Below are 57,671 nucleotides of genomic sequence, written 5' to 3'. Positions count from 1 at the left end.
TTGCAATCGCATAAGGAATGATGGGTTCTGTAAGCGTTGACCGGGTAAAAGCAAGCGGTACGGATGTATTGCCCGACTGATCCACCGCTTCAACCTTAAAGCTGTACGCCGTGCTAGGGCTAAGCCCAACGGCTGTATACGTTGCATCGGTAACATTGGATAACAGGGTGTTATCCCGGTATACGCGATAGGAGGCGATACCTTGATTATCGCTGGCGGCCGGCCATGAAAGTTGAATGAACTCTGTACCTATATTGACAGCCTTCAGAGAACTTCCATCCGGCCAGGAAGGTTTCTCAAGGTCACTTGAAGGTTCAACCGCTTCTTGAACAACAAGCTGTGGACGGGGGTTGCTGTTGCCATTAGCTTCTTTCGAATAGACATTGAGGGAAATTCCAGTGCTTGCCGTATCACCAAGCAGAAAAGCGATATTACCGCCCGATGCGGACAATCTGTCTCTGACAAACTCGGACACATCGATGCTGTAAACCTGTGGAGCTCCTGATTTGTCTGCCGTTACGGTAAATTTCCCACTTAACGAAGCAATGGTCAGATCCGTGACAGGCGCATTGCTCCAAGTCAGCTCCGATTCAGTCCAATTTGTATCCTTTAGGCCGAATAACGAAAGTTCGAGGTCCGCATTGGATGAACCCTTTTTGGCAGCAACATTAAAAATATACCTGTTTGCAGGATTGCTATATGAAGAGACATCAAATTTAAAATACACATATTTCTTGTTCTCGGCGCCAGAAGAAATACTGAACAATCCATTGCTGCTGCCCGTCGCGCTATTGAAGTTTACAGTGGGCTTGCTGCTGTCGATGACTGCATCGTCGCTCGGTGTCAGACTGGCTAGATCGCGGTATACAACCTCATCATCAGATGTTGTTGCCGTTCGATTCTTTACATATTGATCCATAAAAGCCCAAGCCTCGGCGCTTGCTTGCTCAGCCGCTTCGCCTATAAAACCGTGACCTTGTTTCGGTACAATTTTGACATCGACCACTTTCACGCCTGCATCCTTCAATTGATTGGAGAACGTAATGCTGTCCGTGTATGGGATCGTTGCATCCACATCCCCATGGCGGATGAAAAAAGGCGGATCGTCCGGTGACGCATAAGTGCCAGGCATGGCCAACCTTGCCTGGTCTGGCACAGAGAACGCGTCGTTCCCACCTAAAAGCGCTTTCACGGATTTATAGCTATTAGCGAAGTTTGTTGTAAAATCCGCTGGACCGTACAGATCGACAACGGCTTGCACTTGATCAGAATATTGCTGCCAACCCCCATTCCCCTCCAAATCCGGAACGTTTACGGTATGTCCAGTATCCAATGTGATTGTCTCGCCTGACTTGATGTCCCCAGTCGTACCGAGCAGTGAGGCCAGATGCCCCCCTGACGACGAACCCCATACACCGATCCGACTCGGGTCCAAATGGTATTCTGCCGAATGCGCGCGCAAGTAACGGAGAGCAAGCTTCACATCCTGAATTTGCGCCGGGAATGGCGCTTCCGGGGTTAGGCGGTAATCCAGCGATACTCCGATATATCCTCGCTTGGTTACATAGTTGCAGATACTGGCAAGGGCTTGCTTCCGGTCCCCATGGTTCCAACCTCCGCCATGAATGTATACCATCACTGGCATCGGTGCATGAGGCGGGATCTTAGGTACGGCAATCGAAGTATAAATCGGCCGCGTTCCAGCGTTCCCAATCAGCACATCTTCATACAGCTTAACGCCTTCAGGAACCACAAACGGCTTAGGTTCAACCGGTGTAGGGATTGGCACCGGTGTCTCTGCGGGTGGTATTCCAGGAATCGCTTGAGCTTTGAGGGCGACACTATCGATGTACATATTCGCGCTCATCAATTCCCCCACACGGACCCGGATCTTGACGTTCGGGTTGTTGTCAGCTCCGCTGCCCAAGTTTTGGACTTTGAGTTGGTTCGGCTCACTGTTCTTTTGTTCCAGCGTCCCTGGGGGCAGCTTAAATTCCTCCAACGTTGTCCAATTTATCCCTCCGTCACCTGACCATTCTACGATGACGCTTCCTCCGATGTAGGAGGATGCCCGTGTATAATAACTCAATTGAAGATTGCGGTACCCCGTCGAATTCACTGGCAGCGCCAATGCATCCTTGCCATCGATTTTCACCAGATTCGGTACGGACGGGGCCGTGGACGAAACCGAAGTTTTCGCCATGCTGTTTCCTTCACCTTCCTGCAGCCAAGGCCCCGGAATGGTAACGCCACCGGTCGATCCAAAATTGTCAGGGTCATCGAAGTTTTCCTCGTAGAGCGTAACATAGTCATCGTTTATTCCGTCTGCATAAACTTTGGTAAGCGCTTGCATTTCCAAAGGCGAATATAACAAAGCCAACGCCAACAGTACTCTAATGCCCACTCGAAAAGCTTTCCTATATAGTCCGTTTCTCAAATGAATTCCTCCCTGACATGGTATAGGTAATCACAAGCATTATGGAGTTCAAACCTCTTTTGAGATGCAGCTTATTAATGTCGGGACAAAATTACACCGTCGTTATTGTTATAACGTTCTGTTGCTTCCTTGACGACGTCACTTCCCCCTTTCTGCAGCCATTCCTCCACCACCTTCGGATAGTCTGAGATCGGCTTTTTGCCGTATACCATATTGATCACATGCGTCAATATAACAGGCGGCAATTTATCTCCACCTGGAGTGATGTCCGGGTTTTTCTGATAGCCTTTTACTTGCGGTTCAAATTGAATCCCGTCGCGTCCCTCATTCGCAAGTACTGTGTCGTAGAGCTTCATCAAATCTTTTCCTTCGGGTGTGAGACTAAGCGCGCCTTTATTGTAGGTAGTATCCTGTACGAACCACAGCAGGATTTGACGGAACGTTTCCTCATCAGCTTCATCGGCTGTTTTCGGTCTGTTATAGTTAATATTTCCGTTCTCTACAGTGTAGTTTTCCCCTTCAATTCCGAAGGTAAAAAACTTTTCCGCTTCGTCACTAACCATCCAGTTGAAAAACTTGATGATCCCGGCAGGATCTTTCGCATCCTTGTTAATTAAATACGCTCGCGGCACCGTACCGACAAGACGAAGTCCCCCCTTACCGTCAGGTCCTGTGGGCGAGGCGATCAGCTTCATTTTACCAGTAGGCACCTGTTCTCTTAGCTGCTGATCCCATTGGATCAACAGGTTGGCATTCATGTTCCAGATACCCGCCTTGCCTGCAAGAATATCGTTCTTGAATTTCGTGGGATTAATTGTGACGAACTCTTTGTTTATCAGTCCTTCGTCGAACATTGTCTTGTACGTTTGGATCGTCTTTTGCATATTTTCGATATTCATAAATTTCGGGACAATTTGATCCCCTTGTTTCATAAAGAAATTGGCAAAGGTATCGTAAGATCCGAAGAACATATCCGAATATACAAAGTCCTCCCGGCCCATATAAGGATTCTCCACACCCATCTTCTTAAAAGCACGCATGACATTCAGGAAGTCATCGACTGTTTTAGGCTCTGGCAGCCCTGTTTGTTCCAAAAGATCCGCACGAATCCAAGTTGCCCGGCGTGACGGATTGGACAGCCATTCCGGAATCGCGTAGATATTACCTTTCGCATCGGTCTCCTTGTCCCATGCCTCCTTCGGAACTTTCTTGAGAAGATCTTGCCCATACTGCTCAAGCAATTCATTAAGTGGCATGAATACTCCAGCCTCCACGGAACCTGCCAACTGAGGGTTCGTCAGCCCAGAGCTTGCTTGCACGACATCCGGAATGTCGTTGATCGCGAACATTTGGATCATTTGGGAATCAAAATTTTTCTGCTGCATCAAACGGATGTTAAGATCTGTATTTGTAAGTTCCTCCAGCTTTTTGACCCATTTGTCATCATTGATATTCGGATGATTGTCTGCATACGAAATGTTTCCGCTCCGGAACTATATGGAGATAGCAGTGGTTTTTTCTGGACTCTCCCCCGCTTGCTCTTCTCCCCCCTTATTAGAAGAGGAACATCCATTCATAGAGGCGGCTAATAATGAAACTCCCACCATGGTAAGCATCCAACGCTTCATTTCCATCAACTCCCTATTACAAAATTTGGGACACGGCACTAGAATGACTAGAAGTTCGGAGGGGCTCGATCATGGGCCGCAACAGTTTTGCTAAATGCTCGCTCATTAGCGTGTGTCCATAATCGGAAGGATGAATCAGATCGGAGGTCAGCGAGGTAAGATCGCGCATGACTGATGCGCCATCCAGCAGATGTAGTTGTGGATGTTTATTGCTCTCACAGTAACGAAGCAGCACTTCGTTAAAAATCCCCTCTTGGACATGAAGAAGATGGCCTGCATCAAGAAAATACGTTGCACGATTCGGATAAATCGTAGTAACAAACACAGGTTTGTCAGGATGATTTTCGATAACCCGGTCCAGCATGTAAGACACTCTACGCTTGAATTCCTCGGGAGACACTACAGCACGCATATTGACACCAAGTTCCAGAAACAGAAAATCCCAATCCTCACGTTCAGCCAGATGATCGGCAACTACGTCCTCGCAATAACAAGATCCGCTAAGCGCAAGATTTAGCACATCCACACCAAGTCTGCGCGCTGTCTGCTGTAAGTAACCATTGAAATGATGCGTGGATCCCGCGCTCTGGCTGATGGAAGATCCATAGGCGAGCATCGTAAGCTTCGGTACCTCATCCGGTCTAGGCGCACGTACTTCACAACCAAAAGCATCCACATCGTAGTAAACAGCTCCGAAACGATCAAAATGCAAACGCCATACGTTAGAGGAAAATCCAGACTGATTCAGCCGCTTACTTGATACCTCTGTAAAACGTTCCGGCTCCTCCAAGTGCAGAGTGGTTACCGTACCCGCCTGCAGAAAATGCTGAGAATGAAAAAAATCCCCTCTGCATACCACAACGCGGCCGTTATTATCATTCGATCCGACAGTGACCCTAACATGCTTGGATTCGGTGACAAACCGCAATTCACAGCCGTTCGATTGTATAGCTTTGGTTCTTCCTTTCTCTGACAAGCCATTGCGCACATGCTGCGGAAAACGCTGGAGATGCAATCCAGATTGATAGGGTTTATGAACCAGCTCCGAAACATTGTGAAAATAAACGCCTTCCTTTTCCATCTTTGCAGCTACACCACCTTAATAAAATCGAGTTCGCGTTAACTCATATCTGACTTCTATTGCATCATATAATAACAACAAAAGCATAGTCAACAAGTTTTTATGTTTATTATGAGTCATATATGAGTCAACTCTTGTGCAACAAACAAATACTTCAACATAACAAAAAGCACAGATTCAGAATTGAACCTGTGCCGGGATTTTCACATAAACTTTCAGTCCTCAAGAGTGCTGAGTCTCCTGATTTACCGCATTCAATATTTCCTCAAGCCTGCGGCATAACTCGTCGTTGTCCAGTAGACCTGAAACAAACATCATGATATCACGTTGAATCTCTTTCAACTGGAGGTTGCTCAAACCCAGCTCTGTAACCAGACGATAGGTAGGGAAGATCTCACGATAAAGCTGAAAACGGGCCGGACGATAACCCACTTCCTCACCTTCCCAATCCATCACCAAACGGTTGGCTGCAATATTCAGCGTCTTGCGCCTAATGATCAGTTGTGCCTCATGTGAGGTGAGAAAATCAACGAGCAGCATGGATGCATCCTTATTCTGTGATTTGCTGTTAACCGCCAGTCCATTTATAATCAGCAGCGTATCAGCATTTTGCAGCCGCGGCAATGGAGCAATATCGAATGCCAAATCGGATTGACGCAATTGATTCAAGAAGTAATAGGTCGTCATAATCATGGACACTTTGCCTTGCAAGAACAAGGCTTCCGCATCCGCATCGCTCTCGGACAATACGGCTGGAAATACATCCTTCATGCCTATCAGCTTACGAATGGTTCCTAAACTGTCGAGTAGCTTTGAGCCACTGAACCGGAATTTGCCTTCGTCATCCTGTTCTGCCGCAAACGTCGTACCGCTCTGAAGCAGGAACAACGGCCACCGGTTACGAGAAGGCAAATAAAAATAAAAACCATACCAGTCATGACCTTCAGCTACCTTTCGACCATTAGCGAACAAATCGTCCCAGGTCCAGCTACTGTCTGGTGGTGATACGCCGGCTTCCTTAAAGTGCTGTTTATTATAACAAAGCACGACTGGAGAATAAATGAAGGGGCGAACGCGATTACGGTCACCATACCTGAACGGGTCGGAAAGAAAACGATACGTGTCCGGCTGTTCCTCCATCGGCTCCAGCAGCTCCGTACAGCCTTGCTCCAAAAAATCCTGATAATTGTTATTATTCATCAGTACGACATCCATGATTTCCGACTGCAAATATTCCTTCAAAGATGTCGAGTAGTTTCCTGAAGACAACTCGAGCGGCTGAACGTCGATATGCGGATAGCGTTTGCCGAACTCATTCAGTAGCTCTTGCATCTCTACAAGCTTGGGGATGGTGTTCACATATCCGAACTTGATCGTCGTTCTGCCTTCCTCTACGGGGGGAATTACCCGATTGCCAACACGCGGAATTTTCTCAATTAAGCCTTCATCCACCAGCACCTTGAGCCCGTTGCGCACAGAAGCGTTACTAAGTCCGAAGCGCACCTCTAAGTCGCTTTCTGAAGGAAGATAACTGCCGATCGCTATACTTCCCGAATGAATTTCATGTCGCAAGGTTTGAATCATTTCCTCTAGCCTAATCCTGAAAAATTTTCTGCTATTCCTTTTCTGCATTGGGTTTCCTCGCCATCTTCCGATTAATCGAGCCCATAGGGACAAGTTTATATAGTATTCATCATACTGAAATCCTTTGGGAACGACAAGTATCGGAGTCTGGCCCCATATAGCGTATGTTCTGCACCCACGGTGTCATACAGAGCGGTCAATACACCGTAATCCTCTTAATACCCCATATAACTCTCCAAACCGGCTGGATCTATAATGAGCATTTGCTTGTTTCCGATTAGCTCAATAAGACCTGAATCTTCAAACCTTGAGAATTTTCTGCTAATAGTTTCGCGGGTGACCCCAACATAACTGGCCAGCTCTTCACGAGACAACGGAAGGTCAATATGAATATGAGTGCCACGCTGCTTACCATATTTGTCGCTGAGTTCCATGATCATATAAGCAATTCGTATTTCGGGATCTTTGGTCGCCAGGCTTTGCGCCAGATTTTCCGTATGGGCTAGTCTTTTGGTCACACTCTTCAGTAGTCTGAGCGAAATATCCGGATTATCCCTCATCAGCTGCTCCATATCCGTTCGGGTCAGCATGCAAATGTTAGTGTCTTTCAGAGCATAAGCACTGAAGTTACTCAGCTCATCGCTGTTAAAAATGCTCAGTTCCCCGAAAAAGTCTCCATTCGTCAAGATGTGCAAAATTTGTTCCTTGCCCTCAGGAGTTGTTTTGGATAATTTAACATGCCCTCGCTGAATAATGTACAGCGTATCTGACGGCGCCCCTTCCAGAATTAAAGGTTGACCTTTAGTAAACTTACGATGCTTGATCATAGCGCTGATCCGGGAGAGATCGTCATCGCTTAACGCAGCAAAAATAGGCACCTTGCGGGTACAAGGTTCAGCAGCGTATTGGCAAGAATACTCCTTCATAACTGTCCCCCCTGTTGTTCATTTTTTTGTACAACTCCTACTTTCCTTTAGGATACAGAAGTTTTTTTATCTTCAACCGGCGCAAAATGACTGGTATCTTCACCGCATACCGGACAGAGCCAATCTTCAGGCAAGTCTTCAAATGCAGTGCCTGCAACAACATCCTCATCGGGATCGCCTAATGCCGGATCATAGATATAACCACAGGGTAGACAAATGTATTTTTTCATCTTTATCATCTCCTAAAAAGTTAATAGTTTAGTTCAACCTGGTTTGTACTGCAGCCATAATCTCCTCGATGCTACTCCCGTTAACATCGATCCCCTCAAGGGAGATGCCATACTCTACAGCAGTTTTATACCCCAGAGAAGCAGCTGCACCTTGCCAGGATATCGCACCGATCATTGTGTTATCTTTCACATAGATACGCGTATACGCCCCATTGTCATCTCCGCTTACCGCCGTATCGCAACACTGTTCATCCACGTTGCCTATCGAAAATAAAGAGATACCAAAGGCGGTAAACAAGGTAACCGGAACAGCTCTACGATACGCCGTCAGATTGGCGACCATATTACTGCCGGCAATCCTGCCCTGCTCAATCGCTCCGCCCCACAGTCCTTCCACATGCCCGTTAATTTCAGCCACATCTCCGGCTGCATACACATGCGGATCATTTGTTTGCATTTGTTCATTTACGATAATGCCCTGCCGGACTTGAATATTCGAGCCACTTACCAGTTTCGTATTCGGTACAATACCAATAGAGTAGACTACATGGTCACAGGAAAAATGAGATTGGTCGTGCAGCGTAATTCCGGTAACATACTCAGTTCCTGTTATAGACGCTACATCAGCTCGAAGAATAACCTTCACACCTGCTTGTTCAAGGTTCTCTTTAAGAAGCTGTGAGGATTTCTCATCAAGCTGTCTGCCCATCAACCGGTGAAAAGCTTCGATCACCGTTACCTGATATCCAGCTTCATGCAGCGCCCAAGCGGTTTCGATTCCCTGCACTCCCCCACCGATTACGGCTACATGGCTGCCATCCTGCAGGTTTTCTTTCAATCTGTCCGCGTCGTTCATATCCCGGAGGGTATGAACATTGTTCAGGGCGAAGCCCTCAAGGGAGAGTGCACGATTCTTCGCTCCCATACACAATAAAAGCTTATGATAAGAAACACTCTGCCCATCTTCTGTCACAACTATTTGCCGGTCCGGGTGGACAGAACGGATTCGGGTCGAGGTTTTTACGGAGATACGGTTATCGCGGTACCATTTTTCCTTTTTAATCAGCACCTTCTCACTGTGCAGGTCGGTAAACAGCCCTTTGGTCAGCTTAATCCGGTTATAGGGCAGTAGACTTTCCTCCCCGAGGATCGAAATTTCCGATTCTGCGTCTTGATCACGGATGGCTTTGGCGGCATGGACGGCGGCTACTCCTCCGCCAACAATAACGTAATGTTTTGTCATCCTATGTTCCTCCTCCCTAAAATGAACTCAGCAGCAAATCCGAAACAAATTCAGCCGCATTTTTAATTTTTTGAACTTTCTCAGGCTCTTTCGGGGAAAATCTGATTCGTACAGGGAACTCTACATGTGTCATCCCCGTGGTTTTAATAACCTCAGATGTGCTTTGCACCGTCATGTTTGTTCCATTCAGATAATCCTGAATGACTTCAATGGCTTCACCACTCCAGCCGTAGGAGCCAAAGGCTGCAGCAAGTTTACCTTCCAGATTCATATTGTGCAATTCTTTCAGAATGTTCTCCAGGTTCCCAATCATGTCCGCGTATTTAGTGGAGCTGCCAATAAAGACCGCGTCCGCTGACGTTATGCTGTTCAGAATATCAGTGGCACTACTTTTATCTGCATCCCAGACCTCTGTCTCTATATTATTTTCCTGCAAGCAATCCTGTATGATTTTGGCCATCTTCTTGGTACTGTTTTTGATGGTGGTATATACGATGGTTGCCTTTTTTCCTTGCGTTGTTTCACGGCTCAATGTGGCGTACATCCCGATATATTTACGTATGTCCTTCCGGATCACAAATCCATGGGAAGGAGCGATCATCCGGATCTCAAGATCCTTAACAGCCTCTAACAGGGTTCTTACATATCTTCTGTGAGGATGAATAATTGCTGCGTAATAGCCCTCGAAATCTTCCGTAATATCAAACCCGGCTTCATCGCTGAATAGATTCTCCACCGCAACATGCGTGCTGAAAATATCACAAGGAAATAAGATTTGATCTTCGATACAATAGGTGATCATCGTTTCTGCGGTATGGAGATACGGTGTTTCTTTAAACAGCAGCGTTTTCCCGCCAATATCCAGCTTATCTCCGTCTTTAACCACCAGGAAGTTCCGGCTATGAAGCTTGTACATTTCCTGCAATTCGGGAACAGCAATCTCGGTGCATACGATCGTGGCATTTGCAGCCTTGGCAGCGAGAGCGGCCAGTCCACCAGAGTGATCAGGCTCTGTATGATTAATTACAATGTAATGAATATCTAGAAGATCAATCATTTCACCCAGGCACTCGGCATATTCACGTCCGAATTCCATATCTACGGTATCAATGACAGTTGGCTTACCTGTTTTTAATAAATAAGAATTATAGGTAGTTCCTTTTGCCAGAATCAGGCGGTGAAATGGAACCTGGCGGTTATCGATTTTGCCTATCCAGTAAGTATCCTCGGCGATTTTTTTGAATTGTGTACTCATTTCTATAACCTCCAATGTTTGATTGATAATGTTTATCAACAACCTTATTTTATTATGGTTGCCAAACAAAAAAGAGGATTTGAATCAAATTATAAAAGTTTGAAAAAAAATGAATACCTTAAATTTAGACGATCTAAATAAAGTGATTATGCGTTGAGTCACATTTTAAATAAAAAGCCATACAAATGTTTGCACTTCGCCTTAAAGAAAGAATAACCCCTAACAACTTTATGCCATATCCTAATGAAAATAATAAAAAGGTGGATATCCATGACTGAAATACAAATAGCTGCTGTGGGAGATCTAATGGTCAAACGTTATATTATTTCGGATGCTAAACAGCCTGACGGAACCTATTCGTTCAGCCCCCTGTTTGCAAAAGTAGCTCCTTATCTAAAACAGGCTGATTTGACAATTGGCAATCTCGAAACTACCTTTGCTGGAAGTGGCCCCGAATGCCGGAAAAGCCCACGTTCAGGCGGTCCGATATTCAAATGTCCAGACGAACTGGCCCCTGCACTTAAGCAAGCCGGATTCGACGTATTAGTAACGGCCAACAATCATTGCATGGATTATGGTGCCCCGGGTCTGGTTCGGACGTTACGAGTTCTAGACCGTAATGGAATCGACCACACGGGAACAGCTAAATCATTAGAAGAATCCAAGAGAACTCTTATTAAAAACGTCAAAGGAATTACGATCGGCATCCTCTCCTACACAGCAGGAACCAACCGAATTCCTGTACCAGTGAGTAAGCCATGGCTGGTTAACCGGATATCTACGCCCAAAATCATTCGGGAGATTCGAGATTTAAAAAAGAAAGTCGATCTAGTCTTGCTTTATCTGCATTTCGGAAGCGAATACCGTTACACTCCAAACAAGAGGCAAAAAGAGCTGGTCAATCTCTTCTTTAAAAATGGCGCCGACATCATACTGGGGTCTCACCCACATGTTCTACAACCGTTAGCGCTTCGTGGAAAAAAACAATTCGTTATTTACTCATTGGGGAATTTTGTTTCGACTAAACTAATGAATATTCCTTATACACAAAGCGGTATCATTCTTACGCTTAAAATAAAGAAGGATGAAAAAGGACACACGAGTATAACTAACGTAGGTTACATTCCGACTTGTGTAGATCGAAGAATAAAAAGCGGCAGGAAAATTACAGAGATCATCCCCATCCGCGACGCATTAAAGAGAAGCGACACCGACATAAAAACAGAACGGCGAAATCTCATGAATCGAATGTTGAAACATACGACAACAATCTTAAAGAGGGAATAGAGTCGTTACAGAAAAATAACGTTCCGCGGAATTACCGCGGAACGTTATAGATATAGCGCTCAAAACTGTGTTTGGGTTTAGCGTAAACGATCAGGCATCATTAATTTAAGGAATTCTAGAATACCATTCTCTACTACGAGTTCTTCTCTATCTTGATCAGCAAGTACTCTTCTGATGATATCTTCTTTACCCTCCAGCACTTTACTTGTCCAATGAGGATCAATGATAAGAGAACGTCCTACTGCTACTAATTCAGCATTTGTCAACGTGTCCTCTGCGTCCTGTTTGGTACGGATATCTCCGACCCCAATTAAAGGTACACGGCCATTGATTTTCTCATGTACATATTGCAGGATTGATTTTTCTTTAAAATCTTCTGATGCAGATACTTTCTTAAAATCCCCTAATGAAATATGCAGATAATCTAGCTTTTTATCAGCTAATTTATCAATAAGATAAAAGGTATCGGTGATTTTAATTCCAGGCTCTTCATATTCTTCTGGAGAAAAACGATAGCCGACAATAAAATCCTTAACCTTTGAATTGTCAACGACAGCAATAACTGCATCCACTAATTGGTTAATGAAATTAAATCTTTTCTCTAAGCTTCCGCCCCATTGATCATCACGACGGTTGGAGTGTGGAGAGAAGAACTGTTGGACTAAATATGTGTTTGCTCCATGAATTTCTACCCCGTCAAATCCAGCTTGAATAGCACGTTGAGTCGCTTTTTTAAAATCCTCAATTACACCGAAAATTTCATCTTCTGTTAATGCTCTTGGAATTTCTGCATTCGGACGTTCGGCAGCAATGGCGCTGGAGGAAACTGGTTGTACGCCACGTAGTATTTTTGAATCTGTCATTCTTCCTGCATGGAATAGTTGTAAAATAGCTTTTGTTCCATTTCGTTTAATAGTAGATGCTAATCGGCTAAGGCTAGGAATAAATTGATCGGAGGAAACACTAAGTTCACCTTCCCATCCTTTTCCACCCTCTTGTACATTTGCTGCCGCAGTGATGACCGCACCTACTTCGCCCGTTCTTAGTGAATAGTATTTCAATTCATCTTGTGTTACTACACCGTCATAAAAGCTCATTCGCGTGGTCATTGGAGCCATAACCACTCGGTTTTTTAATGTCAGTCCTCTGCGAAAAGTTAATGTTGTGTCTAGTGCTATCATCTTTTTCCCAACTTTCATTAAATTATATTTAAACAAAATATTATATACATGCGCATACATATAAATTACAGCAATGATTTATTCTTGTCAACTAATAAACAACTACTGTTGAATACAGCAAAAAGCACTGTTCAGCGGAACAGCGCTTTTTGCTCGATATGAATCGTCCTTATTATTCTAGTTCGGCCGGTTTTACAATGGCTGTACCTTTATTATTCTTGGAGTATTTAGCTTCAATTTTCGTGGTGTATGTATCTTTTGCTCCATCACTTACCAGCACATAACTCAGATCGACTGTCAGCTTTTCCGTTTGCCAGGTCTTAGTATTGACGAATAATTTCCACGTTACGCTTTTGGGTTGAACTGTCTCACCATCCCAGAGGTTCTCCTGGTCATAGAGTTTGATTATCCCCTTAGCTGCTGTCGGATCGGTTACCGTGAATTGTAAGACCGTTTGTGCGCCAGCCGTGCTGACTTTCATGGATTTTTTATAACTTTTGACCGAATCAAGCATGGAAACAGGATCGTATTGGCCTTTAGAGTAAAAGGCATCCCATTCCGTTTTCTCCAGTCCAAGCCAATACTGTGCATCAGGATCGATCGGCTCCCCGTCATCGTCGTAACCTTCATCTTCAGATTCATCGATCAGTTCACTTCCGTCTACAAGATAGTAAAACTCCTTGTCATTGGCATATAGACTGTACGATGTTTCTAAAAGACTACTAGCGACAGTGCCTGCTGCGGCAAAATTCGGCAGACGGTTGATATCCAGCTTCAGAGTGTTGGTGTTGCTGATACGCACCCCGCCGCTTTGAATATCCTGTTTTTTGGTCACATCCAGATGGAAATTCTTTATTGCTTTGGAGGCTGCCGTTACTTTGCTGATCATCTGATCCGCGGTTACTACTGTTGAGGTAGCTGCAGACACTACTCCTGGATTAGACATCCATCCGATCGTTCCGGACAGCAATAAAGCACCTACTGCCAAACTAGTACCTATTGTTTTGAAAAAACTGTTCATGTACTTCCCCTTTCGGCCCCTTGCGATAATGTAACGCCGTATAGGTCGAAATAATAAAAGAGCTCAAAATAGACTACATATTCTTAGAGCTATCCTTTATGCTTCATAAGACATCCCTATGGCGGCCTGGCGATCATTTCCTTCTGTCGAAAGGCTTTAGACCCATGGCTTTGTGTCATCATCTTTCGATGATTTTACCTTTAACGCGGACATTCAATTAGTTTTAATAGATTAGGGACGCATGTCCCACCGCTAATTTTATCATGGTTATAATTACCTGTAAACGACTTATCTTCCATTCGAATTCGCTATGATACTCAGAAGAAATACTACAATCAAAATGAAAAATGAACGATTACATACGCTTATAAGTCTTATTAATGAGAACAGCAGAGACAGGGGGTGCAGCAAAATGAGTGACCGGGAAATTTTCGAGCTCTATAAAGAACAAGTATATTATTTTTGTTACTACTTAATGAAAAATCAGGCAGATGCGGAGGATATTTCCCAAGAGGTATTTGTAAAAGTTATCTTAGCGGATAAGTCGAAGGTAAGAAACTTGAAAGCTTGGATTTTACGAATTGCTTCGAATGAGTGCAGCAGTGTGATCAAAAGGCGTAAGACGGGGTGGATGAAAGAAGTACGTAATTATTTACTATCCAGGTCTGAGGAATCAAACCCTGTAGAAAAACGTTTGGATCGACAGGAAACTAAAAAAGAATTACAAGGGTTATACAGTCAGCTTCCTGACAAAATCAGAATGGTAGTAGTCCTTCGTTTTATAAACGAATTGACTGTACCCGAGATTTCTAAAGTTATGAGCATACCCGAAGGAACTGTAAAATCCAGACTGAACAAGGGACTTAAAATACTAAATAGAATGGGTGGAACCCAACTAAAGGAGCTGAATAGTAATGAGTCTCTATATTGAAAAAGATAAACATATTCCCCGACCGGATTATGATTTGATGTGGACTGCCATAGAACAAGAAGCTTATACACGTCAAAGAAATCTGCATGCCTCCCAGAATACTCCTAGGTCTAATAAAAAGCTTATTCCTATCAGTATTGTCTTCTCTTGCCTCTTACTTGTAACCATTCCTGTATTCGCTAGTATGACGATTAATTGGGATAAAATTGGTGGTCGAAGTGTGAGCAATGCATTAAATAACGGCATCGGTCAACAGTATAATCTTCAAACTTCCATTTCAGGAGTAACAATGAATTTGAACGGTGTTGTAACTGATGGAGAAAAAATGAAAATGCTGTTATCACTTGATACTAAATCTGATCTATCCAAATATACTGGATTTGCTACAGAGGAAAACATCATGACTAGTGAATCCGGTGCCAAGGCAAAGGTATACGGTTATTTAGAATACGATCCTGAAAGCCAGAAACTCATTGGAGTATATGAGACACCTGATACATTAAAGGATGATAAAAAGGACTACAGGTTTGAAGCACGGAATCTCATTTTTTACAGTGATCGGAATATTCCCTTACAATCTAATCATCAAGCAGGGGATACTATCAATACTGGAGTTAAGCAATATCCAAGCATTCAAATCGAATCCGTTCGACATGTTTCCAATCAAACCATTATCCGTTACAAAGTCGCTGCATCACCATCTGACTTAGGACGGGGTAACCCACATTTGGTAGTTAGTACTGGTGGTCAAGAGAATGAAGCAATTCCAACCATCATGCCTAACGAAGGATCGGATTTATTTATTGAACAGGTCTTTAATATAACTGAATCAGATTGGAAGGAAGCTAGTCTTCATTTTAGTTACATTGAAGAAGCGAAACGATTTTCAGGTACGTGGAAGTTCGATTTTAACGCAGATGGAAAAAAAGCAAGTGAGGCGATTTACACTAAGAAACTGTATAACAGTCCTGAATTTCAAGAAAAGACCGGTATGACCTTAGATCAGCTAGTGGTTACCCCTTTGGATATCCAAATTCTAATAGATGAAAATGATTCGCTTAAAAAAGGAATTGTCCACTATAATACCGCTCAGTTGGTTATAGGTGATCAAACAATCACTGGGGGTTGGAATTTGAAGGGAGATCATTCCGAAAGCTACCAGCATTTATTTCAATTCGAATCTCCGGAATGGTATAACGACTGGTCCGATGTTCCAATGAAACTTATATTAAAGGATGCTGTCATTGAGAAACGTGATACTACTAAGAATTGGATCACTATAAACAAACCTAAAGAAGAAAAGCAGTTCACTTCACTTGATGTCGATGGGTTAAAAATTGAATTCACTTACTATACTGAGGGGGGAAATTTGATTGTGGAATCAACATCCAAATCTTCTGGCTTCAAAAGCGTTAACCAAACTACGTTACGGATTAATGGCAAAGAAGTTGTGCCTGAAATTACACCTAAGGGCATGATATCTACAGGAACTAATATTGATAGCTACAAAGATATCCCTTTCGACGAAAAAATCGAACTGAACCCTGGTATCTATAAATATAGCGATCCTAGCCGGAACGAGGAAATTAAACTTTAATACAGGAAGTTAATCTAGGGGCGGATTATTTTTAATAGAATCAATTCTGTTTATGTATCTCTTTTATTTCCTTCACAACAAAAAAAGCATAGAACGGACTCAAGTCCGCTTTATGCTTTCCATTATTAAGATAAACAATATTTAACCAGCGCATCTCGCACACCATGCTCGTTGTTAGACCCCGTTACAGCATTCGCTGCCGCTTTGACCTCAACCGGAGAATTATCCATCGCAACGCCCATACCCGCGTATGTAAGCATAGAAATATCATTAAAATAATTACCGATCGAAAGAACTTCCTCTTGCGGAATTCCCAGCTTCACAGCCAGATTCTTTAAGGCGTTGCCCTTGGAGGCTTCCGGATGCATCAAATCAACGAAAAATTCACCACTGCGCAAAATATTGTACTCATGGGTCCAAGTACGCCATTCACGTTCAGCTTCGTCAAGGATTTCTGGTTGTGTAAATACAGTAAACTTAACAACCGGTTCACGGAAATCTTCCCATGCTGGCAGTGTAGCCGGCACGATACGGAAGTGTTCATACATATAATTGGCTTCTTTGGTCAGGTTTTCTACATTATCTACATACATATCAAAAGCCGTATTCACATCATAATGAATATCATGCTTTCTACAATAATCAATATAAGGGTCAAGACCACGAGCATCCATACCGTATTGATGCAGCACTTCCCGATCTTTCACACGAACCGTTGCAGCTCCGTTATGACCCAGCACATAACCAGACAACCCCATTTCCTCCATAAAAGGAATCGAGTTCTGCGGACTGCGGCCGGTACATAACACGATTTGCCCGCCAAGACGCGTAACCTCAGCAATGGCTTCTTTATTCTCAGTGCTCAAGTGGTGATCATCATTCAACAGTGTACCATCCACATCTAGTGCAATCAGTTTGTATCTCATACTCCCACCATCCTTGTCTTTCTTTTTCTATATATATTGAACCTGGCTATTTGAGTTAAGTTTCAGTCGCAACTGCGGTGAATATTTGGGCTTCCAGCCGCTGTTGTTTCCAGATTTCTTGATTTATACCGTTTAATAGTGGTTGAAATCCGGAAACAAAGGCGGTCGCTATCGCTCTTACAGTTCCAAATTTCCCCTCCGTCACTCCATTCCCTTATCCCAAGTTTCCAAATTCAATTTATATACCATTTTTTCTATATATTATTGTTCTGGTGCTTCTGTACTTAAGAGTGCCAGTTCCTCTAGCGTAAGTTCCCGGCTAGCTCCCAGTGGCAGACTTTCGTCCAGCCTCAATTCTCCCATAGATACTCGTTTCAGAAAAGTGACTTTTTTGCCGACAGCTTGGAACATTCGCTTCACCTGGTGAAACTTTCCTTCTGTGATGATCAGCGAAATATGTGAGATTACTTTACTGCCACGTTCTCTTCCCAATATAGTTAGCTGTGCAGGTAAAGTAACATATCCATCTTCCAGCTCGACACCTGCCGCAAAAGCCGCTACATCGTCTGCATCTACGTCTCCCTCAACTGTAGCTTCATAAGTCTTAGGGACATGCTTGCGTGGCGATAGTAGTTCGTGGGCAAGCTGTCCATCATTGGTGAGCAGAAGCAGCCCTACTGTGTCCTTATCTAACCTTCCTACAGGAAAAGGTTCAAACTGTACATATTCCTGCTTTAAAAGATCCAGAACAGTCCGATCCCGCTTGTCCTCTGTTGCCGACAGAACTCCCGGTGGCTTATTCATCATAAGATAAATAAATTCACGATAGGTAACAAGCTCGCCGCCAACCACAATTTCATCGTGATAAGGGTCTACATGAAATCCACTATCCTTGACGACTGCACCATTCACGGTAATTAAACCTTGCTTGGCTTGTTTACGAATATCGCTGCGTGATCCTACCCCCATATGGGACAATACTTTATCTAAACGCTGCTTTTTTGCAGTTTTCCCTGATAGGCTCATTCTTACATCCACCTCCAGCCTGCGGGATATTCATTCTTGAGCACACCGTCCTGCCACTTCCCCCAGCCTGCACTATAACCATCTATGCAGACCAGTACGTATCCTTTTTGGGTAGTTCCTATTTTAATAGAGAGACGTTCTTGACTAATCAACAATGTCTCTCCTTTAAGATAGGAAATAGCTTCATTACTCGTACTGGAAAGTGAGACACTTCGGCAGCTCTCTTCAGGGTGTAACGCGGTAGCCATTGGATGTCCTGGGATAAATCTGCCGTTACGGACATGTCCTACATACCATCCTGGACGAATCGCCTTTAATCCATTTAATCTTTCCTTAGGTAGTGGGGAGATGTACAGATGATCACCGAAGAAAATCGGATACCCTTTTGGCTCCCAGCCAAGCTGATCTTTTATAAAATCTCCATATGCAGCCAATGCTTGCTCTTCTCCTGAACCTTGACGGCCACGTTCAGCGCCAGCAGCAGATTTATTAGAGAACTTACCTTCTTTCCCTCGTCTGGCTTCTGGTTTGTTTGAGGATTTAACATGAGCAGTGCCTTTTTTATTCGTATTCCGTGTAACTGCGCTCAACTTAACTTCGGCTTGATCACGTTCCTCCGCAGATACCTTTGGCCCTACATGCTGCAGCACAGCCATGAAATGTCCTTCACCTTTTACTTTATGCGGCCATAGTCTTGCCGTCCCTGATAATTCTCCAAAACCTGGAGCAAACGAGCCAGTGCCTCCAACTGTAATCACCGAAAACTGTGGATGTTCAGAAATAAACTCCGCTATAATTTCCTCATTTTCTTCTGTAGCAAATGTACAGGTGGAATAGACAAGTGTACCTCCCGGTGCCAACGCTGTTGCAGCAGAACGTAAAATATCCCGCTGCATGGCAGCATATTTGGCAGGTGTACCTGAATCCCACTGCTTCACCATGTCTTCGTCTTTACGGAACATCCCTTCACCTGAGCATGGAGCATCAATCAAGATTTTGTCAAAATAAAGCGGGAATGCCGCTGCAATATGATCTGGACTTTCGTTTAATACGATACCGTTGCGCACCCCATACAGCTCTAGATTTTTGGCTAAGGCTTTCGTGCGTTCTGGATGAAGATCATTGGTAACCAACAAGCCTTCTCCTGAGAGCTTGGCAGAAATCTGTGTGGATTTGCCCCCAGGTGCAGCGCATAAATCAAGGACACGATCTCCTGGCTGTACATCAAGCAGTTCCACAGGTGCCATAGCGCTTGGCTCTTGAATGTAATACAATCCTGCGTGATAATGTGGATGTTTACCTGGTCTGGCCCCATCCTCTGTATAGAATCCGGTTGGACACCACGGAATGGGTTCCAGCTCTAAAGTGGAAAGAGCTTTCAATTTCTCCACTGAAATTTTCAATGTATTAACACGAACGCCTCCGTTAGGGGTCTCCTTGTACGAATCCGCAAATTGATTATAATCCGTTCCCAGCAAGTCCATCATACGCTCGCTGAAAGAACTGGGCAGTTGTGCCGCCATGATGCCGTCCTCCTGATAGTACTGCTAAAATTTAGGTGTTTAAAGATTCAAGGAACACCCTTACGGGTGTCCCTTTGGCAATACTCATTTATAGAGGTTCATTATTTACGATGAGAAGAGGTCGGTCTTTGAGGACCTCGTCGTTGAGGATTATTCGGTGTGATCGCCATAGCCGCAGAGTTCACTTCGTCCGCCAGACCTTGATCAATGATTTCTATAGTCAGATCATAATAAGAAAATGGCTGCTGCTCACACGACTCCAAGCGGCGAACATAATCCTTCACTTCCACCACTAGCTTAGCCAAATTAATGCCAAGTGTCACTGCTGAATATTCTTCCAGCTTGGCAGCAGCCCCACTTAGCATAATCGTTGCACCACGCATATTATTATTGCGGCAATGGTACAACCCAACAGCTACTTGGAGAAGTGCTTTGTACAATGGGTCGCGTTGCTTGGCAAGCCATAGCTCTTCGAGCACCTCGTGACATTCGAAATAATCCCGGTCACGATTAAAGTACACTAGATAAGCCAAGTACAACGGATCATAAGCCATCCGGCAAACTATCCTTTTTAGCTGCGGAGAGAAGTCCCCGTACATGATTCAGAAGCTCCTTCATCGCTTCCATGTCCTGAGCCTGCCATATTTCGTTAAATCGAGCCTGAGTATCTATAGCCTCATTCACCAAATGATAGAAATACAATTGATGAATAGATTTGAGAATTTGAGTCGTCATATTCGAGTTTTCCTCGAAGGTCTTTTGTGCTTCCAGGATTTCATCACGAATACTGGACATTTCGCTGTCCAAGATGGAGGCTGCTTCAGCTGCAGTTTTCAAGCGCACTCGCATTTCATCCGGCAAGCTTTCCCGATATTTATAATTCAGAGAGTGCTCTATGGTTGCCCAGAAATTCATAGCTAGTGTACGAATCTGGATCTCTGCGAGCACTATTTTTTGTCCCAGAGCTGTCTGCACAGGATATTTAATAATCATATGAAAGCTGCGATAGCCGCTCTCTTTATAATTGGTGATGTAATCCTTCTCATACAGGACTTCAAGATCCTTACGAGCCCGGATATATTCAGCCACTCTGCGGATATCCTCCACGAACTGGCACATAATCCGGATCCCGGCTATATCTTCAATGCCCGTCTCCAGATCTTCCATCTTCACATTCAGGCGCTTAGCCTTCTCCAAAATGCTTGACAGCCGCTTTACACGACCAGTTACGAATTCAATCGGCGTGTATTCCTCTCTTTTCTTCAACTCCGAACGCATTGTTTTGAATTTAACTTTCAATTCTTCCACAGTCTGTTCATATGGAAGCAAAAAAGTTCCCCAGTCCCTGCCGTCCATCGCCTTCGTCCTCCTGTCCTTTCGACTCCTTCAATCAGTGATGATCAGCACCCACTGCTTCAGAGATATGACTGAATCCGTCCCGCCGTAAGAGCTGCCGTAATCCGGCATGCAGCCTGCGGTTAACCTCCGGTCCTTCGTAGATAAGTGCTGTATAAATTTCGACCAGACTTGCGCCTGCTCTTATCTTGTCATACGCATCCTGACTGGTGAATATGCCCCCTGAACCTATGATCGGCATCTTCCCTTCAGTCTGGCGATAAATCCTACGGATGATTTCCGTTGACCGGTCACGAAGCGGCTTACCGCTTAATCCACCTGTCTCATTAGCCTTTTCATGACTAAGTCCATCCCGGTTCAATGTAGTATTCGTAGCAATAATACCATCCATACCAGCTTCTGTCAGTGATTGAACCATATACTCCAATTCAGAATCACTGACATCTGGAGCAATCTTAACCAACAAGCTCTTATTCATGCCTGTGGCTTTACGCTGAATCTCCATTTCTTCCTTTACTTGTGCTAGCAGGAACGCTAATTCGCTGCCATGCTGGAGACTGCGCAGCCCCGGCGTATTTGGTGAGCTGATATTGACCACAAAAAAATCACCGTACGGATAAAGCGTACGGATACACTGACGATAATCTTCATGAGCCGCTTCATTACTAGTTATTTTATTCCGTCCAATATTTACTGCTATTGGAACTCTGCGATTTTTTAATTTTTTTAGACGCTCTGCCATAGCGTCAGCCCCTTCGTTATTGAAGCCCATACGATTGATCAGAGCTTCATCAGAGGGAAGACGGAACAAACGCGGGCTATCATTTCCCGGTTGACCCTTAGGGGTAACCGTCCCCACTTCCATAAATCCGAATCCGATCGAAGAGAATCCAGAAACAGCCTCAGCATTCTTATCCAAGCCTGCTGCCAGTCCAACTGGAGTCGGAAAATGTATGCCAAACAGATCAACTGCTAAATCTGCCGTTTCAGGAACGCCATACATTAAACGCAATGCCGCGCTTCCCCCTGGAACTGACGATGATTTGTCCAATCCACCTATGACGAGATGGTGAGCCTTCTCAGGGTCCAGCTTAAAGAAAATTGGTTTACCAAAATTACGATACAACACCGTTCTCGCTCCTTAAGGGGTACTTCACTAATCCACGTGTCTACCCGATTCTGTAGGTTTCTTCTTAATTTTAGCCTTTTCTTGAACAAAAGAAAAGCATTTTACCCTGTAAGTGTGCAGAGAGCTTAACCCAAAGTATAGTAATTTTCTTGTAAACGCATTACAATATAGGGGTAATCAGCGATTAAGAGAGAAAGAAGGTATGCTGGATGTCAACTAAACGTAAACCACCAACTTTGCAGCAAAAGAAAGAAGAAGTTAATCGTAAAGCGCTAATGTGGATCGGCGTAAGTTTAACTTTACTAATTCTTCTCATCATCGTTCTGTTTATAGTTGCCGGGAACTAATTCAGCCAGTGATATACTTTGTGGGGGTTGGTCTGATCATACGGAGCAGCAGGGTTGAAGCGTTTCGCCGGCAGCAGCTGCTTTTCAGGCAGAACCCCTTTACTGATCACCACTTTTGTTCCTTTTGGAATCATAGCGAATAGTTCTTCCACATCTTCTCGACTCATCCGAATACAGCCAAGGGATTCATCCTTGCCGACACTTTCTGGCTCATTGGTGCCATGAATAGCGTAATTACTATCTGAAAGTTGTAGTCCGCGGCTTCCGAACTCCCCATTATCATGACCGTTTGGATTGACCACTTTATCTGTAATGATGAAGTTGCCTTCTGGAGTCTTGTCTCCCCCAAGACCTACCTCATAATTCCGCAGAATAACAGAGCCGCTGACTACTGCCAAGCGGTGTTTTTGTTTATCCACAATCACTCTAAGCGGCTGGTCAAAAAAGGGAACACCCTTTCCATTACTTCCACTCTCGCTTAACGCCGTCGGTATGCCCATTCCCGCCTCAACAATTGAGCTTGGAGGCTCCTCCGCAACTTCTGGTATCCCAAGTGCCTTAGCAGTCGCTACTTCCTTTAGAGAATTGAAATCACGCTTCATGACTGGTGTCGTCCCGCCAATCCAATTCTCCGGAAAAGGTCTAGTCAATTCCGCCAAGGAAACCGGAAGCTTGCCTTTATGATTCTGATAAGCCCTCATTGCACTCCATAATGTAGCTAGCTCCTCTTGATCACCCTGCCACTCAGCTGCATCCTCCGCAACTTCCCCTTGCTCTGGCGGTTCGCATGCACATGCCGCTGAATCATAGGATTGGTATACCAACCGTCCATTCCCATTCTTCTGCAGTGTGGAATTAAGCGGAAGCTTCTCTTTCCACAGCAGCCACTTCCCTTCCCGCTCCATGCCCAAAATAGCAGCTTGAAACGGTTCCTCGCGCATTAGCATAGTTGCCATCAGCTTCCCTGACGAAGCCGAAGCTCCACTCTCTTGCGCTGTATACATCATTTTTCGTGCCTCTAGAACGGGTTCCTTCTCAATATCTTTTTGATCAAGCGGATCTTTAACTTCAGAAGTAACCGTGTCTTGGACCGTATCCTGATCTCCCGCAATATCTAGACCCGGAGCTACAGCCGATGGCACCATAACCAGTAATAGAAGCATCAGCCCAAGCATAATGTAGCGGAATCTTTGCTGCCTTCGGTCCCGCTGGCGGCTTGCCTGAAGCAGCCCTTCCTCATATTCCCGCAGCGTTTCCGCAGGCACCTTACTATGCTCGAAAGCTTCATATACTTCTCCAGCCTGATTGAAGCAATAGTTAGCTTTCCCCTGTTGACCGTTCTTATAGTATTCCTTACCCAGCAAGTACCATGCCATCTTATTGTCTGGATGCATCTGTACATATGCTTTGAGGTGCTGAGAATTTTTCATCGGAACCTCCGAAATTTTATAATTCCTTCCTACATTAATATCGGTCAGACATCGCAAAAAAGACATCCCTAGCTGAACAAAAGTTCGCAGGAGATGTCTTTATGTTGTGCTGGAAGTTACAAAACCCCGGTTAATTAGCCCTCTTTGTTAAAAGGCTCATCCGCAATTTTAATAGAATCGGTTGGGCATCCATCACAAGAATCCTGGAGATCATCAAACAAATCATCCGGAATCGCTGTGATGCCGTGGTTTCCGTCATTTTCATAAATAACTTCTGCCAAACCTTCATCATCGTAATCAAAAATATCAGGAGCCGTTGCGCCACATGCACCGCAAGCGATACAAGTGTCTTTTTCGACCCAAGTGTACTTAGCCATTTTATCTCTGCCTCCCGTTGAGCAATACAGCGCTGTTGTACCAGCGTCTTATTTTTCTCATATTAATATAAAAAGAATACAATTTCAATCGATTTTCAATACGTTTGCATTTCTGACGCATTCTACGACACCTATTTTGACATGTCATAGAATGTTCTTGTCACTCTTTATCAGACTCGACAGATAGAAGATTATCCTTTTGCAGTGAAGTGCCCCGTTCTTTATGATTGCGGAGCCTTGCAGAGTGAGAATCGCTTAACATCCCGGCAGTTAACACTGCATTTTCACCGAATTTATTACGCAGCATATCCATAGTCTTGTTAAGAGACTCTTTCTTAGGCTGACGTTCGTAATCGAACAAATCAAGCTGAATGGCGGAATCCTCTTTAGCAATCAAGCCCTGCAGGGTCACACCCAGCAACCGCACAGGCTTCTCCCCATTCCAATGACGAACATATAGATCGCAGACGGACTTGTAGATATCCTCCCCACTCTCCGAAGGAGCCTCTAGCTGACGCGAGCGGGTTATAGTCTTCATATCGGGCGTCCGAATGGTCAGCTGTACCCCTGAGGCAACAAGACCTTGCTTACGCAATCGCCGAGCTACCTGATCACTTAAATTCAGCAAAATCGGTCGTACCTCAGCAAGACCTACGACATCCCGCGGCAATGTTGTGGTGTGCCCAATCGACTTACTCTGCTCCCGCTCAGGGTTAACGATCCCATGATCAATACCGTTGCCGGCACGCTTTAGCCATGAGCCCATAACTCCGAAATTCTCAACCAGCATATTTTCATCAGCCGCTGCTAATTGACCAATACTGTAAATGCCCAGTTTGCGGAGCTTTTCTGCTGTTTTTCCACCAATGCCGAACATTTCATTACAGGGCTTGTCCCATAAAATCTTAGGCACATCCCGCAGCCGCAGCACCGAAATGCCGTTTGGCTTTTTTAAATCGGAAGCCATCTTCGCAAGCAGCTTATTGGGAGCGATCCCCACTGAGCATGGCAAGCCCAATTCTTCCATTATACGGCGCTGAATCGTCTCCGCTATTTCCATGGGTGTACCGAATTGTCTGGAGCCAGTTATATCAAGGTAACATTCATCGATGGACACTGCTTCCAGTAACGGAGTATAGCTATATGCAATCTGCATAAAAGCATTAGAATATTTGCGGTATAAATGGAAGTCCGGTTTAATAACGATAAGCGATGGACAAATACGAAGCGCCTTCTGAACTTGCATTCCCGTCGAAATCCCCATTCTGCGGGCGACGTAGGAACAAGTCACTATGATCCCTTTCCGCAATTCAACACTACCCGCAACCGCAGTAGCTTTGCCTCTATATTGGTCAGGGTCCTCTGCCTCATGCACAGAGCAGTAAAAAGCATTCATATCGACATGCAGGATAACCCTGCCGCTCGTTGGATAATACTGATCAACATTCTGCACAATATCTACCTTCTTATCCTCAGGTTTTCTATTGTCCAATTTAGAATAACTCTCCGCTGCGGTTAGGTCAACTTAAGAGGCTGTAAAGTTCTTTGTTACATTCCCGCGTAAAAATGCTATAATATATAAATTCATTTCCCTATAAGGAGGACTCTCATGTCTAAGTCCATCTCCATCTTCGATACTACATTACGCGACGGCACCCAAGGTGAAGGCATCAGTCTGTCGGCTGACGACAAGCTGAAGATTGCCAAGAAACTCGATGATCTGGGTGTGCACTATATTGAAGGTGGCATCCCGGGAAGCAACAATAAAGACATTGAATTTTTCAAAAGAGTCAAGGAGCTTCATCTGAACGCCAAAATTACAGCGTTCGGCAGCACTCGGCGTAAGAATTCCTTGGCCGAAAACGATGACAATTTAAAACGTATGATTGACGCAGGGGTTCCTGCTGCTACACTCGTCGGAAAATCTTGGGATTTCCATGTACACACTGCATTACAGACTACGCTTGAGGAGAACCTCGCCATGATCGGCGACTCCATATCCTACTTGAAACGCCAAGGCCTTGAAGTGATTTTTGATGCCGAGCATTTCTTCGACGGATACAAGAATAATCCTGAATATGCAGCAGCTGTTCTGTCCAAAGCCCGGGAAGCCGGAGCAGATTGGCTTGTAATGTGCGATACCAACGGTGGAACCTTACCTAATGAAATTCATGAGATTGTTACCGCTCTAAATCAACAATTACCCGGAGCCAATCTCGGAATTCACACTCATAATGACTGTGAGCTGGCGGTTGCCAATGCACTTAGCGCCATCGGAGCTGGAGCACGGCAAGTACAAGGTACCATTAATGGTTACGGTGAACGGTGTGGCAACGCCAACCTATGTTCTATTATTCCTACACTACAGATCAAAATGGGTTATCACTGTATTCCAGGCGATTCATTATCACAGCTTACCAACACTGCCCGCTATATTAGTGAAGTGGCCAATGTTAATCTGCCGGTAAATCAGCCTTACGTCGGAAATGCAGCTTTCGCCCACAAAGGTGGAATCCATGTCTCCGCCATCATGCGTGATTCACGGACCTATGAGCATATCGCTCCTGAGCTTGTCGGGAACAAGCAGCGTGTGCTGGTCTCCGAACTGGCTGGACAGAGCAATGTACTCTCCAAAGCGCAGGATATGGGTTTAAATCTGGATCCAAGCAGCGAGCAGGCTCGCCGGGTGATCGAGAAGATTAAAACGATGGAACATCAAGGTTATCAATTTGAAGGTGCCGATGCCTCACTGGAGCTACTCCTTCGGGAAGCTACCGGCGAGATGAATGAAACCTTTACCTTTGAATCCTTCAAGATGTTAGTTGAGAAAACCGCAGAACATCCAGTAGTATCTGAAGCGTTCGTTAAACTGAAAGTTGGCAGTGAGAATCTTTATACTGCTGCTGAAGGTAACGGTCCAGTCAACGCACTCGATAACGCGCTTCGTAAAGCATTACAGACCTATTTCCCACAATTAAAGGAAATGCATCTATCCGACTATAAAGTCCGTGTAATAGATGAACAGGATCAGACTGCAGCGAAGGTAAGGGTATTGATTGAATCCAAGAACTTCACAGACACCTGGAGTACGGTTGGTGTCTCCAGTAACGTAATTGAAGCCAGCTGGGAGGCACTTGTTGACAGTATGCGCTACGCGCTTCTCAATGAGCTCTCATTGGAGAATGAGAAGACAACCAGCAATGAACCTAGAGGCCTGGTCAATCATTAATTGATCACTTATAGACTTTTGTAAGACAAAAAAAGAAGCTTCCCAATAGTAGCGAATTCTACTTATAGGGCAGCTTCTTTTTTATTAAATAGGCTAAATAACGGACTATTACTTTAGCCCATAGACTATGGGTGGTGGGCAGTGTGCAGTGGGCGTTGAGGGATGTACGGGATGCATGGGGTGCGAGTTCGGGTGCGGGATGTGGGGGATGCGAGTGCGGGTTCGTGGCGAGGTAGAGTAATTGGGGAAAAACTCCCTGAAAATAGCCGATATTTGCTATAAATAAACAGAAACAGGGAATTCCTCCCTAAAAATTAGGGTAATTTCATTATTTTTTACCAAAACAGCTAAATTAGAGGGATATTTCCCCTAATTATTCGTTGAATGACCCGAGATCTCAAATTTATGGGGAGAAATTCCCTAATTGTTCTAACGCGGCTTCCTTCGGGGTTCCAGCCATTTCTGCTCCACGGTATAGTGAAATTAATGCTTGTGGTCCACTAAAGCAAATCGCGTATGACCAAAAACGCAGATCAGCGATCCTCCAATAAGAAGAATCGCTGATCTTTAGACTTTTGCTGTTTGGAGAAAAAAGCAGATCTGTCTCTTATATGGACAGCCCGCTTCATGATTCGGTAAGCTTGATTATTTTCTTTTCCAACTCTTCAGGGCTAAGAATACCTAAAATAATCTCGGAGATCACTCCATTCTTATCAATGAGCACATTGGTGGGAAAAACAGCTCCATTATATTTGCTGTACACCTCATCTTTTACATCAAACATAACCGGAAACACAAGACCGTATTTCTTGATAAAACGTTCAGCATTGGGTTTATAATCCTGACTGCTCACATTAATACCGTAAATATCTAGAACATCCTTATACTTAGTGGCCATGGTATTAAGTTCAGGAGCTTCCTGCTGGCAGGGATCACACCATGAAGCCCAGAAATTAAGGATTACCGCTTTATCTCTGGGGCCATCAACAACATAGGTAGTCCCATCTGTTCCCTGAAGTGAAAACGAAGGTGCACGCAGTCCAGCCTTAGGTCCACTCTTCATCGGCAGCTCATTTTGCTGCGCAAGCACAGCTTCTGCTTTTGGCTCACGATTATGCCACACCGCAAACACAGCAACACATACAACTATGAGCAACACTGTTATATTTAATTTGTTACTTGCTTTCATAGTCATCTGTTCCTTTACAATTGGAATAGTTTTCTACTATTGTACCCTCATTAGGTTAAATTTCAAACCATTCATATTTTACACAATAATATATACTTTTATAATAAAAAAGAGGGTTTCGTCTGCGACGAAACCCTAAAGAAGAGAGAGGGGTGAACAAATGGCAGCATTCCAGGGAAATGTCCAGCCAATAAGACTGAAATATTCCGTACAGCAAGCACTGGGGAAGCACCTGCTGTCCTGTTATCCGCATGAAGCATGCGGAGTCCTGCTGGGTGCTGCCGCAGCGGGTGGCATGCTCATTGATACTTACGTACCCTTGCGCAACGTAGCGCCAGACCCGCTGCACACCTTCACTCCCCACCCCGAAGAGTGGATTAATGTTCTTTACAACGAACCGACAATCATCGGTCTATTTCATTCCCACCCACATTCAGCACCTATCCCTTCAGTTGCCGATTATAAAGGATTAACAGCACTAGGACCTGAGTTTGCCCTCTATCTTATAGGTTCTCCCAACACCAAAGACAGCGGCAATCCAATTCTGAACGGATTTTATATTGAGCGTTTGCCTGATGACCACGGTAATTTGTCCCGCGGTTTATCCCAAGCCCCGCTTCACGTTCTACTTAAATAAGCATAGAGATCTCCCAAGGTATCCACTTGGCCGCGCTCCGAAATTTCCCGAAGGTAGATCACCCACAGCTGCGCTGTCATCTTTGCGTCTTCCAAGGCATGATGACGGCTATGAATCGGAATTTCGTGCACATATAGCAGCTCATCCAGCGAATAATTACTTCGTTGTGGCTCAAGCCAACGCGCTAACATCATCGTGTCCAGCACACGGTGTGTAAGCTGAACTTTAGAGGTTTTCCATAAAGCAGCATTAAGAAAAGCCTTATCATGTGAGCTTGCATGTGCCACCAGCACATTCTGACCTACAAAGGACATAAAATTATGAAGACCATCCATTAAGGAGGGAGCGGATTGTGTCATTTCTTCCGTAATCCCAGTCAGCCTTGTAATATCCTCCGGAATAGCCGTCTGACAGTTCACCAGTGTATAAAAGCATTCTTCTTCTTTAATCTGCTCTCCAACAACCTTGACGGCTCCAAAAGACATAATCTCATCCCCATGCTGATGGGAAAAGCCTGTCGTCTCTAAATCAAAGATCACTGTCTCTAGTTCAGACAATGGGGTATGCAGGACCTCAGGACGCCGCTTCTCTCGCATCAAAGATCGAATAAAGGCCATTTGCTGCGCAGTCTGTTGCGCAGTTTCCCCACCTCTCATCGAAGCGATAGCCGAGGGCATTCCACCTTGTCTTAGATTACTCCAGAATCCTCCGCTTTTGTTCGGCTCCCTCATGACCGCCACCTTTCCGCTGAGCGGAGCTGACGCTGCAGCGCCCGGTGAAGGCGTCTGACAAGCAGCAGGCTTTCACGCAGCTCAGACAGCAGCTGCTTATTCTTCAATTCACTCTCAGCTACATAATCACTGCTGATTAACAATCCATCCTGAACACTATATGGCGTGTTCACTCGCAACCGCATTGCTAATAAGAAAGCTCTGCGAATATCCTCTAAATGTTGATATTTCCCAAGCCTATCAAGCGCTTCAATCCGCTCTAATGTCGAGCCAGCTCTAATGCCATGTAGTAAGGACAACCGTCTAACAATGTTCACTAACGGAATATAGACCCCATACTTAACATCAAATCCGCCTGCATAATCACCAAACCGCTCTGTTAACACCTGTCCCAGTAAATTCAAAGTCGCTTTATGGCGTACTGTATTGCGAAGAACAGCATTAGACAGCTGCTCATTGTCCGGAAAGCCTTCATAGAAAGCTTCTTGCCACTTCGCTGATAACTCCACGCTTCCTGCCACATGACGCATATCAGAAGAGATAATAAGATACCGGATCGGCTCCCATTCCAACTGATTTCTCCAGCTATCAAGCTGCTCTATCCATTCAGATAATGTCTTACGCCACATAACTTGGGAGCACATCACCTTCCCCGCACATTTCTCATACCCTACTTCTTCAAGCATATCGGATAACAAAGTTCCGAAAAATTCGAAATAGCGATTTTTTTCCCCATCAGGCTCTCCTTCGACTATCAGGCCATTATCCTGATCGCTCCAAAGCGTTGCCTCCTGCCTCCCACTGCTGCCAAACACAATAAAGGAATAGGCACAGGGAGGCGGGCCATAGCCCGCCTCTTTCAACTGCGCCTCACATATGAGTACTGCGGTTTGGGCAATAAGATCATGCATAGTATTCACACGGAACATCCATTCCTCTATAGGAATAACATTCAACTGTTCGAGAAGTACTTTTTGACAGGCAACACGCCTCTCCCTAAGCTCCTCTGACGAACCGGCCAATACGATGGTCCTAAAGCTTTCTTCATTATACTCATCTGTTAACTCCATCGATGCCACACGGTCCGCCTCCCTGTCCGAGGTGAAATATTATTGTTTAAGGGTTTTGGATTCCGAATCTGCGATCAATTTCATTTGTTCAGGGTATCCGTAAGTACCATGCTCACTGATATCCAGACCCATCAATTCTTCTTCTTCTGTAACACGAAGTCCGATAGTTACCTTCATTACATATAAGATGATGAAAGAAAGAACGGCTACGAAAACAAATGTTCCAACCACACCCAGCACTTGAACCCCTAGTTGATGGAAACCGCCACCGTAGAACAACCCAGCTTCACCTACCAAGCCGCCTTTAGTAATAAGCTCAGGTACAGCGAACAGACCCGTTGAAACTGCACCCCACATCCCCGCAATACCATGCACCGAGAAAGCATAGATTGGATCATCAAGCCCTGCACGTTCCAGCCATTGGGAAGTCATGAATGTAAAAGCACCGGCTACAAAACCAATAATGATTGCTGCCCATGGATCAACGAAAGCACACGCTCCTGTGATTGCAACCAATGCAGCCAGAACACCATTCAGCATTGCTGGAATATCAGACTTACCAAAGTACAACCAAGAAGCAATCAATGCCGCCAAACCACCTGCTGCTGCTGCGATGTTCGTTGTTAGGGCTACGTGACCGAAGAAACCGCCCATTGGGGACAAAGCACTACCTGGATTGAATCCGAACCAACCAAACCAGAGGATAATAACACCGAGTACAGTAAATACTTGGTTATGACCTGGAATAATCACTGGTTTTCCTTCTTTATTAAACTTACCAAGCCGAGGCTTAAGCAATATGGTTGCTACCACTGCTGCCGTTGCACCTGTAAGATGGACAACTGTGGAACCTGCATAATCTTGCATTCCCAGCTCAGCCAACCAGCCACCGCCCCATACCCAGTGAGCTACAACTGGATAAATTACGACGGAGAACAAAATTCCGAAAATGATATACACACTTAGCTTCGCACGTTCTGCCATACCACCAGATACGATAGCCAAGGAAACTGCTGCAAAGGCCATTTGGAATAAGAATTTAACATTTAAAGTAACATCAGAAAATGCAAGTGATTCAAAAGAAGCTGCGGTTGAATCTCCTCCGTACAAGAAGCCTGTAGTACCGAAGAAGCCATTGCCGTTACCGAAACCAAGTCCAAAGCCGATAGCCCAGAAGCAAAGACTTGCGATAGCCAGGGTGAGTACTGTCTTACCTGCTACGTGCCCTGCATTCTTCATCCGAACCGAACCCGCTTCGAGCATTGCAAACCCTGCTTGCATAAAGAATACTAAAATGAATGCCAGGAAGGTAAACGCTGTGTCCAATCCGACTTGTAAGTCAACGTTCGTCGGACCGTCCGCTGCAAAAGCACTTACCGGATAAATCATCAGTGTAATCATGGCCAGTAACATCATCAACCATTTCTTTTTCATTTTTACCCCACTCCCCAATGTTATATTTTCTAACAAAGCGTGAAACTCTTAATGTCATTATAATCAGAAGTCAGGTAAATTGACAAGACTATTTTGGGAATGTTTTTATTTTATTTTATTTGAGCACACGAAATTTTCACAGTACTAATGGACTAGAGGTCCTAAAGGCCTGATTCTAGCTGCATTTTCATTAAAATAACTACGTGTACAATCTCATTTATATTACCTATATATTACCTAATTATTGAACGCATCTTTTACCAAAATCACAAAATACATAACATTTAATGTTATGTATTGGGGTAACTTATAGTTTTCATCCCCAATCATTCTTCAAATTTGATATCCCTTTGAGTTTGAGTGTATTGTATAGAAACTACAGATCACCGTTCATGAATTAACCCTTCTTTGCTGCATATACTTTATGAAAGTATGACGTTTGACTGTATGGTTTCCAGTTTGTTATCATTACAGATAGCATAAGAAACCATCAATTTAGAAGATGACCGCCACTTATCGGCAGTCGTATTCAATTAGTGAGGCGAGATTAAATGGGGATATGATTTTGTATCGAATTGGAGAATTAGCTAAGGCTGCTCACATTAGTGAACGAACTATTGATTATTACACGAAACTGGGATTAATCTCCCCGGAATCTAGAAGCACCAAAAATTATCGGCTATACAGCCATGAAACCTTGGCTGCTTTAGAACGTATTACTCAATTAAAGCATGACAAGTATTCATTGGAAGAAATCAAATCTATGCTAGGCAAATGGAATGAGGCAACACCAGAAACCGACGTCTCTGATAAATTAGTCGAGTTAGAGCAGCAAATGCAGCGGCTAGAACGGGAAGTAAAAGCCCTTGAACCTCTTATAAGTGGTTTGAAGCCAGGACAGGCCAGTCGCGTACTTTCAAATCTGCTCCCTCAGGGATTAGCCTGCATGGAAGCGATCCGGCTATTGCTTACGCAAGGACCGCCAATGTAAATACCATATTTACAATACAGTGGAGGAATGCACCTATGTTTATGTACCTGTTAGTAATTATTGCCTTTCTTTTCTCATTGTGGGCACAGTTTAGAGTTAAAGGAACCTTCAGCAAATGGTCGAAGGTAGCTAATTCGAACGGCCTGACTGGATATGAAGCAGCTAGACGTATGCTCGACGCCAATGGCTTACACGATGTTCCGATTGAACCTGTAAGAGGCACACTTTCAGACCATTATGACCCCATCCACAGGGTTGTACGCTTATCAGAGCCTGTGTATTATGAAAGCTCCATCTCTGCAATCTCTGTCGCTTGTCACGAAGTAGGCCACGCGATTCAGCATAAAGTAAGTTACCCTATGTTGACACTTCGTCACCGGATGTTCCCGGTAGTTAATTTCGCATCAGGTGTCGCGCCTTTCATGCTGATGGCAGGTTTCATCTTCGGTTACTTTAATCTTATAGGCTTGGGTATCATTTTCTTCTCAGCTGCTGTTGCATTCCAGCTCGTAACCCTGCCTGTAGAATTCAACGCCAGTAACCGGGCTCGTCAGGTCATGGTAGAACAAGGTTTCATCCGTAACGAAGAAGAACGCGGAGTAGCAAAGGTTCTCAACGCCGCTGCATTAACTTATGTTGCCGCTGCTCTAGTATCCTTGCTTGAACTGCTTCGCTTAATCACCGTCTTTTTAGGCAACCGCGACTAATATCGCATACCTCTAAACAACAAAAACCCCGGAAGGCTAAGAGCCGACCGGGGTATTATTTTGTCTAGCTTTAAAGTAGGAGATTAAAAAAGTCCGAAAGGAACGTGCCACCAGCGGCAATTTACTATCTGTACGGTAGATCAAGCCAACCGTTCTCGTCACCGCAGGCTCCACAACCCTCACCTGAGCTGGTTGAAGAGGATTCGTCTGATAGAACGCCATCTCCGGAAGCAGGCTTACACCCATCCCTGCGGCCACCAAACCACGAATGGTATCGGTCTCTCCGCCTTCAAATGCAATCTGCGGTTGAAATCCCGCCTGCAAGCAAGCTTGCCAAACGATAGGTCTTAACGAATAGCCTTGGCTGAATAGAACAAACTTCTCTTTTTGCAGCTGTTCCAACCGGATCTCAGACTCTCCTGCCAACCTGTGATTCTGCGGAAGAATCGCAAACAACTCTTCAGTCATTACAATATCCCCCGAGACATGCTCATCATTCTCCGGAAAAGGCGAAATGAAAGTTAAATCCACTTCTCCAGACAATACGTCTTTTATCAAAGAAGGGTAAGATCCTTGTTTAAAACGAAATTTGACATGAGGATAATATTTACGAAAATCTGCAACGATAGTCGGGATGAGATGTGTGCCAAGACTATGCGGGAATCCGATCCGAATCTCTCCACGCTCAGGATCCAGAAATTCATGCACCTCATTTACCGAATGCTCCAACTCTTTAAGGATACTCTCAACCTTCTTGCAAAAGAGCTGTCCAACAGGCGTAAGCTGCAGATTGCGCCCTTTTTGCATGAATAGATCAACCCCAAGCTCTTGCTCCAGCTGATGAATCTGACGGCTTACCGCAGACTGCGCTACATGAAGCTCTTCTGCCGCTCTTGTTACGTGTTCTTTTTGAGCTACCTTTAAAAAATATTGCAGCTGTCTTAGCTCCACTCCATCATCGCCCCTGTCTTAGGCTTTTTTTGAATATACGAATAATTAGCCCATATACGAAAAAGCCAGAAACCAAACCTCCGAGATGCGCAACCCAATTCACATTCGGTGTAGCAAACGACATAATGATCCCGATTATTAACAATCCATATAAAGTTTTACGCGAGCCCTCATCCATCATGGCCCGTTGAATAACTGCAATGTATAAAAATGCACCATAAATGGCGTAGATTGCTCCAGAAGCACCAACCGAGACCGTACCAAACTCTACTACTGAGCGAGCACTAATCGCAATTGTAAGCACATTTGCCAGAAATCCGCCCACCAGATAGAGCAGCGCATAACGCCACCAGCCCAGCAATCGCTCCAGAGGCGGTGCAAACACCAGGAGAGCGAAGCAATTAAAGAACAGATGGGAAAACCCATTATGTAAAAAAATAGCGGCCAGATAGCGCCACAGTTCCTCTTTGTACGGACTCACATCAACTATAGCACCAAAATCAACAAGCGTTTGAATATTTGTTGATCCTCCGTTAACTGCCATCAGGATAAACATGATCACATTGGCCAATATGAGCAGACAGGTTACCGGATAATACCGGACATAACTTTTCCAATTTTCGTACCGAATAAATATCATAACACCCATCCCTTTACATATATATCTTGTCCGGTTGGACATCTTCCTGCTATTAAGATTATAATTTATTGTGGCAGTAAGAATCCAATATTATAATTCGAGGAGGAAAACAAGGATATGACGCAAGAAAAAACAGGCGTAGCTACTTTTAAAGGCAACCCCATCACTCTCGTAGGACCTAAGCTAACAACTGGTGATCCTGCACCCGATTTTGTTCTGAGCAAAAATCTCCTGGAAGACGTGTCTCTAAGTGATTATGCCGGTAAAATCAAGCTGATCAGTGTTGTCCCTTCTCTTGATACCGGGGTATGTGACGCACAGACCCGCCGGTTCAACAGTGAAGCCGCAGAGCTTGGTGACGATGTGGTAATTCTCACTGTAAGCACGGACCTGCCGTTTGCCCAAGCTCGCTGGTGCGGTGCTGCCGGCATCGATCGAGTTATTACTCTATCCGATCACAAAGCAACCTCATTCGGACAAGCCTATGGTGTGCTGATTAAAGAATTCCGCTTAGATATGCGCTCCATTTTTGTTCTGGATAAGAACGACAAGATCGTATATGTTGAATATTTGAGTGAAATGACCGAGCACCCTAACTATGAAGATGCTATTGCTGCTGTGAAGAAGCTGCTCTAATTCTCCAATCAGTAGCGGTTATTACAACAATACTTAATAATCTCTGTTAAAAAAGCGGCAGAAGGTCCATCCTTCTCCCGCTTTTTTTGTAATAGAAAGATTTATCGATAACACACTGAGCAGCTCACCGTTTACGTAAACGCATTCATACTATCCCTAAGCAAGAAGGGTTTGACGGGCCTCTAAAAATCAGTCTGCTTTGTATTTTCCTAATTTTTTGTCCAAAGATGCATACAAGCGTTGAATCACACGGTAATTCGCCCCGAGATCACCAAGTGAACCTCTAGATGCAGAATACATATCTACACCACAACGAACAGGCGTCGTATTAAGCACCGATACCGTAATGTCCAGCGTACGGCCAAATGCCGTTCTCTTCTCAAGAGTAATCTCACCTACAGACTCCACTTCGTGAAGCACCTTAAATCCAGGAACTTTCTTTAAAGTCGATGAAACTTCTTCCCATGCTTTGTCTTTAGTTAGATTGTAATAACGCGTTTTTAATGTCGGATCTTTGGCGCGGTCGCTTGTTCCATCATGACTGCGGAATAAGCCAACCAAGGTTCTTTTTAACGACAAAATTCTTCCCCCTCTACAAATCCCAAGTTCATTATTCTAAGTGTAACACTCTTGTCTCAGGAACAAAAGGGTATAACTCACTTTCCCTTTATTCCAGACATACAAAAAAGCGCCCGCTCCCATTATTCACGGGAAACAGGGCGCCTTGGCTTAAACAAGAGAAAACCCGCTTATGCCGTCCGGCTACAGTGTCTTCTGAACCTGCTAGAGCAGGTGGGTGATCGCAGAAAACGTTTTTGAATTCCCCAAGTCATATAGACAGGGCGGTTCAGCTGCGCTTCGTGTAGATCTCCCAAGACATTATCATTGGTTCAAAACAACGAGTAACCGTAACGTACATCGCAGGATTTGTTATTATTATATTGCGTTTTAACGAAAAAGTAAACCTGTATGCGCTTTATTTTTACACAGGAATTAATTACCTGGAAATATCCAACGCTAATCCAGTTTTTTGTTAAATGCGTTTGGTGTCCTTTTCATCAATTTCATCCTCGTAGTCATCATCATCGTCGTCATCGTCGTCATATTCATTCCGATTGTTCAATGCTGCTGCTTCTGCTTCTTCCTGCTCTTTCAGCTTCTTCTTTTCTACTTGCAGCTGTAGCTTATTATAAGTAGCGTAGAAGTTAAAGAAGGCCGCCATTGCAATCAACGTTGGAATACAAATGAAATAAAGAGCCGGATATCTAAGACCGATATAAACAAGAACTGCGGCTGCAATCAATGTAGAGAACACACGAATTGGGCGTGCTATAGTCAGCAATATAGAATTGGTCATCACTTGCTTGAAGCCCATTTGGTAATGAACCACAATGGAAAAGAAGTTAAACATGGATACCGACAAAAGTATCATCAGCACCAACATCAAAATACCAACAATTCTGAAGTTAGGCATTTGTGTCATGTAAACTGTTACATCAACGTACATAACAACGAACATCAATGTATAGATAACTCCTCCGAGCATACTTTTTACATAGTTCTCTTTATACCCCTGAAAAAATGTACGAAAAGTTCCTACATCCGTATTCCCCATTACCCATTTACGCACTACGGTAAATAAAGCGGCTGAAGCTGGAAACACCGTAAAGGGCGCTAAAATCCCCATTGCCCAGTTCAATGTAATTTGCTCGTTCGCTCCACCTGCGCCTGTCCCTAACATAATCATCTTTAAAACACCAAAAAACAAAAACGGGGCGGAACATAGTGCCCATAAGATATTACTGCCTGCGATACGTGAAATCCATTCTGTCACGCGGTATAAGCCGCCCATTGCTCCTTTAAACTCCAATTCCCTTCCTCCTCTGTCTCTTACATACTACATATCTTAACTATACCTCATTTGACCTCCTCATTTCCATAGCCCAACTTTCTGAATTATAGACTATCGTCTATACGTAAAGCCTTTATAGTCCATATATTAGGATTGTAACCATAAGAAATACCAAAATCCCCACATTCTAAAGGAGGTTATCTCATGTCTACACCTGTTGGCTTCGGCGGTTGGACTTCTACAGGCACGATCCTCGTATTGTTTATCTTGCTCGTTATCATCACTCGTACATTCGGATACTAATATCACACAAAACAAATTCGCGCCCTACTAAGGACATAACAATTCACCAAACATCCTTATATTTCAGCAAAAAGAAGACGAGAACCGCAATGCGGCATCTCGTCTTCTTTGGTATCTTGACGAAGTATTAATTATCGAAATCTTCACGTTTTGCAGGACGAGTGCTCGTGCTGCTTGGACGAGTGTATGGTTTACGCTCTGCGCTGCGGTTTGCACCACCGTCACGAGCTGGTGCGCCATCACGGTTGCCTTTATAGCCACCGCCATAGCCGCCACTGCCGCTACCGTAGTTGCTGCCACCGCTGCTATAGCCACCACGACTACCGCCACCGTTATTATCACGGTTACCACGGTATCCGCCACCGCTACCGCTGCCACCGGAAGTACCACGGTTTCCGCCATAACCACCATTAGGTTTACGGCCACTGCGGATATCGTTTTTGCCACCACGACGTTTAGCACGAATTGGATCTTCAGGAGTCAATTCAATTGCGGAATCCTTCTTGTCGCCAGTGAGAAGCTTCATAGCTGCGGACAACAATTGTACGGAATCATATTGCTCAAGCAATTGAATAGAAATTCCTTTGTACTCGTTCAACTCTCCACTTTCTACCACTTCAAGCAAACGCTCAGCAGTAACGCGTTGTTTACCTTCAATAGCTTCAGCCATTGTTGGCAAAGGTTTACGAGTAATCCGGTGACGAGTAACACGTTCGATCAAATGCAGGTGATCAATTTCGCGTGGAGTAACGAATGACCAAGCCGTACCTTCTTTACCTGCGCGTCCTGTACGACCAATACGGTGTACATAGCTTTCAGGATCTTGTGGCAAGTCAAAGTTAATTACGTGAGTTACGCCGGATACGTCCAGACCACGTGCCGCTACGTCAGTAGCTACCAGCACGTCAATGCTGCCATCACGGAATTTACGCATTACAGCATCACGTTGGTTCTGTGACAAGTCACCATGCAATCCATCAGCAGAATATCCGCGTTTTTGCAAAGCTTCAGCAAGCTCATCAACCCGGCGCTTAGTACGTCCGAATACGATAGCTAATTCAGGTGATTCCATATCAATCAAACGACTAAGAGCTTCAAACTTTTGACGCTCAGGCACTTCCACATAAGCTTGATCAATCAGTGGGGCACTGATTTGTTTCGGAATAACGGAGACATGTTGCGGGTTGTTAAGAAATTGTTGAGCTAGGCGTTGAATGTTTGGTGGCATTGTAGCAGAGAACAACATGGTTTGACGTTCTACAGGAACGAGCTTCAGGATAGTCTGAATATCTTCCATAAAGCCCATATCCAGCATTTCATCTGCTTCATCCAATACAACGGTTTGAACATCATCCAAACGGATCGTTTTACGGTTGATGTGATCGAGCAAACGACCAGGTGTACCAATAATGATTTGTGGTTTCTTTTTCAATCCACGGATTTGACGTCCAATATCCTGTCCGCCATAAATCGCCAACGAGCGAAGACCTTTGAAACGGCTTAGTTTGCCAATTTCTTCTGACACTTGGATGGCCAACTCACGTGTTGGTGCCATAATAAGGGCCAAGATTTTTTCGTCTTCACGGTTAATCTTCGAAATGAGGGGGATACCAAAAGCAGCAGTCTTACCTGTACCAGTCTGAGCTTGACCGATCAGATCCGACCCAGTCAATGCTAATGGGATCGACTGTTCCTGTATCGGTGTTGCCTCCTCAAATCCTAACTCTGTGATTGCTTGTAGCACTTTTGGCTCCAAGCCAAATTCTGCGAATGTTTTCAAATTATTCATGCTCCTTCTATACAGTGGACATTCCACATGCTTGTCTGTATTCTTAAGTAGCGGTAAACACATTTATAGGCTGTCCAATCATGCTCTATTTTCTGCATGATATAGCGCTTTTGGGACGAAAAGCCTCCCTAATCATCAGGTACCTTGTTGTACCTGAGCAACTGTAGCTTTACATCCGATGCAATGCAAAAATACCATTGTAACGTTCTACTCAAGAATATCCTATACATTATATCACAAACACATGTGAGAATACCAGTGGGTTCCTTTCTTTTCATTGCTTTCATGTTTTATTTTTTTAAATATATATATAAGGGTGGATTTACTTGTTAAGACAGATTTTGAATTGTTTGGTTGTTTTTTTAGGGGCAGCACTGATCGCCAGTGGATTTAATCTATTTTTAATTCCACACCGTTTACTAAGTGGTGGTGTATCTGGGCTTTCCATGTTAGTGGGTTATTTCACTCCATTAAACATAAGCCTCCTATACTTGCTCTTTAATATTCCTCTGCTGGCTGCAGGCTGGTTCCAGTTAGGCCGGAGATTTATTATTATGAGCATGTTGTCCGTTGTGTTTACAACCTGGTTCTTAACAGTGATTCCCGAGCATCTGGTGGCTACAGATATGCTGCTGTCCTCTGTGTTTGGCGGAGTTCTCGTTGGGATTGGCTGTGGTATCTCCTTCCGTGCAGGAGGTTCTTCCGGAGGTTTTGACATCTTGGGTTCAATTATCACTAAATACCGAGATTTCCCGGTCGGCAATGTAGTAGTAAGTTTAAATGGACTTGTTATCCTGGCGGCCGCTTATCTTGACCAGAACTGGAATTTAGCACTTTCATCAATGGTATCTATATATGTAACAGGTAAAGTGTTGGATATGATTCATATCAGCCACTTAAAGGTAACCGTATATATTGTAACAAACCGTACAGATGAATTACTGCAACATCTAATAGGCCTTCAACGAGGTGTCACAAAGATTAAAACAGAAGGTGCTTATTCTCACGTTGAAAAGGACATGCTAATGACGGTAACAACCCGCTACGAACTTGCAGAGCTGCAACGTATCATCCGCACGACAGATCCTCAAGCTTTTGTAAATATTGTTGAAACAGTTGGTGTTATGGGTTCCTTCCGGAAAGACAAAATGAGGAAATAAAAATTCCTAGTATTGGAAAATGCACCAACCTCAGAATTATGATATATTATACACACGCAGAACCCTAACAATTTCATAAAGATTGAGATTTACCCCTCTTTTTTCCAAAGCACTTCGTTTTCCGATGAACACTGAATCTATTCAGAACTATCGAAAAAGGAAAGGGTGATTTTTGTGGAAATGGAAACGGTAAAACTGTCAGCAATCGTCATGAGGTGGTATCCTGATATGATGCCGTTTCTCAAACAGGACGAATTAAATTCAGTAATCGTTCTGCGAGACGGGCTAAGTATTCTGGAACCTGCAGATGCCATGGATATTATCCATTACAGCATCTGTGAACATCAGAATTCTGCGTATCTTCAATGAGCAAGCCGCAAGAGAAGTCTTGATAGTTGCCGCCTTGGGTTCGGCCCTGTTGCCGATTTAAGGCGGCATTTACTTTTTTCATACCGTTTCGAATCCATACATCTCGTTTATAAACAACAAAGGCGGTTTTTTATTCCCAATCTGAGCTAATATTGTTACAACACTGTTCTTTTTGGGAGCAACCGTTCCTATATAATTTAGGGGAAAGTACATAAAGGGAGAGAAAAACAAATGAACATCACCTGGGCTCTACTGATGATGGCCTTGGGAAGCGTAGGCGTACAACAGAATCAACATGACGCTGAAGTGGCGATCGCCTTGAAGTCCGCCATGAATCCCCCCATCATTGCACAACAAAACAACAATTCGAATGTAGCAACTCCAGCTCCAAGCGCTTCACCTGAAGCAACAAACTCAGAAAGTATGTTACACACCGATCCACAACCAGACGCACCCAAAGTAAAAGGCATTTATGTTACCGCCTACAGTGCTGGTGGGGAACGAATGGAAAAGCTGCTTACATTGCTTGACCAAACCGAACTTAACTCAATGGTTATAGACATTAAGGACGATGCGGGTTATATCACGTATAAGACCGATAATGCCGACCTCCAGAAGCTCGGTAACCCTCAGCCTTTTATTGGAGATATCAATAAGTTAATGGAACGTTTGAAGAAACATGATGTTTATCCTATCGCCCGGATTGTTGTTTTTAAAGATTCTATTCTTGCCAAGAAGAACCCGCAGATGTCTTTTGTTAATACTGACGGCACTGTATGGAAGAATAAGGGCGGCGACAGCTTTGTTAATCCTTATAATGAAGATGTGTGGAAATACAATGTGGATATCGCCAAGGAAGCTGTTAAGCTCGGCTTCAAAGAAATTCAGTTCGACTATGTTCGTTTTCCGGAAGGATTCGAAAAACGCGCTGAAACCCTTAAATACACTAAAACCAGTGATTCACGCGTAGAAATCGTATCTAATTTTGTTAAATATGCCAAAGCAGAGCTAGCTCCACTTGGTGTCCGTGTGTCCGTAGATATTTTTGGATATGCCGCATCTGCCCCTGCTGAGGGTATTGGCCAAGACTTTGTTAAAATATCCAAGAATGTGGATGTTATCAGTCCAATGGTTTATCCAAGTCACTATTCAACCGGCTGGTTTGGCGTGAAAGAGCCCGACTTAGATCCTTACGCTACAATTAAAGGTTCCATGGTTGACACACATAAGAAGCTTGATCCACTGGGCAGCTATAAACCCGTTATTCGGCCTTGGATTCAAGACTTTACAGCAAGCTGGCTCGGAAGTGGTCATTATGTGAAATATGGTAAAAAACAGGTGGAAGATCAAATCCGCGCTTTAAAAGATGAGAACGTGGATGAGTTCCTTCTCTGGAACGCCAACAATCGCTATACTGCCGATGTTGATTACGAAAAACAATGAATACAGCCCTTATTATTTATAGCTGATCTGATATATGTATGCTAAAGACCCGGCGTCTGCCGGGTCTTTTAACGGAAACTTATTGAACTATTTAACCTATTCCTTGAAAAATCATAAAGAATGAGGCACAGAATTATGATACAGACCACCTCTTTAAAACAAAAGGCAGGACAATTTTTTCATATTTTATTCCCAATCCTTGTTACACAAATTGCTTTATCCGCGATCACCTTCTTTGATACTAATATGTCCGGTAAATTCGGAACCGTCGATCTGGCAGGAGTTGCGATAGGAACTAGTCTTTGGATTCCAATCCAAACCGGTCTCAGCGGTATTCTTATGGGGATCACACCTATTGTTTCACAGCTCATCGGGAGCAAAAAGGATAAGGATGTTGCCTTTCAAGTCACACAAGGTATTTGGCTGTCACTGATTGTTTCGATCATCGTCTTGCTAATTGGCAGCTTTGCCTTGTCACCTATTCTTAATTTTATGAACTTGGAGTCTGGTGTAAGAGATGTTGCTTTCCGCTTTCTCAGTGCTATTTCGTTCGGAATTATCCCCCTGTTTGGATATACGGTACTTCGTAGCTGTATAGACGCTTTAGGGCAAACACGCGTATCCATGTGTATTACACTAATAGCTTTGCCTGTAAATGTAGGTTTGAACTATTTGCTCATCTTCGGGAACTTCGGATTCCCTCGTCTCGGGGGCGTTGGTGCTGGGGTCGCTTCAGCTATTACCTATTGGGTTATATTTGCCGTTGCTCTACTGTTCATATATCGTTCTCAGGCCTTTGTAAATCTCAGATTATTCCGTAAGTTCTATTTTATATCGTTAAACAGCATTAAAGATTTGCTCAAAATCGGAGTACCCATCGGTTTCTCGATTTTTTTCGAAACAGCTGTCTTTTCCGCTGTAACCTTGTTAATGAGCCGATTTGATACCGTAACAATTGCCGCGCATCAGGCAGCAATCAATTTTGCAACAACACTTTATATGATTCCGCTCAGTATTTGCATCAGCCTTACCATCCTCGTCGGCTTCGAGACGGGGTCTGGCAGACAAAAGGATGCACGCCAATATGCCATAATGGGTATCGGACTGGCGGCAATCCTTTCGCTGGCCACAGCTTTATTACTCTTGTTTGCCGGAAATCATGTAGCTGGTCTATATTCAGATGAACCCGATGTCATCTCGTTAATTCAGCATTTCCTGATCTATGCAATCTTTTTTCAAATCTCAGATGCGATTGCTACACCTACTCAAGGTGCGCTTCGCGGATATAAGGATGTTAACCCAGCCTTTATCATTTGTTTTATTGCCTATTGGGTAATTGGCTTACCTACAGGTTATGTACTTGCAACTTACACAGATCTAGGAGCATTCGGCTACTGGATTGGTCTTATTACCGGTCTTGCCATCGGTGCGACCCTGCTATTGTCTCGGCTTATCAAAGTTCAACGGCGTTATGCCGCACAATACACACAGGAACAACCACAGAGTTAACGATCCATATTACACAAAAAAGGAACAGTGCGAATCTCGCAGCTGTTCCTTTTTATATATAGGGTCGCTAATTATTGGGAAAGACGGGAAGCCAGCTCGTACAGCTCCAGGTCAAAGCCCTTTTTCGTATTTACAACGAGATCAATATCCGTAAGGGTTAATTCACCTTTGATGATACCACAAGCCTTGTCGGATTCACCTTCGATTAGCTTACGTACGGCAAAATCGCCAAGACGGCTAGCCAAATTCCGGTCTCCAGGAGTTGGTGTTCCACCACGTTGGATATGTCCGAGTACAGTAACACGTGCATCCAGAGAAGCATGACGGTCTTTCAGAGCTTGAGCCACATCTTCACCTTTGCCAACGCCTTCGGCAACAATTACGATACTGTGACGTTTACCTCTGATAAAATTATCGCGCATCCGGTCAGCAACTTCATTCAAATCATACGGCATTTCCGGCACAAGAATTGTTTCTGCTCCGGAAGCCAGTCCAGCATGCAGCGCGATATCGCCACAGTGGCGTCCCATAACCTCTACAATCGAAGAACGTTCATGGGAGGACATAGTGTCACGCAACTTGTTAATAGCGTCTACAACAACGCCAACCGCTGTATCAAACCCGATAGTGTAGTCTGTGAAGGAGATATCGTTATCAATCGTACCTGGCAAAGCCATAGTCTTGATACCGAGTTTACTTAATTTGTTAGCTCCTTTATAGGAACCATCTCCACCGATAACTACTAGACCATCGATACCCAGTTCATTAAGGATATCCGCGCCTTTTTGCTGTCCTTCCGGTTTCGTGAACTCCAGACATCTTGCAGACTGCAGAACAGTACCGCCACGTTGAATAATATCTCCTACACTGCGAAGATCCATTGGGAAGATATCGCGATTCAGCAGACCTTGATAACCACGTTGCACCCCAAATACCTCAATACCGAAATAAAGTGCGCTTCTTACAACCGCACGAACAGCGGCGTTCATTCCCTGTGAATCTCCACCACTAGTCAATACTGCGATTTTTTGAATTTTAGACATTCTGTTGTTCCTCCTTAAAATTGTGCGAAGCCTGATACTTCTTATAAAAATAACTTCGCGACATGGTTACAAAAAGCGTTTGCGTATCCAACGGCTGTTAGCGAAGAAGAACAGTCTTGTAAGCGGACTGCCTTTCATCAGGCTTTTAGATACAGAGCGAACTTCCCGCTGTTCGCTAACTTTCGGATCAGATAAATAAAGTGCCAGCAATCCCTCAATCACCATACGATGCATCGAAGACTCTGGAAGATTACGAACATCCTTACGGGCCCACTCAACCATTGCAGCGATCCGACTCAGCATGGTATCCGTGTCATCATAATAATTGCAGAAATTAAGATCACCGCCTGCTCGGTCCTCTTCCTGATCAATCAGATAATCCAGCATAATGTGCAGACCACATACATGCGGAAAATACGCGGCTCGAATCGAAGCCGCAGAAGCTTGGTTCAGCTTCGGATCACATGCGGATAGAAATAACATAAATACACCTAGCGTTGATCCCGTTGCAGCCGAAAATTCATTCCATTGCAGATGTGGTGCTCGACTGCCCTGTTCCTCCCACCACTCCTTCAGGGCTGTTTCCCTGAGTTCCGGGCGGATGTGCTTATACACTTGTAAATCTGTATAGAGCACAGCCAGTTCTCGAATCTCCGCTGCAGCAGCGGAATAACCTGGCAACAAAGAAATCATCTCTTGGCATTTGCGAACCAGCCTGTACAAATATCCGCCGTCATTCTGTTCACTTCGAAGCGCATAATAATTACCTGGCTCAGCATTTGGATCAATAGCATCCAGCATAGATTGATGCAGCAGCCTGAAATCTGCAGGATCAAGCGAAGTACTGCGATCACATAAGTTGTCCAGATAATCACTGATAGTTTGATAAGCAACAATTAGCGGAATCAGTATATGTTTCATCGATAAATTGCCGGCGGCATAAATACCACCGCCTATGCAATGAAACTCTTTAGTTTCAATGCTGGCAAGTGCTTGCTTCCGGAGCTCGGGATCGGGAATCCCGTTCGCATCTTGGCGCCAGAAATGGAGACATTCTCTCACTTCCGGCAGCACGTACTTATAGACCCTGTTCATAAGTCCCAGTGGACCACGCGGGCTAAGGTAACGGCCTTGCTCTAATTCACTCAATGACAGTGCCTCCACATTGTTGTCTCCTTATCCAAATCACCACTTATTATAATATGATCAGGCGTATTTGTACAAACAACAAAATCACTTTCGTAAAATCATGAAAGATTCAGAAATACAGCAGTTTTTAAAAACATCTCCTCATTGCTTTATGCTATACTAGGCATATTTCAATTTCGGAGGAGTGCAATCCATGTTTTCAAAACGGACCGGCAGCCTTTACAGCGATCAAAACTGGCTGCGTTCCTTTCTCTTTACCATATATGGTACCAGCGTCCTTGTAGTATCATACTTTCCTTTATTCTACACACATTTAGGGTTTAGCAGTTCTCAGATAGGCTACTTGTATTCCCTCGGCCCCCTTATCTCCATCCTATCCAATCTATTCTGGAGTATGATAAGCGATAAGTTAGGCACCATTCGAAAGATCATGTTCATATTACTTGCGGGTCAATTAGTAACTGGTCTTCTATTAGCCAGAGCGACGGAATTTTCATCTGTCATGCTTATTTTGTCCTTCTTCTACTTCTTCTATTACCCAGTTTTTCCGCTTGCCGATACAATGGCTATCAAAGTTGCCGAAAGACACGGACGGAACTTCATTACCATTCGCGTTTTTGGCTCCTTAGGCTATTCTTTCTTTGCTCTAACCGTTGGCTATGCATTAAGAGCATTGGGCTCTACTTGGAGCTTGACCCTATGTATCATCATCATTATTGCTGCACTTTTAATTACCCTAGGACTTAAGGATGTTAAAAAACCTGCTGTTATAGAAACAACGAATCAAGATAAGGACACAGCTGAAGCTGATAATAGCAAAAATGGACTTAAAGATATATTGTTGCAAAAAGAGGTGCTGTGGTTCTTCGGCTGTGTGTTTGTACTCGCGTTAGGCCATAGAATGAACGAAGCCTTTCTGACGATCAGTCTAAAACAACTAGGCGCTGGTGAGGAAATCATTGGCTGGGCACTGCTCGCGTCAGCTCTTAGTGAGATCCCTGTATTATTTATCCTCAGCAGATACGGCGACAAATTCAAAGAATTGCCCTTGCTGGCCTTGGGGAGTCTGATGTATGCTCTGCGTTTTCTTTTGATGTCCCTAGCGGATCATCCGGGCTCAATGATTGCCATTCAAGCCATGCACAGTATATCATTTGGTGTTTTTTATGTAACATCTGTCCGTTATATCACCCGGATTATTCCGGATCGCCTTCGGGCAACAGGTCTTGCCATTTTCACCGTCGTTTGGTCAAGTGCGTCTGGGCTGCTTAGCGGTACCTTTGGCGGCATTATTTATCAAGAGGCGGGGCGTTATATTTTTTATATAGTGGCTACGGGTTTCAGCTTACTCGCTTTTGCAGGGTTTCTGGGACAGCATTTATTGAAATCCAACCTGGATCCGATCAATAATTTCAGAAAAAAGAACAAAAAAGCCTCCCTATAATTAGGGTTGGTATTATTTCATAATACAAAAAGGTCGTTGCACTCCCCTTCACTGGAGTGTAACGACCTTTTTCATTTTGGATAACTTCTATAGTGGGCGTAAAAAAACACAGTTCCCGAAAGAACTGTGTTCTGTAAGTTGGTAACCACTCTTGCAAGGGCTTGCCAAGTAAATTATATATTTGTAGCAGACAGCTTAACTGTCCTGCTGTTTCTTATAATTTTACTACGTTTTCAGCTTGCGGTCCACGACTACCATCAGTGATGTCGAATTCTACTTCTTGACCTTCGTCCAAAGTCTTGAATCCTTCACCTTGAATTGCTGAGAAGTGTACGAATACATCTTCGCCGCCTTCTACTTGAAGAAAACCATAACCTTTTTCTGCGTTAAACCATTTTACTGTACCTTTCAATTGAACAACCTCCTAAAAATAACCGCCATATATGGCGTATAACTATAGTATACTGCAATCTTCTGTTCAAATCAATCAAACCCAACCCTTAATATATGATTTAATTTGCTTTTCCCTTCTCCAGTGCGTTATCATTGAGCCAAAAGCCAAAAATCGCCAGGGTGGTAATGATAATGATCAAAAAACATGAAATATACAAAACAGACAAATGGAATATGATGACGGTAGAAGTTCAAGGCCGCTACATTGTACTCCGCGAAATTTCCGATCAATGGGGAGAAGAAACACATACCTTCCTGAGTCGTCCAGCGATGATGCAATGGGTGAATAACCGCTTCAACAAGGAATCTTATAAAGACAATGAAGAAGAGTACAAAAACATCATTGCAGCTTTCAAACAGGTATAACAGGAAATGAATAACGAAAATCTCACGATTTATGTTGTCCTAGTCCTCTGTCTAGGCGCAGTATTAATTATGACCAAGGATCGTGTCCCGCCGAAACTAAAGCGGGGCATGGCCATGGCTGCAGTCGTAATGATTCTGTTTGCTTTCATCTTTGTTATTTATAGCTTGTTGGCATAACTACCATATAAAGAAGACTAAATATTAATAATCAGGACTTAGCAGGACATAATAAGCTGACTCTACTTTTCAAAGAGGAGGACGTCATGCCTATTACACTCAAGTCCATCCCTCTTCTACTTGTGCTCAGCTTGCTACCGGGTGAAATATCATCCACAGTATTGCCGAGGGAGATTATGCCTACTACATCTCATCATTCTAGGAGGGTTTCTATGGAACAATTATTGAAGAGAAGTGAAGTACCTGCTGAGAATCGTTGGAAGCTTGAAGATATATTTGCCTCTCAGAAGGATTGGGATGCAGAATATGCTGAAGCTAAATCACTGATCAAAAAAGCTGCTGATTTCCAAGGTAAACTTGATTCCGCAGAAGCTGTGAAACAATGTTTTGAGCTGGATGACAAGCTGTCAGTCTCCACTGAGCGACTTTTTGTCTATGCTCATATGCGTCAGGATGAAGACACTGCTAATCCTGAATATCAAGCTTTGTCCTCCAAAGCGAAGAAGCTTGGGATCGAAGCAGGCGAAGCCTTTTCTTTTGTAACCCCAGAAATCTTGGCACTGCCTATTGAGAAGCTGGATCAATTTATTGCTGATCCTGAACTGTCCGCTTACACCTTCACTTTAAAAGAGATGAAACGTGAGAAAGCGCATGTATTGTCCAAGGCTGAGGAAGCTCTGCTTGCCCAAGTTGGAAACCTAGCACAAGCGCCTCAGAACATTTTTAGTATGCTGAACAACGCAGATCTGAAATTCCCTAAGATTAAAGATGAAGATGGCAAAGAGGTCGAGCTGACTCACGGCAACTATATCAAGTTCTTGGAAAGCTCCGATCGCGAGGTTCGCCGAAATGCTTTTAAAGCAGTCTATGACACCTATCGTAAGCAAAAAAACACCATCGCAGCAACGCTTAGCGCCAATGTGAACAAAAACGTCTTTTTCTCACACGTCCGCAAGTATCCATCTGTAATGGAAATGTCTCTTTACGGTGATAACATTCCAAAAGAGGTATATACCAACCTGATCGATACGATTCATGAGAGTCTTCCTTTAATGCACCGTTACATGAAGTTGCGTCAAAAGCTGCTTGGTGTGGATGAGTTACATATGTATGACCTATTTGCACCACTAGTAGATGAATATAAGCTAGATATCACGTACGAAGAAGCGAAGAAAATTACCAAAGAAGGCCTCAAACCGCTGGGTGAAGATTATCTGAATGTGCTGCAAAAAGGCTACGACAATGGCTGGATTGATGTCTATGAGAACGAGAATAAACGCTCTGGAGCTTACAGCTGGGGCCCTTATGGCACACACCCATACGTCCTGCTGAACCATAACGATAATCTGAACAGTATGTTTACTCTGGCACATGAGATGGGTCATGCTCTACACTCTTATTTTTCAGACAACGCTCTGAACTATCGGGATGCACAGTATACCATTTTCCTTGCAGAGGTTGCCTCGACTACCAATGAAGCTTTGCTTATGGATTATCTACTCAAAAAGTCTACAGATCCTAAGGAAAAAATGTATCTGCTCACCTACTATGCCGATCAGTTCCGGACAACGATTTTCCGGCAAACGATGTTCGCAGAATTCGAAAAGATCATTCATCAGCGTGTTGAAGAGGGCGATTCGCTTACCCCACAAGATCTTTCGAGTATCTACTACGACCTGAATGTCAAATACTACGGCAAAGAAATGGTTGTAGATCAGGATATCGAGATGGAATGGGCACGAATTCCGCATTTCTATAACAGCTTCTATGTTTACAAATATGCAACAGGCTTCTCGGCAGCGACTAGCTTTGCCAAACAAATCCTTGAAGAAGGCAAACCGGCGGTAGATCGTTACCTCGGCTTCCTGAAGAGCGGTGGCAGTGATTACTCCATCAATATTTTGTCAAAAGCAGGCGTTGACATGTCGTCTCCTGAGCCGATTCGCGAAGCGATGAGTGTGTTCGAAAGTGTTATCGCGCAAATGGAACAGTTGACCAAATAAGGCAGAGAGCTTAGTATTACATTAATCCCTTGCCCTATCTGGGCAGGGGATTTTATATTGTTATATCCCCCTGAGGAGGAAGAATTCAATGAGAATTCAATGGTCACTAATTGCGGGTCTAATCTTCGCGCTGCTAACCGCCATATTCGCAGTCATCAACGTTGATCCCGTTCAAGTCAATTTCGGTTTTGATGTGGTTAATATACCACTTATACTCGTTATTCTTGGCTGCGCGTTAATTGGCGGAATCATCGTGGGCTCTTATGGCATTTTTCGTCAATACAAACTACAAAAGCAAATTAAAAGCTTAACTGCTGAGCTTACCAAGCTTCGTGATGCCGACACTTCACTGGATTCTTTTAACACAGACAATGATGGCTTAACAGGAGGGCTTAACTAATGATTACCATTCAACCTAATGAAGACTACATACTTTCCATCCTAAAAAAATTACTCGATACCCCCAGCCCAAGCGGTTTCACTGCACAGGTAATGACACTAGTTGCTGAAGAAGCAGCTGCGCTGAACATACCTTTAAGCTGGAATGAAAAAGGCGGCGTAATTCTTAACGTCCCGGGCCTAGATCCCTCTCGTACTATTGGCATCAGCGCTCACGTGGATACACTTGGTGCCATGGTACGCTCGATTAAAGCTAACGGTACACTGCGACTGACCTCAGTAGGCGGCTTCGCCATGCACAGCATTGAGAATGAATATTGCACGATCCATACCCGCAGCGGCAAAACTTATACAGGAACCATCTTAACCAGCCATCCATCTGTTCACGTATATCCAGACGCTCGTGACTTCAAACGATCAGAGGAGAACATGGAAGTACGTATTGATGAGCTGGTATCTTCTAAAGAAGACGTACTCAAGCTTGGCATTTCCGTCGGAGATTTCATTTCTTTCGATGCACGTGCAGTGATTACGCCTAGCGGCTACATTAAATCCCGTCATTTAGACGACAAGGCAAGCGTGGCTGCCCTTCTTGGATTACTGGAAAGTATTAAACGTGAAGGCTGGAAACCTCTCCACAACCTTTCTTTCCTCATCTCTAACTACGAGGAAGTGGGACATGGTACAGCTTGGATTCCTGGTGAAATCAATGAAATGATTGCCGTCGATATGGGCGCCATGGGTGATGATCTCAGCTGTAAAGAAACCGATGTATCCATCTGTGCAAAAGACTCTTCCGGCCCTTACGATTATGTTATGACAGGCCGTTTGATTGAACTGGCAGAGGCACTCGCAATTCCTTATGCCGTTGATATTTATCCTATGTACGGCTCCGATGCTTCCGCAGCGCTCAGAGGCGGAAACAATATCCGTGCAGCATTGATTGGCCCAGGTGTACATGCCTCCCACTCCATGGAACGTACGCATAAGCAAGCTGTAGTGAACACTGCTAAGCTTCTCGCTGCTTATGTGGGTACAAACTGAGGCTAGCTCTGGCAAGCTAAAACAGCTCTGGAGGCGCAGACAGAGACTTATCGTCTCACTCCTGGTGTTATTGATAGCGGGGTTAGCGCTATCGTTGTTTCTGGTATTTAGAAATCACAAGGAAGATCCCTTTAAAGGTCTTCCTCACGCCTATAGCTTTTTGGAAACAGTGAGTGCAGATAATGTGCAGCTCTATATGATGTCACTTTCACCTGAAGATATTAAGCTCAGGGCCGCGGGTGTCCCTTTACGGCAAGTTAATGCATATGGGATTAACGGTGGTTTTTTCTATCAAGATGCGCTTTTATCCATGGCTATCATGAATGATACTCCAGTCAACGGGGCCCAGAAGGGTTATGGGTCTGGCTGGTTCAATGCTAAATACGCACGTGGAACTCTTGTCTGGGATGGTGCCAGCCGTAGCTTCTCCGTACAGGTTGTCTCTTCTGGAGAAGAATTGAAGATTACTGATCGCCAGCATTATTTTGCGCAAGGTGGCATTAGTATGAATCTGGGACACAAAGACTTATGGGAAGCGGCAGTAGCTGAAGAGCATCTTCCTTACGCTGATGAGAAACGCCTGCGCTCAGGCATGGTGTATGACAACACAGGAAAGCTCTGGCTGATTGTTACCCCAACGCTCTCAACAGCGGCAGATTTCCGCTCAGCGATCCTCCAGACAGTTCCTGCCAAGGGTCTGGAGGGTATCTTCTTGGACGGAGATGGCTCTTCCCAGATGAATGCGAAGGAAATCATTGTACCCGGCGATTCTCGGTCTGTAGTGCAAATGATTGCTGTGGACGGAACGAAATAAAAGAGTAGAATTCTCCAATTACTGGAGGACCCTACTCTTTTTTTATTGGTGGTTCGCTTGTTCTTCAACAGACATTGCCGGAATTTCCGGTGGTCATCACTTTCGCCTGGTGCTTACGGACCCAGATGATGTTATTCGCCAATTTTCAGCCTATGGGGCACTGTTTCGGACCCAAGCGACGTTATTCACGCTAAAAAGGAACGTATTGGGCGCTTTTAGTGTCAATAGCGACTGTGGTGTCCGTTAACATTCCAAATGTGCAATAATGCTGCGTTTAAGGTCAGTGGTGTCCGGATAGTACTTCGTAAGTATTAATGTGATCTAAAAGCTAGCATCAATCCCAGACTTGCTCCAGCTTATCTGAATAATAAGAAATGGCCTTACTGTAACTTCTTATCCCTTCATCCGCAGAGGTTTCTGCCAACAGCTTAAGCAGCAGCTCCATCGCTTGACTATGCTCTCCAAGATTGTGCAAGGTCATGGCTAGGAACGCCGGAAATTCCTTATTCTCTGGGTACTCCTGAACAGCCTGCATCAGAAGACCTTTTGACTTCTCGTATTCTCCGAGTGTCCGGTAGGTGCTGCCCAGTCCCAATAGAGCGCCAACTCTCTGCTCAGAGGGTAATCCTAACGCCAAGCTTTTCTCATAAAAGGGTACTGCCGCCCGCTCCAAACCCAGCACATCATGCGTCCAGGCCAATTGATATAGAAGTTCAGCGTCCCCAGCATTCTGCTCATATAGCTCAAACAGCATCATTTTGGCTTCTTCCGCTTTACCAGCGTTGCGTAGGGCTACGGCAGCTTTAAGTTTATCTTCCACACAGAGCCCTCCCCTATTTTCATTAAAAGCCATCCAACTGGTTTAAGCCTTACCAGCGATTTTCTCCGCAAGCTCGTTCAGATAGGTCCAGCGTTCCATAAGACGCTCCAGCTCTGCTTCGGCTAGGCGTTGCTCCTCTACTAGCTCCTGCAGCCTTCCAGAGTCAGCAAAAGCCGCCTCCATCTGTACACTAATATCCGTCAAACGTTGCTCTGCAAGCTCAATTTGCTCATCAATGCCCTCATATTCACGCTGTTCCTTGAAGCTGAATTTGAGTTTTGTTTTGGGAGCCGTTGAAGATGCAGGGTTGCTGCCAGTGTCCGCGGCCTCTTTTCGCTTTGAGCTTCCATCTTCTTTGTTCGATTCTCCAATGCGTGACGGTACATTTTTGGCCAGCCATTCTTCATATTCCGTATAATCGCCAACGTGAATCCGGATATCGCCATTTTCAAAAGCAATCAGCTTATCTATCGTACGGTCCAAGAAATAACGGTCATGGGATACGGTAAAGACGACACCCGGAAATTCATCCAGATAATCTTCCAATACAGCCAATGTGCCGATATCCAAATCGTTCGTAGGTTCATCCAAAAGCAATACGTTAGGTGCTCCCATCAATACACGAAGCAGATACAAGCGTCTTTTTTCGCCCCCGGACAGCTTCGAGATCGGTGTCCATTGCATCGCAGGAGGGAACAAGAAGCGTTCCAGCATTTGACCCGCCGTAATCACACTGCCGTCTGCTGTCCGTATCACTTCTGCTTCTTCCTTCACGTATTCAATGGCACGCATACTGTCATCCATATCCTGATGCTCTTGTGTAAAGTAACCAAGCTTAACCGTAGCGCCAAGCTGAACTTCACCTTTATCGGGTTGCAGCTGACCTGCAATCATATTTAAGAGTGTTGATTTGCCGCTGCCGTTCGGGCCGACGATGCCCACTCTATCCTGGGGTACAGCGATATAGCTGAGATCTTTGATTAGCTGACGACCATCCAACGCTTTCGACAGGTCATTAATTTCAATGATCTTGCGACCTAAACGTGTAGAAGCCACAGAAATATCCAATGAACCGTTCGAGCTGCTTCCTGTACTCTCTTTCAGCTTTTCGAAGCGGTCGATTCTTGCCTTCTGTTTTGTTGAACGGGCTTTGGCACCGCGACGAATCCAAGCCAGCTCTGTACGCAGCAGGTTCTTACGCTTCTGTTCGGCAGAGGCTTCTCGTTCTTCGCGATCGGCTTTAAGCTCTAGAAACCGTGAATAGTTAGCTTCATAACGATAAAGCTGGCCACCATCTAGCTCTAGCATGACACTAGCCACACGCTCCAGGAAGTAACGATCATGCGTCACCATCAAAAGAGCGCCGCGCCGTTTCTGCAAATATTGCTCTAGCCAAGCCACGGAATCCGTATCAATATGGTTGGTAGGCTCATCAAGAATCAGCAGTTCAGAGGGGGTAATCAGTGCAGCTGCCAGAGCTACACGTTTACGTTGTCCACCAGAAAGTGTGTCCATTAGCGCATCAAACTTTAAGATGCCTAGCTTGGTAAGCACACTTTTGGCTTCACTCTCCAAATGCCATGTTCCCGCAGCGTCGATCGCCTGCCCAATCTTTACTAGTTTTCCTTCCAGTTCAGCATTACCAGGCTGCTGTTCAAGTAGAGACATAGTCTCCATATACTCACGCATGGTAGCAAGGTCTGGATCATCCCCGGCGAACACTTGCTGCAAAACTGTATTCATAGGATCATAAGGAGGATTCTGCGCCAAATATTGTACTCTTACATTATTCCCGATGGCAATTTGCCCACCATCCGGAGTATCCAGACCGGCAATAATCCGTAAAAAGGTTGATTTACCCGTTCCATTCACACCGATCAAGCCAATTTTATCCCGATCGTCCATACCAAATGAAGCGTCGCTAAAGAGTACTTTCTCGCCATAACTCTTGGAAAGATGTTCCACGGTCATAATATTCATGCCATTTCCTCGCTTGCCTTATATTTTCATAAAACCGGCCGCATCTAACCAATGCTATTTATCCGGTCTATCATCCTATCCAAAATTCAGGTGATCATGGCCCCTCTAATAAAAAGACCAGCAGCGAAATCAGCGCGTTTATACGCGTCCTCCTCCGTAAAAGACGGATCAAATAAGATATCCATCTTCAAACGATCCAACATCCCTATGTAGGACTGTGCCATAAGCTCAGGCTCGGATGCTCCACCTTCTAATAATACCTTGACCACATCTTGCATGTATTGCTCCATAAATTGTGTCATATACGCCACTAATTCAGGATTATTGTTAGGGGCACGGAAAAAGAGCTTCGTATGCCGCTTGCGTTCATAATAATAATTCAGGTGATGTTTAGCAATGATCGACAGTTTACCGGCCAAAGTATCACTAGCCTTCAGCCTTTCCTGTAATTGCAGGAGAAATCCCTCACAATCGCGGCGCGTCACTGCCATGAATAATTCTTCCTTGCTCTTGAAGTATAAATAAACGGTGCCCTTTGCTATCCCGGCTTGCTCCGCCACTTCCGACATCTTCGTTTCGTAAAATCCACCTGAACCGAAGAGCTCGTATGCGGCATCCAGAATAGCAGTATGTTTTTGATTGGATGCGCTACTCATCGGTCCCTCCCTAAACTGTGCCGTTCAAAGCTTAAATTCAAATGCTAAATGATCATGCTCAGCAGTAAGGCAGCTGCACCGCCGAGGATAGAGCTGATGGCATTGACTGCATCATTGCTCATCCACTTCCAGCCTCTTGCGTGTACAGCTGGAGCCCCACAATGCTGT

Annotated in this window: 57 protein-coding genes, 1 other RNA gene and 1 riboswitch (2 of these 59 cut by a window edge); of the genes, 21 read left to right on the top strand and 37 right to left on the bottom strand. The window is 44.4% G+C overall.

Going from position 1 to position 57,671, the window contains the following annotated elements; genetic code table 11:
• The 9 genes from NSQ50_RS10250 to NSQ50_RS10210 all read right to left on the bottom strand — a co-directional run.
• Positions 1 to 2,437 carry the 5' portion of an alpha/beta hydrolase fold domain-containing protein gene (locus tag NSQ50_RS10250; RefSeq protein WP_076223238.1) on the bottom strand. 1,817 nt of this gene lie to the left of the window's left edge, so only the first 2,437 of its 4,254 coding nucleotides appear in the window; it begins with the start codon at positions 2,435 to 2,437; its stop codon lies off the left edge, out of view.
• A 74-nt stretch (positions 2,438 to 2,511) separates the two neighbouring features.
• Positions 2,512 to 3,861, bottom strand: a complete 1,350-nt coding sequence (locus NSQ50_RS10245) for an extracellular solute-binding protein (RefSeq protein ID WP_340949916.1) — start codon at positions 3,859 to 3,861, stop codon at positions 2,512 to 2,514.
• Between the two features lie 69 nt (positions 3,862 to 3,930).
• On the bottom strand, positions 3,931 to 4,065 hold the full coding sequence (locus tag NSQ50_RS10240) for a hypothetical protein (protein ID WP_256717036.1): 135 nt from the start codon (positions 4,063 to 4,065) through the stop codon (positions 3,931 to 3,933).
• Between the two features lie 16 nt (positions 4,066 to 4,081).
• The gene (locus NSQ50_RS10235) at positions 4,082 to 5,146 is read right to left on the bottom strand and encodes an SGNH/GDSL hydrolase family protein (protein ID WP_076223240.1); all 1,065 of its coding nucleotides are present in this window, start codon (positions 5,144 to 5,146) and stop codon (positions 4,082 to 4,084) included.
• A gap of 222 nt (positions 5,147 to 5,368) precedes the next feature.
• Positions 5,369 to 6,730: an extracellular solute-binding protein gene (locus tag NSQ50_RS10230; RefSeq protein WP_175620024.1), complete on the bottom strand. Its 1,362-nt coding sequence runs from the start codon at positions 6,728 to 6,730 to the stop codon at positions 5,369 to 5,371.
• A gap of 215 nt (positions 6,731 to 6,945) precedes the next feature.
• Positions 6,946 to 7,656: a Crp/Fnr family transcriptional regulator gene (locus NSQ50_RS10225; protein ID WP_051491610.1), complete on the bottom strand. Its 711-nt coding sequence runs from the start codon at positions 7,654 to 7,656 to the stop codon at positions 6,946 to 6,948.
• A 47-nt stretch (positions 7,657 to 7,703) separates the two neighbouring features.
• Positions 7,704 to 7,886: a rubredoxin gene (gene rd, locus NSQ50_RS10220; RefSeq protein WP_036689349.1), complete on the bottom strand. Its 183-nt coding sequence runs from the start codon at positions 7,884 to 7,886 to the stop codon at positions 7,704 to 7,706.
• 28 nt (positions 7,887 to 7,914) lie between these two features.
• Complete coding sequence (locus NSQ50_RS10215; RefSeq protein ID WP_076223243.1) at positions 7,915 to 9,129, bottom strand: NAD(P)/FAD-dependent oxidoreductase; 1,215 nt, start codon at positions 9,127 to 9,129, stop codon at positions 7,915 to 7,917.
• Positions 9,130 to 9,145: 16 nt separating this feature from the next.
• Positions 9,146 to 10,384, bottom strand: a complete 1,239-nt coding sequence (locus NSQ50_RS10210; protein ID WP_036689344.1) for an FprA family A-type flavoprotein — start codon at positions 10,382 to 10,384, stop codon at positions 9,146 to 9,148.
• A gap of 270 nt (positions 10,385 to 10,654) precedes the next feature.
• Here NSQ50_RS10210 and NSQ50_RS10205 point away from each other — a divergent pair, with 270 nt between their 5' ends.
• Positions 10,655 to 11,671, top strand: coding sequence for a CapA family protein (locus NSQ50_RS10205; protein WP_076100879.1), 1,017 nt, complete (start codon positions 10,655 to 10,657; stop codon positions 11,669 to 11,671).
• Between the two features lie 77 nt (positions 11,672 to 11,748).
• Here the strand turns inward: NSQ50_RS10205 and NSQ50_RS10200 are convergent, their stop codons facing one another.
• Together NSQ50_RS10200 and NSQ50_RS10195 are read right to left on the bottom strand one after the other, a co-directional pair.
• Positions 11,749 to 12,912 (bottom strand): NADH-dependent flavin oxidoreductase, encoded by a 1,164-nt coding sequence (locus NSQ50_RS10200; RefSeq protein WP_256717037.1) that lies wholly within the window; start codon positions 12,910 to 12,912, stop codon positions 11,749 to 11,751.
• A gap of 112 nt (positions 12,913 to 13,024) precedes the next feature.
• On the bottom strand, positions 13,025 to 13,873 hold the full coding sequence (locus tag NSQ50_RS10195; RefSeq protein ID WP_036689342.1) for a DUF6612 family protein: 849 nt from the start codon (positions 13,871 to 13,873) through the stop codon (positions 13,025 to 13,027).
• 117 nt (positions 13,874 to 13,990) lie between these two features.
• Positions 13,991 to 14,082, bottom strand: a riboswitch (cyclic di-GMP riboswitch).
• 203 nt (positions 14,083 to 14,285) lie between these two features.
• Between NSQ50_RS10195 and NSQ50_RS10190 the strand changes: the two genes are divergently transcribed.
• Together NSQ50_RS10190 and NSQ50_RS10185 are read left to right on the top strand one after the other, a co-directional pair.
• Positions 14,286 to 14,804, top strand: coding sequence for an RNA polymerase sigma factor (locus NSQ50_RS10190; protein ID WP_076100881.1), 519 nt, complete (start codon positions 14,286 to 14,288; stop codon positions 14,802 to 14,804).
• Complete coding sequence (locus NSQ50_RS10185; RefSeq protein ID WP_076100882.1) at positions 14,788 to 16,401, top strand: DUF4179 domain-containing protein; 1,614 nt, start codon at positions 14,788 to 14,790, stop codon at positions 16,399 to 16,401. The genes NSQ50_RS10190 and NSQ50_RS10185 overlap by 17 nt, the downstream gene beginning before the upstream one ends.
• Positions 16,402 to 16,526: 125 nt before the next feature.
• On the opposite strand, the gene NSQ50_RS10180 is transcribed toward NSQ50_RS10185, so the two are convergent.
• From NSQ50_RS10180 to NSQ50_RS10155, 6 genes are all read right to left on the bottom strand, one after another.
• Positions 16,527 to 17,327, bottom strand: coding sequence for a Cof-type HAD-IIB family hydrolase (locus NSQ50_RS10180; RefSeq protein ID WP_036689337.1), 801 nt, complete (start codon positions 17,325 to 17,327; stop codon positions 16,527 to 16,529).
• 261 nt (positions 17,328 to 17,588) lie between these two features.
• On the bottom strand, positions 17,589 to 18,353 hold the full coding sequence (locus NSQ50_RS10175) for a pseudouridine synthase (RefSeq protein ID WP_036689333.1): 765 nt from the start codon (positions 18,351 to 18,353) through the stop codon (positions 17,589 to 17,591).
• 2 nt (positions 18,354 to 18,355) lie between these two features.
• Positions 18,356 to 19,876 carry an RsmB/NOP family class I SAM-dependent RNA methyltransferase gene (locus tag NSQ50_RS10170; protein WP_076100884.1) on the bottom strand — a complete coding sequence of 507 codons (1,521 nt, stop codon included), beginning with the start codon at positions 19,874 to 19,876 and terminating at the stop codon, positions 18,356 to 18,358.
• A gap of 101 nt (positions 19,877 to 19,977) precedes the next feature.
• On the bottom strand, positions 19,978 to 20,430 hold the full coding sequence (locus tag NSQ50_RS10165) for a DUF309 domain-containing protein (protein ID WP_036689328.1): 453 nt from the start codon (positions 20,428 to 20,430) through the stop codon (positions 19,978 to 19,980).
• On the bottom strand, positions 20,420 to 21,232 hold the full coding sequence (locus NSQ50_RS10160) for a GTP pyrophosphokinase (RefSeq protein ID WP_076223245.1): 813 nt from the start codon (positions 21,230 to 21,232) through the stop codon (positions 20,420 to 20,422). The genes NSQ50_RS10165 and NSQ50_RS10160 overlap by 11 nt, the downstream gene beginning before the upstream one ends.
• Before the next feature lie 34 nt (positions 21,233 to 21,266).
• The gene (locus NSQ50_RS10155) at positions 21,267 to 22,361 is read right to left on the bottom strand and encodes a quinone-dependent dihydroorotate dehydrogenase (RefSeq protein WP_036689322.1); all 1,095 of its coding nucleotides are present in this window, start codon (positions 22,359 to 22,361) and stop codon (positions 21,267 to 21,269) included.
• Positions 22,362 to 22,570: 209 nt separating this feature from the next.
• Here NSQ50_RS10155 and NSQ50_RS10150 point away from each other — a divergent pair, with 209 nt between their 5' ends.
• A complete protein-coding gene (locus NSQ50_RS10150) occupies positions 22,571 to 22,708 on the top strand; it encodes a hypothetical protein (RefSeq protein ID WP_167348489.1) in 138 nt (45 codons plus the stop codon).
• On the opposite strand, the gene NSQ50_RS10145 is transcribed toward NSQ50_RS10150, so the two are convergent.
• From NSQ50_RS10145 to NSQ50_RS10135, 3 genes are all read right to left on the bottom strand, one after another.
• Positions 22,705 to 24,138, bottom strand: a complete 1,434-nt coding sequence (locus NSQ50_RS10145) for a L,D-transpeptidase (protein WP_076140923.1) — start codon at positions 24,136 to 24,138, stop codon at positions 22,705 to 22,707. The two genes, NSQ50_RS10150 and NSQ50_RS10145, sit on opposite strands and share 4 nt — an antisense overlap.
• Before the next feature lie 134 nt (positions 24,139 to 24,272).
• Positions 24,273 to 24,515: a ferredoxin gene (locus NSQ50_RS10140; RefSeq protein WP_036689316.1), complete on the bottom strand. Its 243-nt coding sequence runs from the start codon at positions 24,513 to 24,515 to the stop codon at positions 24,273 to 24,275.
• A 160-nt stretch (positions 24,516 to 24,675) separates the two neighbouring features.
• Positions 24,676 to 26,007 carry a DNA polymerase IV gene (locus tag NSQ50_RS10135; RefSeq protein WP_370510582.1) on the bottom strand — a complete coding sequence of 444 codons (1,332 nt, stop codon included), beginning with the start codon at positions 26,005 to 26,007 and terminating at the stop codon, positions 24,676 to 24,678.
• A gap of 117 nt (positions 26,008 to 26,124) precedes the next feature.
• Between NSQ50_RS10135 and cimA the strand changes: the two genes are divergently transcribed.
• Positions 26,125 to 27,744, top strand: coding sequence for a citramalate synthase (cimA, locus tag NSQ50_RS10130; protein ID WP_076223248.1), 1,620 nt, complete (start codon positions 26,125 to 26,127; stop codon positions 27,742 to 27,744).
• A 625-nt stretch (positions 27,745 to 28,369) separates the two neighbouring features.
• Here the strand turns inward: cimA and NSQ50_RS10125 are convergent.
• Positions 28,370 to 28,933, bottom strand: coding sequence for a TlpA family protein disulfide reductase (locus tag NSQ50_RS10125; RefSeq protein WP_076100887.1), 564 nt, complete (start codon positions 28,931 to 28,933; stop codon positions 28,370 to 28,372).
• A gap of 160 nt (positions 28,934 to 29,093) precedes the next feature.
• Here NSQ50_RS10125 and NSQ50_RS10120 point away from each other — a divergent pair, with 160 nt between their 5' ends.
• Positions 29,094 to 29,570: a M67 family metallopeptidase gene (locus NSQ50_RS10120; protein ID WP_051491608.1), complete on the top strand. Its 477-nt coding sequence runs from the start codon at positions 29,094 to 29,096 to the stop codon at positions 29,568 to 29,570.
• On the opposite strand, the gene NSQ50_RS10115 is transcribed toward NSQ50_RS10120, so the two are convergent.
• From NSQ50_RS10115 to NSQ50_RS10105, 3 genes are read right to left on the bottom strand one after another with little or no spacing between them, the layout of a single operon-like run.
• The gene (locus NSQ50_RS10115) at positions 29,552 to 30,301 is read right to left on the bottom strand and encodes an exonuclease domain-containing protein (protein WP_076223250.1); all 750 of its coding nucleotides are present in this window, start codon (positions 30,299 to 30,301) and stop codon (positions 29,552 to 29,554) included. The genes NSQ50_RS10120 and NSQ50_RS10115 overlap by 19 nt on opposite strands.
• The gene (locus NSQ50_RS10110; protein WP_076098509.1) at positions 30,298 to 31,371 is read right to left on the bottom strand and encodes a DUF294 nucleotidyltransferase-like domain-containing protein; all 1,074 of its coding nucleotides are present in this window, start codon (positions 31,369 to 31,371) and stop codon (positions 30,298 to 30,300) included. The genes NSQ50_RS10115 and NSQ50_RS10110 overlap by 4 nt, the downstream gene beginning before the upstream one ends.
• A gap of 39 nt (positions 31,372 to 31,410) precedes the next feature.
• The gene (locus tag NSQ50_RS10105) at positions 31,411 to 32,805 is read right to left on the bottom strand and encodes an ammonium transporter (protein WP_036689307.1); all 1,395 of its coding nucleotides are present in this window, start codon (positions 32,803 to 32,805) and stop codon (positions 31,411 to 31,413) included.
• A 559-nt stretch (positions 32,806 to 33,364) separates the two neighbouring features.
• On the opposite strand from NSQ50_RS10105, the gene NSQ50_RS10100 reads away from it, so the two are divergent.
• Both NSQ50_RS10100 and NSQ50_RS10095 read left to right on the top strand, forming a co-directional pair.
• The gene (locus NSQ50_RS10100; RefSeq protein ID WP_036689305.1) at positions 33,365 to 33,796 is read left to right on the top strand and encodes a MerR family transcriptional regulator; all 432 of its coding nucleotides are present in this window, start codon (positions 33,365 to 33,367) and stop codon (positions 33,794 to 33,796) included.
• A 35-nt stretch (positions 33,797 to 33,831) separates the two neighbouring features.
• The gene (locus tag NSQ50_RS10095) at positions 33,832 to 34,503 is read left to right on the top strand and encodes a zinc metallopeptidase (protein ID WP_036689302.1); all 672 of its coding nucleotides are present in this window, start codon (positions 33,832 to 33,834) and stop codon (positions 34,501 to 34,503) included.
• A gap of 36 nt (positions 34,504 to 34,539) precedes the next feature.
• Here NSQ50_RS10095 and NSQ50_RS10090 read toward each other — a convergent pair whose 3' ends face one another.
• Together NSQ50_RS10090 and NSQ50_RS10085 are read right to left on the bottom strand one after the other, a co-directional pair.
• A complete protein-coding gene (locus NSQ50_RS10090) occupies positions 34,540 to 35,454 on the bottom strand; it encodes a LysR family transcriptional regulator (RefSeq protein ID WP_036689300.1) in 915 nt (304 codons plus the stop codon).
• A gap of 4 nt (positions 35,455 to 35,458) precedes the next feature.
• Entirely contained in the window at positions 35,459 to 36,094 is a 636-nt protein-coding gene (locus NSQ50_RS10085; protein ID WP_076223329.1) for a rhomboid family intramembrane serine protease, read from the bottom strand.
• 117 nt (positions 36,095 to 36,211) lie between these two features.
• Between NSQ50_RS10085 and tpx the strand changes: the two genes are divergently transcribed.
• Positions 36,212 to 36,730: a thiol peroxidase gene (gene tpx / locus NSQ50_RS10080; protein WP_038569826.1), complete on the top strand. Its 519-nt coding sequence runs from the start codon at positions 36,212 to 36,214 to the stop codon at positions 36,728 to 36,730.
• Positions 36,731 to 36,919: 189 nt separating this feature from the next.
• Here tpx and NSQ50_RS10075 read toward each other — a convergent pair whose 3' ends face one another.
• From NSQ50_RS10075 to NSQ50_RS10065, 3 genes are all read right to left on the bottom strand, one after another.
• A complete protein-coding gene (locus NSQ50_RS10075) occupies positions 36,920 to 37,309 on the bottom strand; it encodes a DUF1499 domain-containing protein (RefSeq protein WP_036689295.1) in 390 nt (129 codons plus the stop codon).
• Between the two features lie 159 nt (positions 37,310 to 37,468).
• Positions 37,469 to 37,660: non-coding RNA, 6S RNA (gene ssrS / locus NSQ50_RS10070), on the bottom strand.
• 103 nt (positions 37,661 to 37,763) lie between these two features.
• Complete coding sequence (locus NSQ50_RS10065; protein WP_036689293.1) at positions 37,764 to 38,600, bottom strand: YesL family protein; 837 nt, start codon at positions 38,598 to 38,600, stop codon at positions 37,764 to 37,766.
• A gap of 186 nt (positions 38,601 to 38,786) precedes the next feature.
• Here NSQ50_RS10065 and NSQ50_RS10060 point away from each other — a divergent pair, with 186 nt between their 5' ends.
• Positions 38,787 to 38,885: a hypothetical protein gene (locus NSQ50_RS10060; RefSeq protein ID WP_036689290.1), complete on the top strand. Its 99-nt coding sequence runs from the start codon at positions 38,787 to 38,789 to the stop codon at positions 38,883 to 38,885.
• A 127-nt stretch (positions 38,886 to 39,012) separates the two neighbouring features.
• Here NSQ50_RS10060 and NSQ50_RS10055 read toward each other — a convergent pair whose 3' ends face one another.
• Positions 39,013 to 40,665 (bottom strand): DEAD/DEAH box helicase, encoded by a 1,653-nt coding sequence (locus NSQ50_RS10055; RefSeq protein WP_036689288.1) that lies wholly within the window; start codon positions 40,663 to 40,665, stop codon positions 39,013 to 39,015.
• Between the two features lie 335 nt (positions 40,666 to 41,000).
• On the opposite strand from NSQ50_RS10055, the gene NSQ50_RS10050 reads away from it, so the two are divergent.
• The 4 genes from NSQ50_RS10050 to NSQ50_RS10035 all read left to right on the top strand — a co-directional run bounded on the left by NSQ50_RS10050 (position 41,001) and on the right by NSQ50_RS10035 (position 45,155).
• A complete protein-coding gene (locus tag NSQ50_RS10050; RefSeq protein ID WP_036689285.1) occupies positions 41,001 to 41,834 on the top strand; it encodes a YitT family protein in 834 nt (277 codons plus the stop codon).
• A 180-nt stretch (positions 41,835 to 42,014) separates the two neighbouring features.
• A complete protein-coding gene (locus NSQ50_RS10045; RefSeq protein WP_036689649.1) occupies positions 42,015 to 42,203 on the top strand; it encodes a hypothetical protein in 189 nt (62 codons plus the stop codon).
• 231 nt (positions 42,204 to 42,434) lie between these two features.
• A complete protein-coding gene (locus tag NSQ50_RS10040; protein WP_076223253.1) occupies positions 42,435 to 43,646 on the top strand; it encodes a putative glycoside hydrolase in 1,212 nt (403 codons plus the stop codon).
• Between the two features lie 135 nt (positions 43,647 to 43,781).
• A complete protein-coding gene (locus NSQ50_RS10035; protein WP_036689279.1) occupies positions 43,782 to 45,155 on the top strand; it encodes an MATE family efflux transporter in 1,374 nt (457 codons plus the stop codon).
• A 71-nt stretch (positions 45,156 to 45,226) separates the two neighbouring features.
• Here the strand turns inward: NSQ50_RS10035 and pfkA are convergent, their stop codons facing one another.
• Both pfkA and NSQ50_RS10025 read right to left on the bottom strand, forming a co-directional pair.
• Positions 45,227 to 46,198, bottom strand: coding sequence for a 6-phosphofructokinase (pfkA, locus tag NSQ50_RS10030; RefSeq protein WP_036689277.1), 972 nt, complete (start codon positions 46,196 to 46,198; stop codon positions 45,227 to 45,229).
• Between the two features lie 66 nt (positions 46,199 to 46,264).
• Positions 46,265 to 47,347, bottom strand: a complete 1,083-nt coding sequence (locus NSQ50_RS10025) for a tetraprenyl-beta-curcumene synthase family protein (RefSeq protein WP_036689648.1) — start codon at positions 47,345 to 47,347, stop codon at positions 46,265 to 46,267.
• A 193-nt stretch (positions 47,348 to 47,540) separates the two neighbouring features.
• Here NSQ50_RS10025 and NSQ50_RS10020 point away from each other — a divergent pair, with 193 nt between their 5' ends.
• The gene (locus NSQ50_RS10020) at positions 47,541 to 48,791 is read left to right on the top strand and encodes an MFS transporter (RefSeq protein WP_076223255.1); all 1,251 of its coding nucleotides are present in this window, start codon (positions 47,541 to 47,543) and stop codon (positions 48,789 to 48,791) included.
• A gap of 214 nt (positions 48,792 to 49,005) precedes the next feature.
• Here NSQ50_RS10020 and NSQ50_RS10015 read toward each other — a convergent pair whose 3' ends face one another.
• Positions 49,006 to 49,203, bottom strand: a complete 198-nt coding sequence (locus NSQ50_RS10015) for a cold shock domain-containing protein (RefSeq protein ID WP_036689272.1) — start codon at positions 49,201 to 49,203, stop codon at positions 49,006 to 49,008.
• Between the two features lie 173 nt (positions 49,204 to 49,376).
• On the opposite strand from NSQ50_RS10015, the gene NSQ50_RS10010 reads away from it, so the two are divergent.
• From NSQ50_RS10010 to NSQ50_RS09985, 6 genes are all read left to right on the top strand, one after another.
• Positions 49,377 to 49,610 (top strand): hypothetical protein, encoded by a 234-nt coding sequence (locus tag NSQ50_RS10010; RefSeq protein WP_036689271.1) that lies wholly within the window; start codon positions 49,377 to 49,379, stop codon positions 49,608 to 49,610.
• Between the two features lie 6 nt (positions 49,611 to 49,616).
• Complete coding sequence (locus NSQ50_RS10005; protein WP_036689267.1) at positions 49,617 to 49,787, top strand: hypothetical protein; 171 nt, start codon at positions 49,617 to 49,619, stop codon at positions 49,785 to 49,787.
• A gap of 212 nt (positions 49,788 to 49,999) precedes the next feature.
• Positions 50,000 to 51,790 carry an oligoendopeptidase F gene (gene pepF / locus NSQ50_RS10000; RefSeq protein WP_036689265.1) on the top strand — a complete coding sequence of 597 codons (1,791 nt, stop codon included), beginning with the start codon at positions 50,000 to 50,002 and terminating at the stop codon, positions 51,788 to 51,790.
• 88 nt (positions 51,791 to 51,878) lie between these two features.
• The gene (locus tag NSQ50_RS09995) at positions 51,879 to 52,190 is read left to right on the top strand and encodes a LapA family protein (protein ID WP_042126298.1); all 312 of its coding nucleotides are present in this window, start codon (positions 51,879 to 51,881) and stop codon (positions 52,188 to 52,190) included.
• A gap of 2 nt (positions 52,191 to 52,192) precedes the next feature.
• Positions 52,193 to 53,233 (top strand): M42 family metallopeptidase, encoded by a 1,041-nt coding sequence (locus tag NSQ50_RS09990; RefSeq protein ID WP_036689645.1) that lies wholly within the window; start codon positions 52,193 to 52,195, stop codon positions 53,231 to 53,233.
• Positions 53,234 to 53,402: 169 nt separating this feature from the next.
• Complete coding sequence (locus tag NSQ50_RS09985) at positions 53,403 to 54,047, top strand: hypothetical protein (protein ID WP_340949914.1); 645 nt, start codon at positions 53,403 to 53,405, stop codon at positions 54,045 to 54,047.
• A 334-nt stretch (positions 54,048 to 54,381) separates the two neighbouring features.
• Here NSQ50_RS09985 and NSQ50_RS09980 read toward each other — a convergent pair whose 3' ends face one another.
• The 4 genes from NSQ50_RS09980 to NSQ50_RS09965 form a co-directional block, all read right to left on the bottom strand.
• Positions 54,382 to 54,867, bottom strand: a complete 486-nt coding sequence (locus NSQ50_RS09980; RefSeq protein WP_249267663.1) for a tetratricopeptide repeat protein — start codon at positions 54,865 to 54,867, stop codon at positions 54,382 to 54,384.
• Positions 54,868 to 54,909: 42 nt separating this feature from the next.
• Entirely contained in the window at positions 54,910 to 56,847 is a 1,938-nt protein-coding gene (locus NSQ50_RS09975) for an ABC-F family ATP-binding cassette domain-containing protein (protein WP_038569816.1), read from the bottom strand.
• Positions 56,848 to 56,933: 86 nt separating this feature from the next.
• The gene (locus tag NSQ50_RS09970) at positions 56,934 to 57,503 is read right to left on the bottom strand and encodes a TetR/AcrR family transcriptional regulator (protein WP_076098408.1); all 570 of its coding nucleotides are present in this window, start codon (positions 57,501 to 57,503) and stop codon (positions 56,934 to 56,936) included.
• A gap of 44 nt (positions 57,504 to 57,547) precedes the next feature.
• Positions 57,548 to 57,671 carry the 3' portion of a DUF92 domain-containing protein gene (locus NSQ50_RS09965; RefSeq protein WP_076140916.1) on the bottom strand. 680 nt of this gene lie beyond the right edge of the window, so the window shows 124 of its 804 coding nt (coding positions 681-804); its start codon lies off the right edge, out of view; its stop codon occupies positions 57,548 to 57,550.

Source organism: Paenibacillus sp. FSL R10-2788 (assembly GCF_038003885.1).
GTDB lineage: Bacteria > Bacillota > Bacilli > Paenibacillales > Paenibacillaceae > Paenibacillus_AQ > Paenibacillus_AQ odorifer.
This window is presented reverse-complemented; position numbering and strand designations above follow the sequence as displayed.

What these genes read in the sequence shown, in the direction of transcription:
- NSQ50_RS10240 (WP_256717036.1), bottom strand. Translation starts at nt 4,065, where the DNA reads ATGAAGCGTTGGATGCTTACCATGGTGGGAGTTTCATTATTAGCCGCC.
- NSQ50_RS10235 (WP_076223240.1), bottom strand. Translation starts at nt 5,146, where the DNA reads ATGGAAAAGGAAGGCGTTTATTTTCACAATGTTTCGGAGCTGGTTCAT.
- NSQ50_RS10230 (WP_175620024.1), bottom strand. Translation starts at nt 6,730, where the DNA reads ATGATTCAAACCTTGCGACATGAAATTCATTCGGGAAGTATAGCGATC.
- NSQ50_RS10225 (WP_051491610.1), bottom strand. Translation starts at nt 7,656, where the DNA reads ATGAAGGAGTATTCTTGCCAATACGCTGCTGAACCTTGTACCCGCAAG.
- rd (WP_036689349.1), bottom strand. Translation starts at nt 7,886, where the DNA reads ATGAAAAAATACATTTGTCTACCCTGTGGTTATATCTATGATCCGGCA.
- NSQ50_RS10215 (WP_076223243.1), bottom strand. Translation starts at nt 9,129, where the DNA reads ATGACAAAACATTACGTTATTGTTGGCGGAGGAGTAGCCGCCGTCCAT.
- NSQ50_RS10210 (WP_036689344.1), bottom strand. Translation starts at nt 10,384, where the DNA reads ATGAGTACACAATTCAAAAAAATCGCCGAGGATACTTACTGGATAGGC.
- NSQ50_RS10205 (WP_076100879.1), top strand. Translation starts at nt 10,655, where the DNA reads ATGACTGAAATACAAATAGCTGCTGTGGGAGATCTAATGGTCAAACGT.
- NSQ50_RS10200 (WP_256717037.1), bottom strand. Translation starts at nt 12,912, where the DNA reads ATGTATGCGCATGTATATAATATTTTGTTTAAATATAATTTAATGAAA.
- NSQ50_RS10195 (WP_036689342.1), bottom strand. Translation starts at nt 13,873, where the DNA reads ATGAACAGTTTTTTCAAAACAATAGGTACTAGTTTGGCAGTAGGTGCT.
- NSQ50_RS10190 (WP_076100881.1), top strand. Translation starts at nt 14,286, where the DNA reads ATGAGTGACCGGGAAATTTTCGAGCTCTATAAAGAACAAGTATATTAT.
- NSQ50_RS10185 (WP_076100882.1), top strand. Translation starts at nt 14,788, where the DNA reads ATGAGTCTCTATATTGAAAAAGATAAACATATTCCCCGACCGGATTAT.
- NSQ50_RS10180 (WP_036689337.1), bottom strand. Translation starts at nt 17,327, where the DNA reads ATGAGATACAAACTGATTGCACTAGATGTGGATGGTACACTGTTGAAT.
- NSQ50_RS10175 (WP_036689333.1), bottom strand. Translation starts at nt 18,353, where the DNA reads ATGAGCCTATCAGGGAAAACTGCAAAAAAGCAGCGTTTAGATAAAGTA.
- NSQ50_RS10170 (WP_076100884.1), bottom strand. Translation starts at nt 19,876, where the DNA reads ATGGCGGCACAACTGCCCAGTTCTTTCAGCGAGCGTATGATGGACTTG.
- NSQ50_RS10165 (WP_036689328.1), bottom strand. Translation starts at nt 20,430, where the DNA reads ATGGCTTATGATCCGTTGTACTTGGCTTATCTAGTGTACTTTAATCGT.
- NSQ50_RS10160 (WP_076223245.1), bottom strand. Translation starts at nt 21,232, where the DNA reads ATGGACGGCAGGGACTGGGGAACTTTTTTGCTTCCATATGAACAGACT.
- NSQ50_RS10150 (WP_167348489.1), top strand. Translation starts at nt 22,571, where the DNA reads ATGTCAACTAAACGTAAACCACCAACTTTGCAGCAAAAGAAAGAAGAA.
- NSQ50_RS10145 (WP_076140923.1), bottom strand. Translation starts at nt 24,138, where the DNA reads ATGAAAAATTCTCAGCACCTCAAAGCATATGTACAGATGCATCCAGAC.
- NSQ50_RS10140 (WP_036689316.1), bottom strand. Translation starts at nt 24,515, where the DNA reads ATGGCTAAGTACACTTGGGTCGAAAAAGACACTTGTATCGCTTGCGGT.
- cimA (WP_076223248.1), top strand. Translation starts at nt 26,125, where the DNA reads ATGTCTAAGTCCATCTCCATCTTCGATACTACATTACGCGACGGCACC.
- NSQ50_RS10125 (WP_076100887.1), bottom strand. Translation starts at nt 28,933, where the DNA reads ATGAAAGCAAGTAACAAATTAAATATAACAGTGTTGCTCATAGTTGTA.
- NSQ50_RS10120 (WP_051491608.1), top strand. Translation starts at nt 29,094, where the DNA reads ATGGCAGCATTCCAGGGAAATGTCCAGCCAATAAGACTGAAATATTCC.
- NSQ50_RS10115 (WP_076223250.1), bottom strand. Translation starts at nt 30,301, where the DNA reads ATGAGGGAGCCGAACAAAAGCGGAGGATTCTGGAGTAATCTAAGACAA.
- NSQ50_RS10110 (WP_076098509.1), bottom strand. Translation starts at nt 31,371, where the DNA reads ATGGAGTTAACAGATGAGTATAATGAAGAAAGCTTTAGGACCATCGTA.
- NSQ50_RS10105 (WP_036689307.1), bottom strand. Translation starts at nt 32,805, where the DNA reads ATGAAAAAGAAATGGTTGATGATGTTACTGGCCATGATTACACTGATG.
- NSQ50_RS10100 (WP_036689305.1), top strand. Translation starts at nt 33,365, where the DNA reads ATGATTTTGTATCGAATTGGAGAATTAGCTAAGGCTGCTCACATTAGT.
- NSQ50_RS10095 (WP_036689302.1), top strand. Translation starts at nt 33,832, where the DNA reads ATGTTTATGTACCTGTTAGTAATTATTGCCTTTCTTTTCTCATTGTGG.
- NSQ50_RS10085 (WP_076223329.1), bottom strand. Translation starts at nt 36,094, where the DNA reads ATGATATTTATTCGGTACGAAAATTGGAAAAGTTATGTCCGGTATTAT.
- tpx (WP_038569826.1), top strand. Translation starts at nt 36,212, where the DNA reads ATGACGCAAGAAAAAACAGGCGTAGCTACTTTTAAAGGCAACCCCATC.
- NSQ50_RS10060 (WP_036689290.1), top strand. Translation starts at nt 38,787, where the DNA reads ATGTCTACACCTGTTGGCTTCGGCGGTTGGACTTCTACAGGCACGATC.
- NSQ50_RS10045 (WP_036689649.1), top strand. Translation starts at nt 42,015, where the DNA reads ATGGAAACGGTAAAACTGTCAGCAATCGTCATGAGGTGGTATCCTGAT.
- NSQ50_RS10040 (WP_076223253.1), top strand. Translation starts at nt 42,435, where the DNA reads ATGAACATCACCTGGGCTCTACTGATGATGGCCTTGGGAAGCGTAGGC.
- NSQ50_RS10035 (WP_036689279.1), top strand. Translation starts at nt 43,782, where the DNA reads ATGATACAGACCACCTCTTTAAAACAAAAGGCAGGACAATTTTTTCAT.
- pfkA (WP_036689277.1), bottom strand. Translation starts at nt 46,198, where the DNA reads ATGTCTAAAATTCAAAAAATCGCAGTATTGACTAGTGGTGGAGATTCA.
- NSQ50_RS10020 (WP_076223255.1), top strand. Translation starts at nt 47,541, where the DNA reads ATGTTTTCAAAACGGACCGGCAGCCTTTACAGCGATCAAAACTGGCTG.
- NSQ50_RS10010 (WP_036689271.1), top strand. Translation starts at nt 49,377, where the DNA reads ATGATCAAAAAACATGAAATATACAAAACAGACAAATGGAATATGATG.
- NSQ50_RS10005 (WP_036689267.1), top strand. Translation starts at nt 49,617, where the DNA reads ATGAATAACGAAAATCTCACGATTTATGTTGTCCTAGTCCTCTGTCTA.
- pepF (WP_036689265.1), top strand. Translation starts at nt 50,000, where the DNA reads ATGGAACAATTATTGAAGAGAAGTGAAGTACCTGCTGAGAATCGTTGG.
- NSQ50_RS09995 (WP_042126298.1), top strand. Translation starts at nt 51,879, where the DNA reads ATGAGAATTCAATGGTCACTAATTGCGGGTCTAATCTTCGCGCTGCTA.
- NSQ50_RS09975 (WP_038569816.1), bottom strand. Translation starts at nt 56,847, where the DNA reads ATGAATATTATGACCGTGGAACATCTTTCCAAGAGTTATGGCGAGAAA.
- NSQ50_RS09970 (WP_076098408.1), bottom strand. Translation starts at nt 57,503, where the DNA reads ATGAGTAGCGCATCCAATCAAAAACATACTGCTATTCTGGATGCCGCA.